General features: G+C 71.0%; 40 protein-coding genes. 5 read left to right on the top strand and 35 right to left on the bottom strand.

The genetic code is table 11. The features are described 5' to 3' along the window. Window positions 1-1,778, top strand: a 1,778-nt coding sequence (locus tag LXN57_RS16310; RefSeq protein WP_251799004.1) for a primosome assembly protein PriA, incomplete at its 5' end; no start/stop codon positions are given. A gap of 168 nt (window positions 1,779-1,946) precedes the next feature. Here LXN57_RS16310 and LXN57_RS16305 read toward each other — a convergent pair. The 14 genes from LXN57_RS16305 to pyrR all read right to left on the bottom strand — a co-directional run bounded on the left by LXN57_RS16305 (window position 1,947) and on the right by pyrR (window position 18,139). Continuing rightward, entirely contained in the window at window positions 1,947-2,570 is a 624-nt protein-coding gene (locus LXN57_RS16305) for a hypothetical protein (RefSeq protein ID WP_251799003.1), read from the bottom strand. 98 nt (window positions 2,571-2,668) lie between these two features. Then, on the bottom strand, window positions 2,669-3,859 hold the full coding sequence (metK, locus tag LXN57_RS16300; RefSeq protein ID WP_251799002.1) for a methionine adenosyltransferase: 1,191 nt from the start codon (window positions 3,857-3,859) through the stop codon (window positions 2,669-2,671). A gap of 45 nt (window positions 3,860-3,904) precedes the next feature. Next, a complete protein-coding gene (gene coaBC / locus LXN57_RS16295) occupies window positions 3,905-5,155 on the bottom strand; it encodes a bifunctional phosphopantothenoylcysteine decarboxylase/phosphopantothenate--cysteine ligase CoaBC (RefSeq protein ID WP_251799001.1) in 1,251 nt (416 codons plus the stop codon). Between the two features lie 803 nt (window positions 5,156-5,958). Beyond that, the gene (gene rpoZ, locus LXN57_RS16290; protein WP_015623990.1) at window positions 5,959-6,222 is read right to left on the bottom strand and encodes a DNA-directed RNA polymerase subunit omega; all 264 of its coding nucleotides are present in this window, start codon (window positions 6,220-6,222) and stop codon (window positions 5,959-5,961) included. Window positions 6,223-6,235: 13 nt separating this feature from the next. Further along, window positions 6,236-6,835 carry a guanylate kinase gene (gene gmk, locus LXN57_RS16285; RefSeq protein ID WP_251799000.1) on the bottom strand — a complete coding sequence of 200 codons (600 nt, stop codon included), beginning with the start codon at window positions 6,833-6,835 and terminating at the stop codon, window positions 6,236-6,238. A gap of 33 nt (window positions 6,836-6,868) precedes the next feature. Continuing rightward, window positions 6,869-7,186, bottom strand: a complete 318-nt coding sequence (gene mihF / locus LXN57_RS16280; RefSeq protein ID WP_020517554.1) for an integration host factor, actinobacterial type — start codon at window positions 7,184-7,186, stop codon at window positions 6,869-6,871. A gap of 185 nt (window positions 7,187-7,371) precedes the next feature. After that, window positions 7,372-8,202 (bottom strand): orotidine-5'-phosphate decarboxylase, encoded by an 831-nt coding sequence (pyrF, locus tag LXN57_RS16275; protein WP_251798999.1) that lies wholly within the window; start codon window positions 8,200-8,202, stop codon window positions 7,372-7,374. Between the two features lie 204 nt (window positions 8,203-8,406). Then, the gene (locus LXN57_RS16270; RefSeq protein WP_251798998.1) at window positions 8,407-9,684 is read right to left on the bottom strand and encodes an adenosylmethionine--8-amino-7-oxononanoate transaminase; all 1,278 of its coding nucleotides are present in this window, start codon (window positions 9,682-9,684) and stop codon (window positions 8,407-8,409) included. Between the two features lie 120 nt (window positions 9,685-9,804). Further along, window positions 9,805-10,857 (bottom strand): quinone-dependent dihydroorotate dehydrogenase, encoded by a 1,053-nt coding sequence (locus tag LXN57_RS16265; protein ID WP_251798997.1) that lies wholly within the window; start codon window positions 10,855-10,857, stop codon window positions 9,805-9,807. After that, entirely contained in the window at window positions 10,854-14,165 is a 3,312-nt protein-coding gene (gene carB, locus LXN57_RS16260) for a carbamoyl-phosphate synthase large subunit (RefSeq protein ID WP_251798996.1), read from the bottom strand. The genes LXN57_RS16265 and carB overlap by 4 nt, the downstream gene beginning before the upstream one ends. A 2-nt stretch (window positions 14,166-14,167) precedes the next feature. Then, window positions 14,168-15,316 carry a glutamine-hydrolyzing carbamoyl-phosphate synthase small subunit gene (carA, locus tag LXN57_RS16255; RefSeq protein WP_251798995.1) on the bottom strand — a complete coding sequence of 383 codons (1,149 nt, stop codon included), beginning with the start codon at window positions 15,314-15,316 and terminating at the stop codon, window positions 14,168-14,170. Beyond that, window positions 15,316-16,581, bottom strand: a complete 1,266-nt coding sequence (locus LXN57_RS16250) for a dihydroorotase (RefSeq protein ID WP_251798994.1) — start codon at window positions 16,579-16,581, stop codon at window positions 15,316-15,318. Before LXN57_RS16250 ends, carA begins: the two co-directional genes overlap by 1 nt. Next, on the bottom strand, window positions 16,578-17,579 hold the full coding sequence (locus LXN57_RS16245) for an aspartate carbamoyltransferase catalytic subunit (protein WP_251798993.1): 1,002 nt from the start codon (window positions 17,577-17,579) through the stop codon (window positions 16,578-16,580). The genes LXN57_RS16250 and LXN57_RS16245 overlap by 4 nt, the downstream gene beginning before the upstream one ends. Then, complete coding sequence (gene pyrR / locus LXN57_RS16240) at window positions 17,576-18,139, bottom strand: bifunctional pyr operon transcriptional regulator/uracil phosphoribosyltransferase PyrR (RefSeq protein ID WP_221378038.1); 564 nt, start codon at window positions 18,137-18,139, stop codon at window positions 17,576-17,578. The genes LXN57_RS16245 and pyrR overlap by 4 nt, the downstream gene beginning before the upstream one ends. Window positions 18,140-18,428: 289 nt before the next feature. Between pyrR and bldD the strand changes: the two genes are divergently transcribed. After that, window positions 18,429-18,917 carry a transcriptional regulator BldD gene (bldD, locus tag LXN57_RS16235; protein ID WP_020517563.1) on the top strand — a complete coding sequence of 163 codons (489 nt, stop codon included), beginning with the start codon at window positions 18,429-18,431 and terminating at the stop codon, window positions 18,915-18,917. Window positions 18,918-19,367: 450 nt separating this feature from the next. On the opposite strand, the gene nusB is transcribed toward bldD, so the two are convergent. The 4 genes from nusB to aroB are packed head-to-tail and all read right to left on the bottom strand — an operon-like array spanning window position 19,368 to window position 21,917. Next, window positions 19,368-19,778 (bottom strand): transcription antitermination factor NusB, encoded by a 411-nt coding sequence (gene nusB, locus LXN57_RS16230; RefSeq protein WP_221378157.1) that lies wholly within the window; start codon window positions 19,776-19,778, stop codon window positions 19,368-19,370. Window positions 19,779-19,803: 25 nt separating this feature from the next. Further along, entirely contained in the window at window positions 19,804-20,361 is a 558-nt protein-coding gene (gene efp / locus LXN57_RS16225) for an elongation factor P (protein ID WP_221378037.1), read from the bottom strand. Window positions 20,362-20,421: 60 nt separating this feature from the next. After that, complete coding sequence (aroQ, locus tag LXN57_RS16220; RefSeq protein ID WP_251798992.1) at window positions 20,422-20,850, bottom strand: type II 3-dehydroquinate dehydratase; 429 nt, start codon at window positions 20,848-20,850, stop codon at window positions 20,422-20,424. Next, a complete protein-coding gene (gene aroB, locus LXN57_RS16215) occupies window positions 20,847-21,917 on the bottom strand; it encodes a 3-dehydroquinate synthase (RefSeq protein WP_251798991.1) in 1,071 nt (356 codons plus the stop codon). Before aroB ends, aroQ begins: the two co-directional genes overlap by 4 nt. Before the next feature lie 88 nt (window positions 21,918-22,005). On the opposite strand from aroB, the gene LXN57_RS16210 reads away from it, so the two are divergent. After that, window positions 22,006-22,704: a Clp protease N-terminal domain-containing protein gene (locus LXN57_RS16210; RefSeq protein ID WP_251798990.1), complete on the top strand. Its 699-nt coding sequence runs from the start codon at window positions 22,006-22,008 to the stop codon at window positions 22,702-22,704. Here the strand turns inward: LXN57_RS16210 and LXN57_RS16205 are convergent. Genes LXN57_RS16205 through LXN57_RS48595 form a run of 3 tightly spaced genes read right to left on the bottom strand, consistent with a single transcriptional unit; the run spans window position 22,695 to window position 25,592 of the window. Further along, window positions 22,695-24,629, bottom strand: a complete 1,935-nt coding sequence (locus tag LXN57_RS16205) for a hypothetical protein (protein ID WP_251798989.1) — start codon at window positions 24,627-24,629, stop codon at window positions 22,695-22,697. The genes LXN57_RS16210 and LXN57_RS16205 overlap by 10 nt on opposite strands. A gap of 10 nt (window positions 24,630-24,639) precedes the next feature. Then, the gene (locus tag LXN57_RS16200; protein ID WP_251798988.1) at window positions 24,640-25,332 is read right to left on the bottom strand and encodes a zinc-binding dehydrogenase; all 693 of its coding nucleotides are present in this window, start codon (window positions 25,330-25,332) and stop codon (window positions 24,640-24,642) included. Continuing rightward, window positions 25,266-25,592 carry an alcohol dehydrogenase catalytic domain-containing protein gene (locus tag LXN57_RS48595; protein ID WP_438872882.1) on the bottom strand — a complete coding sequence of 109 codons (327 nt, stop codon included), beginning with the start codon at window positions 25,590-25,592 and terminating at the stop codon, window positions 25,266-25,268. The genes LXN57_RS16200 and LXN57_RS48595 overlap by 67 nt, the downstream gene beginning before the upstream one ends. Here LXN57_RS48595 and LXN57_RS16195 point away from each other — a divergent pair. Beyond that, window positions 25,591-29,010 carry an NACHT domain-containing protein gene (locus tag LXN57_RS16195; protein WP_438872881.1) on the top strand — a complete coding sequence of 1,140 codons (3,420 nt, stop codon included), beginning with the start codon at window positions 25,591-25,593 and terminating at the stop codon, window positions 29,008-29,010. The genes LXN57_RS48595 and LXN57_RS16195 overlap by 2 nt on opposite strands. On the opposite strand, the gene LXN57_RS16190 is transcribed toward LXN57_RS16195, so the two are convergent. The 9 genes from LXN57_RS16190 to LXN57_RS16150 form a co-directional block, all read right to left on the bottom strand. Next, window positions 28,899-29,423, bottom strand: coding sequence for a shikimate kinase (locus tag LXN57_RS16190; protein ID WP_251798986.1), 525 nt, complete (start codon window positions 29,421-29,423; stop codon window positions 28,899-28,901). The genes LXN57_RS16195 and LXN57_RS16190 overlap by 112 nt on opposite strands. After that, window positions 29,423-30,601 (bottom strand): chorismate synthase, encoded by a 1,179-nt coding sequence (aroC, locus tag LXN57_RS16185; protein ID WP_251798985.1) that lies wholly within the window; start codon window positions 30,599-30,601, stop codon window positions 29,423-29,425. The genes LXN57_RS16190 and aroC overlap by 1 nt, the downstream gene beginning before the upstream one ends. Before the next feature lie 160 nt (window positions 30,602-30,761). After that, window positions 30,762-31,601 (bottom strand): shikimate dehydrogenase, encoded by an 840-nt coding sequence (locus LXN57_RS16180; protein ID WP_251798984.1) that lies wholly within the window; start codon window positions 31,599-31,601, stop codon window positions 30,762-30,764. A gap of 10 nt (window positions 31,602-31,611) precedes the next feature. Continuing rightward, window positions 31,612-32,808: an endolytic transglycosylase MltG gene (gene mltG / locus LXN57_RS16175; RefSeq protein WP_251798983.1), complete on the bottom strand. Its 1,197-nt coding sequence runs from the start codon at window positions 32,806-32,808 to the stop codon at window positions 31,612-31,614. Continuing rightward, on the bottom strand, window positions 32,805-33,263 hold the full coding sequence (ruvX, locus tag LXN57_RS16170) for a Holliday junction resolvase RuvX (RefSeq protein WP_251798982.1): 459 nt from the start codon (window positions 33,261-33,263) through the stop codon (window positions 32,805-32,807). Before ruvX ends, mltG begins: the two co-directional genes overlap by 4 nt. A 67-nt stretch (window positions 33,264-33,330) precedes the next feature. Continuing rightward, window positions 33,331-36,015, bottom strand: coding sequence for an alanine--tRNA ligase (gene alaS / locus LXN57_RS16165; RefSeq protein ID WP_251798981.1), 2,685 nt, complete (start codon window positions 36,013-36,015; stop codon window positions 33,331-33,333). Then, entirely contained in the window at window positions 36,012-36,293 is a 282-nt protein-coding gene (locus tag LXN57_RS16160; RefSeq protein ID WP_251798980.1) for a hypothetical protein, read from the bottom strand. The genes alaS and LXN57_RS16160 overlap by 4 nt, the downstream gene beginning before the upstream one ends. Window positions 36,294-36,357: 64 nt before the next feature. Next, window positions 36,358-36,810: a DUF948 domain-containing protein gene (locus tag LXN57_RS16155; RefSeq protein WP_251798979.1), complete on the bottom strand. Its 453-nt coding sequence runs from the start codon at window positions 36,808-36,810 to the stop codon at window positions 36,358-36,360. Between the two features lie 76 nt (window positions 36,811-36,886). After that, entirely contained in the window at window positions 36,887-37,609 is a 723-nt protein-coding gene (locus LXN57_RS16150) for a hypothetical protein (protein ID WP_251798978.1), read from the bottom strand. Window positions 37,610-38,734: 1,125 nt separating this feature from the next. On the opposite strand from LXN57_RS16150, the gene LXN57_RS16145 reads away from it, so the two are divergent. Beyond that, complete coding sequence (locus LXN57_RS16145; RefSeq protein ID WP_251798977.1) at window positions 38,735-39,970, top strand: hypothetical protein; 1,236 nt, start codon at window positions 38,735-38,737, stop codon at window positions 39,968-39,970. A gap of 1,277 nt (window positions 39,971-41,247) precedes the next feature. Here LXN57_RS16145 and LXN57_RS16140 read toward each other — a convergent pair. The 5 genes from LXN57_RS16140 to LXN57_RS16120 form a co-directional block, all read right to left on the bottom strand. Continuing rightward, window positions 41,248-42,909, bottom strand: coding sequence for a replication-associated recombination protein A (locus LXN57_RS16140; RefSeq protein ID WP_251798976.1), 1,662 nt, complete (start codon window positions 42,907-42,909; stop codon window positions 41,248-41,250). 118 nt (window positions 42,910-43,027) lie between these two features. After that, the gene (locus LXN57_RS16135; RefSeq protein WP_251798975.1) at window positions 43,028-43,246 is read right to left on the bottom strand and encodes a hypothetical protein; all 219 of its coding nucleotides are present in this window, start codon (window positions 43,244-43,246) and stop codon (window positions 43,028-43,030) included. Between the two features lie 84 nt (window positions 43,247-43,330). Continuing rightward, window positions 43,331-43,999, bottom strand: coding sequence for a hypothetical protein (locus LXN57_RS16130; RefSeq protein WP_251798974.1), 669 nt, complete (start codon window positions 43,997-43,999; stop codon window positions 43,331-43,333). A gap of 5 nt (window positions 44,000-44,004) precedes the next feature. Next, window positions 44,005-44,493 (bottom strand): GyrI-like domain-containing protein, encoded by a 489-nt coding sequence (locus tag LXN57_RS16125; RefSeq protein ID WP_251798973.1) that lies wholly within the window; start codon window positions 44,491-44,493, stop codon window positions 44,005-44,007. Window positions 44,494-44,615: 122 nt separating this feature from the next. Then, the gene (locus LXN57_RS16120; RefSeq protein WP_251798972.1) at window positions 44,616-45,410 is read right to left on the bottom strand and encodes an SDR family oxidoreductase; all 795 of its coding nucleotides are present in this window, start codon (window positions 45,408-45,410) and stop codon (window positions 44,616-44,618) included. Window positions 45,411-45,415: the final 5 nt, after the last annotated feature.

The following is a 45,415-nucleotide window of genomic DNA, read 5'->3' as shown; positions in this document are numbered from 1 at the left end:
CCCGCAACCCCGACGCGGCGTCCGCCCGAGCGCCCGAATCGGCGCCGTCGGGCGAGTCCGCCCCGCCGACATCCCGCAACCCCGACGCGGCGTCCGCCCGAGCGCCCGAATCGGCGCCGTCGGGCGAGTCCGCCCCGCCGACATCCCGCGACTTCGACGCGGCGTCCGCCCACGGGCCCCAAGCGATGTCCGCCCACGCGCCCGGAGCGGCGTCTTCGTATCACCCTGACGCGGGTGGCTGGGGCAAGTACGTGGCCGGTGCGGCGTTTCTCAAAGCGCTGACCGATGGGCGCAACGCCCGGGCGGTGTGGAGCGCGTTGCCCGGTGAAGACTGGTCGCGGCGGATCGCTGAGGCCGCCGAGGCGACCGTGCGTGGCGGCCGGGGCGTGGTGATCGTGGTGGCCGACGCGCGTGACCTCGACCGGGTCGACCGGGCGCTCGAAGCCGTACTCGGGCCGGGGCGGCACGTCGCGCTCAACGCCGCGCTGGGTCCCGCCGAGCGCTACCGCCGGTTTCTGGCCGCCAGCCGCCACCAGGTTCCGGTCGTGGTCGGCACGCGGGCCGCGATGTGGGCCCCGGTGGCCAAGATCGGCCTGGTCGTGATCTGGGACGACGGCGACGACCTGCACGCCGAGCCCCGCTCGCCGTATCCGCACGCCCGCGAGGTGCTGCTCACCCGCGCCCAGCTGGCCGATTGCGCCGCCCTGGTCGCCGGGTTCGCCCGCACCGGCGAGGGCCAGCTGCTGCTGCAGACCGGCTGGGCCCGTGAGATCAGCGCGGCCCGCGACGTGCTGCGCGCCCACGCCCCCGCCATCGCCCCCACCGGCGACGACCCCCAGCTGGCCCGCGATCCCGGCGCCGCGACCGCTCGCCTGCCCAGCCTGGCCTGGCAGGCCGCACGGGGGGCGCTTCAGTCGGGCGCCCCGGTGCTCGTCCAGGTGCCCCGGCGGGGCTACCTGCCCTCGGTAGCCTGCGCCGAGTGCCGCACGCCGGCGCGCTGCCCCCACTGTTCCGGCCCGCTCGGCCTGCGGGGCGCCCGCGACGTCCCCACCTGCCACTGGTGCGGCCGGGCAGCCGCGGACTATTCATGCCCGGCCTGCGGCGGGCGTCGCCTGCGAGCGTCGATCACCGGCGCCCGACGCACGGCCGAAGAGCTGGGCCGGGCCTTTCCCGGCGTCCCGATCCGCACCTCCGGCAAAGACGAGATCCTCGACACCGTCCCGGCCGACGCCGCCGTCGTCGTGGCCACCCCCGGCGCCGAGCCGGTGGCCGCAGCGGGCTACGGCGCCGTCCTCCTGCTCGACACGTGGGCCCTGCTCACCCGCTCCGACCTGCGCGCCGCCGAAGAGACGATGCGCCGCTGGCTGAACGCGGCCGCCCTGGCCCGCCCGGCCGCCGCCGGCGGCAAGGTGGTGGTCGTCGCCGACGGCTCCCTGGCACCGGTGCAGGCATTGATCCGCTGGGACCCGGCGTGGTTCGCCCAGCGCGAGCTGACCGAGCGGCGCGAGCTGTCCTTCCCGCCCGCGGCCCGCATGGCCAGCCTCACCGGCAAGGCCGAGGCCGTGTCCGAGTTCCTGAACATCGCGCGCCTGCCGGACGACACCGAACTGCTGGGCCCCGTCCCCGCCGACGACGACCAGGAACGCATGCTGCTGCGCGTCCCCCGCGGTCAAGCAGCCGCCCTGGCCAACGCCTTGCACGAGACCGCCGCGGTCCGCAGCGCCAAGAAGGCCGCCCTGTCCGTCCGCATCGAGATCGACCCGGCCGCCCTCTTCTGAGTCCGCACCGGCCAACGCCGCATCCGGCCGATGTTCGACCCTGCGCTTGGGGACAGTGCGACAACCTCGCACAACGCGCCACGCGGCCACCTCGCAGAGGCCCGCGTCCCCGCCACGCCTGGCCGGCTCGCCCGCACCCTCACCTCGTCGGTCTCCGGGCGGATGCGGTCAGTCGGTCCAGGTCAGGTCGAAGGTGCCGTCCTCGATGCGGGCGATGAAAGACTCGACGTCCGCGGACTGCACGACGGCGTCTTCCCAGCTTTCGCTTGCGTTGCTGACCAGCAGCACCGGCGCCGGGTTGTGGCGTAGGTCGAGCACGAAGTTCTCCAGACCGCCGTCGCCGCCGATCAGGGCGATGCCGGGGTGGGTGCTCTCGGTCTCCCAGATGGCGAGCAGCTGGCGGGCCTCTGCCGGCGGGTACAGCCACACGTACTTGCCCGACGGCAGCCAGCCGCGCCGCAGCCATGATGACGACCGCAGGTACGCCCGCCACGCTGCCGGCAGGTCGGGGCCGCCGGCGAACTCGGCTTCCGGCACCGGCCCGCGCCAGTCCGCCTCCTCGACGATCACGCCGGTCGGCTCGTCGTCGCGGGTCTGCACCCGTAGGACGTGACCCGAGCCCTCCGCGGGCACCAACTTGTCCCGTGCGACGCGGACGGCCTCGTCCCGGTCGTCGAAAAGGGACAATTCACCGGGCCACTCGCGCCAGTCGGCGGCCTCGATCCGCTGCACATCGTTCGTCCCGGCCGCACCCCAGCGCGTGACCAGGCCATCGTCAAGATCATCACCCATGCGGGCACATTACTGAAGGCTCCGGCGACCCGGTAACCACGTGTGACGCAAAACCGGCGCCCCCGCGGTTCGGGGAGGCGCCGGCTTCACGAAACGGGTCAGGCAGCGGCGTTCTTGAGGTCCTGAGCGCGGTCGGTGCTCTCCCAGAGCAGCTCGGGGATCTCGCGGCCGAAGTGACCGTAGGCGGCCGTCTGCTGGTAGATCGGGCGCAGCAGGTCGAGGTCGCGGATGATCGCGGCCGGGCGCAGGTCGAACACCTGGTTGATGGCCTTCTCGATGCGCTCGACGGGCACGTTCTCGGTGCCGAACGTCTCGACGAACAGCGACACCGGGTGGGCCTTGCCGATCGCGTACGCGACCTGGGTCTCGCAGCGCTCGGCCAGGCCGGCCGCCACGACGTTCTTGGCGACCCAGCGCATCGCGTAGGCCGCGGAACGGTCCACCTTGGACGGGTCCTTGCCGGAGAACGCGCCGCCGCCGTGCCGGGCGTAGCCGCCGTACGTGTCGACGATGATCTTGCGGCCGGTGAGGCCGGCGTCGCCCATCGGGCCGCCGATCTCGAAGCGGCCGGTCGGGTTGACCAGCAGGCGGTAGCCCTCGGTGTCGAGGCCGAGGCCCTCGAGCTCGGGCGCGATCACGTGCTCGCGGATGTCGGGCGTGAGCAGCGACTCGAGCGAGATGTCGGCCGCGTGCTGCGACGAGACGACCACCGTGTCGAGGCGAATCGGGCGCAGCCCGTCGTACTCGATGGTGACCTGGGTCTTGCCGTCGGGACGCAGGTAAGGGATCGTGCCGTCCTTGCGGGCGGCCGACAGCCGGCGGGCCAGGCGGTGGGCCAGCGCGATCGGCAGCGGCATCAGCTCGGGCGTCTCGGAGCACGCGAAGCCGAACATCATGCCCTGGTCGCCGGCGCCCTGACTGTCGAGCACGTGCTCGCTGTCGCCCTCGCGCAGCTCGAGCGCGCTGTCGACGCCCTGAGCGATGTCGGGCGACTGCGACCCGATCGAGACGCTGACGCCGCAGGACGCGCCGTCGAAGCCCTTCTTCGACGAGTCGTATCCGATCTTGAGGATCGTGTCACGCACGATGCTCGGGATGTCGGCGTACGCCTGGGTGGTGACCTCACCCGCTACGTGCACCTGGCCGGTCGTGATGAGCGTTTCCACCGCGACACGGCTGCGGGGGTCCTGCGCCAGCAGGGCGTCGAGAATGCCGTCGCTGATCTGGTCAGCGATCTTGTCCGGGTGGCCTTCCGTGACCGACTCGGAGGTGAACAGGCGGCGTGCCACGGTGCTCCTCAGAATTGTCGAATACAACGTAACGCGGAAGTGTAGTCACCGTGCCCGGCGGGAGTCGCCTGGGTACTGGGCTCTCCCACCGTCGGCGACCTGGCTTTCCAGAAGCGCGACGATACGGTCGTAAATCATATCGGCCACATCGTCTTTGGGGAGCTTGGCGTAACCCGTCGTGCTCCCGTCGGCCCCGAGCAGCGTGACCTCATTGTGGTCGGCGCCGAACACGCGGTCCACACCCACCTCGTTAACGACGATCAGGTCGGCACGTTTCTTGATCAGTTTGACCCGTGCGTGCTCGATCGCGTCGTGTGTCTCGGCCGCGAAGGCCACGAGGATCTGCCCCGGTCGCTTGCTCGCGCCCAGTTCAGCGGCGATGTCGGGATTGGTGACGAGTGCGATCGGCGCCGGCGAGCCGTCGTCGGTCTTCTTGATCTTCTCGTCGGCCACGGTGGCCGGGCGGAAGTCGGCGGGCGCGGCCGACATCACGACGACATCCGCCTCGGCGGCGGCCTTGACCGTGGCGGCCCGCAGTTCCTCGGTCGTCCCCACCCGTACGAGATCCACGCCGGCCGGATCGGGCAGAGTCACGTTCGCCGCGATCAACGTCGTGCGCGCGCCCCGGGCCGCAGCCGCCTTGGCCAACGCGTACCCCTGCTTGCCGGACGACCGGTTCCCGAGGAACCGCACCGGGTCGAGCGGCTCCCGGGTGCCCCCGGCGGTCACCACTACATGGCGGCCGGCCAGGTCGAGATCGAGACCCCGCCGGTGCACGCGTAACGCCAGCTCGAAGATCTGCACGGGCTCCGGCAGCCGGCCCTTGCCCGTGTCCTTGCCGGTCAGCCGCCCGACCGCCGGTTCGATCACCACCGCGCCGCGCGCCCGCAAGGTGGCGACGTTGGCCCGGGTGGCCGCGTTCTCCCACATCTCGGTATGCATGGCCGGGGCGTAGACCACCGGGCACGTGGCCGTCAGCAGGGTGTTCGTCAGCAGGTCGTCGGCGATGCCGTGGGCCGCCTTGGCCAGCAGGTCGGCGGTCGCGGGCGCCACGACGACGAGCTCGGCCGATCGCCCGATGCGAACGTGAGGCACCTCATGCGCGTCGTCCCAGACTTCGGTCGCGACGGGGCGTCCTGAGAGCGCCGCCCAGGTGGGCGCGCCGACGAACTGCAGCGCGGACGCCGTCGGCACGACGCGCACCTTGTGCCCCGACTCGGTGAACAGCCGCAGCAGCTCACACGCCTTGTAGGCAGCAATACCGCCCGCCACCCCGAGGACGACTTCAGCCACCACAGACCCCCGAACGCTCCTTCGCCCACCGGTGCGGACGACGAATCAACGCTAGCCCGAGGGCGGCCCCGGATGCGGCGCCGACCCCATGCCTGTGGATAACCATCCTGTGCGGCTCGACGGACGCCGTACGTGTCGAAGTGTCAAGACCCTGGAGCTTCGCCCCAGACCCCAGCCATCGCTGGAGATCACCTCTGGCGATGGTGACGCTGGGTGGGCTTGGGTGATCTCCGGTCAACAGCGTCAGAAGCGAATCGTGAGGAGGGGGCTGCCGTCGCCCGGAGATCACCCAAGCCAAGACTCACTCTGGAAAGAAGAACACCACAACACACCACGTCCAGGGACTACGTGCGCCCGCCGGGGTCAAGCTTCCCTGCCCCCGGGGAACAAAACGGGACAGGGCTCACCAGAAATGCACCTTCCGGCGGAAGCCCGGCTGCAAGCGGTCACACGCAAAGCCGCGCACCCCAATACGGAGCCCACCCCAACCATCCACTCCCCCCGCTTTTTGACCGACCGGCCGCGCAAGCGGCACGGTGCGAACGCGCACCCCACCACCCAGGCCGGCCCGAGTGAGAAAAAGTCCTGGTTTCATCCCCAACGCGAAAGCCAGACCGCTCACCCGCACGGGTTTCCCCAGCCCAGCCCCGCACCCAGAGAAGCGCCGACCCCTCACTCACCGCGAGGTGAACCCCCGGCCGTCCCACCGCAAGAAAGCCCACCCCACAAAGCAGAAACGCAAAGATCCCGCGCCCCCAGGGGACACGGGATCGATGTGACGCGCCACCAGGAGGGGCGCGAAGGAATCAGGGGTTGTCAGTAGCCTCAGCGGTCAGCAGACCAGCGTTGATCTCGCGCATGGCGATCGAGAGCGGCTTCTCCTGCGGCGTGGTTTCGACCAGCGGGCCGACGTATTCCAGCAAACCCTCGCCGAGCTGGCTGTAGTACGCGTTGACCTGGCGGGCGCGCTTAGCCGCGAAGATCACCAGCGAGTACTTCGACGAGGTCTTGTCGAGCAGCTCGTCGATCGGCGGGTTGGTGATGCCTTCGGGGTTCGCGATGGTTCCCACAGTTTTAAGATCCTTAATGCTCTGGGGCTTGCGCTGGCGTCAGAAATGACGAACCGAGCAATCCTACCAGCTCATCGGCCGCACGCTCGACGAAGTCGTTGACCACCGTTCGGTCGAACTCCTTCTCGGCGGCCAGTTCCTCGTCGGCGTGGGCGAGGCGGCGGCGGATGGTTTCCTCGTCGTCGGTGCCGCGGCCGATCAGGCGGCGGCGGAGTTCCTCGACGCTGGGTGGGGCCAGGAAGACGAGTTGCGCGTCGGGCATCGTGGCCCGCACCTGGCGGGCGCCCTGCAGGTCGATCTTGAGCAGGACCGGCCGGCCCTGGCCGATCCAGCCTTCGACCTGCGCCCTGGGCGTGCCGTAGAGGTTGCCGGCGAACTCCGCCCATTCGAGCAGTTGACCGCCGTCGATCAGTCGTTGGAACTCGGGCCGGGTCACGAAGTGGTAGTGCTCGCCGTCGGTCTCGTAGTCGCGTTTCTTGCGCGTCGTCACCGACACCGACAACTTGATCCAAGGCGAGCGCGCCCGGATCAACTCGATCACACTGTCTTTGCCGACCCCGGAAGGGCCGGAAAGGACGGTGAGGCGGGCTGCCGGGCGCGCGTCGTCATCCATGCTCACAAGGCTCATTCAACACGAGCCCATGAGTCAGTTCGCAGCGAACTCCCCCAGGAGGGCCTTGCGCTGCTGGTCGCCGAGACCGCGCAGCCGGCGGCTGTCGGCGATCTTGAGCTTCTCCATGATCTGGGTCGCGCGGATCTTGCCGATGCCCGGCAGCGCCTGGAGCACGGCCGAGACCTTCAGCTTGCCGACGACCTCGTCCTCCTCCGCGCGGTCAAGCACAGCGGCGAGGGTGGTCTTGCCGGACTTGAGCTGTTCCTTCAGCTCAGCCCGAGCCTTACGTACTTCCGCGGCCTTCTCCAGCGCTGCAGCGCGCTGCTCGGGGCTCAGTGACGGGAGCGGCACCAGTTCTCCTCAGGTCCCTATCGCGGCGGTAGTTCAATACCGGCGCTTCTGTGAAACGTGGTGTGCCAGGGAACCAAAGGGGCATGTGGTTCCCGGCGCCGGGAAAACTAGCGGTCAACGGCGCTTTCGGCAACGTGGGGGTACCCCCGCAACCGCTCCGCGACTCCCTGATAAGCAGGGCCGTTTCACCCGAGAGCGGATCTGCATTCGTCGGCGACACGGTCCGCGGCAGCCCTCAGCCCGGCCACCGAAGGTCCCGCCGCCAGAACTTCCCGTGAGTACGACGGCAGCACGTTGCGCAGGCTTTCGCCGAAGACGGACCGCAGGTCGGAGGGGGTCGCGCCCTGCGCTCCGAGGCCCGGAGCGAGCAGCGGACCGTTCACTCGGGACAGATCGTGCCCGGTGTCGCCGATCGTCGCTCCGATTACGAGTCCGGCGCTTCCGAGCGGCTCAAAACCCTTGTTGAGCAGGGAAACTTCGTCGATCACGGTTTGCCCCACGGTCTTTTTGCCCGTTGCGACAGCATGCTGGACGGAGCGTCCCTCCGGATTGGATGTCAGCGCCACGACGAACACGCCACCGCCGTGACGAGCGGCGACGTCGAATGCCGGCTGCAACGAGCCCACGCCGAGATAGGGACTCACAGTAATCGCGTCGGCACAGAGAGGACTCGCCGGATTGAGGTAGGCGTCGGCGTACGCGGCCATCGTCGAGCCGATGTCGCCGCGCTTCACATCCAGCAGGACAAGGGCGCCGGCCTCCTGGGACTGTCGGATAGTTGACTCAAGAATTCCGATGCCACGTGACCCAAATCTCTCAAAAAAGGCCGACTGCGGCTTCAGCACAGCCACCCGATCGGCCAGGGCTTCGACGACCGTACGGGCGAAACGTTCCAGGCCGGCGATGTCGTCGGTGAGCCCCCACCTGGTCAGCAGGGCGGCGTGCGGATCGATGCCTACGCACAGCCGGCCGCGCTTGTCCATGGCCTCCGCGAGGCGCTTGCCGAAGGTCTCCACTGGGACTCCTCTTCCGTGTCAGCAGTCAGGTGATCAGTCAGGTCGGTGAAGCCGGGTCAGTCAGGTGGTCAGTCAGGTTGGCGGGGCCGTCCCCGGGACGGGTCGCGACCCGGCGCGGGACGCTTGGGGGCGGGGTGCACCGCGGCGCTGCGGTCGTGCTGTCGGCGCGGTCAGAGGCACCCCCTGGCGATCGGTTCGGGCCTGTCAGGTCGCGGCGACCGCGGCGGCGATGCCGGCGGTGATCTGAGCGACGTCGTCCGGCTCCGCGATGTACGGCGGCATCGTGTAGATCAGGTCGCGGAAGGGCCGCAGCCACACCCCGGCCTCGACGGCCGCCGCGGTCGCCCGGGCGATGTCCACGTCGTGGTCGAGCTGCACGACCCCGATCGCCCCCATGACCCGCACGTCTGCGACCCCGGACGCGGCCCGCAGCGGCTCCAGGCCCGCTCGTAGACCGTTTTCGATCAGTCCTACGCGGGATTGCCAGTCACCCGTGCGGAGGAGCTCCAGCGAGGCGTTGGCGACCGCACAGGCCAGCGGGTTGCCCATGAAGGTCGGGCCGTGCGCGAGGCCGCCGCCCTCGCCGGCTGAGATCGCCGCCGCGACCTCGGTCGTGCACAGCGCCGCCGCCAGCGTGAGATAGCCACCCGTCAGCGCCTTGCCCACGCACATGATGTCGGGGCTGACCCCGGCGTGCGCGGCGGCGAAGAACTCTCCCGTGCGACCGAAGCCGGTGGCGATCTCATCGAAGATCAGGAAGATGCCGTGCGCGGCCGTGACGTCGCGCAGGACGCGCAGATACCGCGGATCGTGGAACCGCATGCCCCCGGCGCCCTGCACGACCGGCTCGACGATCACCGCGGCGATCTCGTCGGCGTGCTTCCCGACCATCTCGACCAGCTCGGTCGCGTAGGCCTCGTCGTACTCCGCGGGTGGCGGGCCGGCGAAGACCTGGGCGGGCAGCACCCCGGTCCACAGCGAGTGCATGCCGCCGACCGGGTCGCAGACGCTCATCGGGTGGAACGTGTCGCCGTGGTAGCCGCCGCGCCACGTCGCGAGCCTGCGGCGGCCGGGGCGGCCCCGCGCCAGCTGCGCCTGCAGAGCCATCTTGATCGCGACCTCGACGCCGACCGAGCCGGAGTCGCACAGGAAGACGTGCTCGAGCCCGTCCGGCGCCAGGTCGGCCAGCGTGGTGGCCAGCTCGATGGCCGGCTCGTGGGTGAGCCCGCCGAACATCACGTGGCTCATCCGCCCGGCCTGCTCGGCCAGCGCCGCGTCGAGCGCCGGGTGCCGATAGCCGTGGATGGCCGCCCACCACGACGACATGCCGTCGACCAGCTCGCGGCCGTCGGCGAGCTTCAGCCGTACGCCGGACGCGCTCTCGACCAGGTAGGGCTCACTGCGTCCCGGCATCGGCCCGTACGGGTGCCAGACGTGCCGCCGATCGCGGGCGATCAGCTCGGCCGCCCGCGACCCGTTCATCGCACAGCCGCCAGCCGCAACCGGGCCACCGCCGGCCGGCAAGAAACCGCCGAGCCGTTCATCGCACAGCCGCCAGCCGCGAGCAGGCCACCGCCGACCGGCAAGAAACCGCCGAGCCGTTCACAGCGCGGCCGCCGACCCGGGGTAGGCCGATGGCCCGGACGACACGGCCCGGCGGACGGACGCCGCGGCGCGCACCAGCGCCGGGCCCCGATAGATGAAGCCGCTGTAGAGCTGCACCAGGGCGGCGCCCGCGTCGAACAGCCGGGCGGCGTCGTCGGCGCACATCACCCCGCCCACCCCGATGATCGGGAGCCGGCCGCCCGTCTCGGTGTGCACGAAGTGGACGACCTTGCGGGCCTTCTCGGTCAGCGGCCGTCCGGACAGCCCGCCCGGCTCGCCGGCCCGGGACACGTCGGCCGCGGCCAGGCCGTCGCGCGCCAGCGTGGTGTTCGTGGCGATCACACCGGCCGCGCCATGGCTGAGGCAGACCTCGAGCAGTTCGGCGATGGCCGGCTCGGTGAGGTCGGGGGCGATCTTCACGAGTACGGGCTTGGGGCCGACCAGCGCGGTCAGCAGATCGGCGATCGCGGTCTTGTCCTGCAGCGTCCGCAGGCCCGGGGTGTTGGGCGACGAGACGTTGACCGCGATGTAGTCCGCGTGCGGGTGCAGCAGCTTGTGCGAGGTGAGGTAGTCGTCGACCGCCTCCTCCAGCGGGGTGACCTTCGACTTGCCGAGCGAGATGCCCAGCGGCACCCCGATCGGGCCGAGCTCGTCGAGCCGGGCCGCCAGCGCCGCCGCGCCCGCGTTGTTGAAGCCCATCCGGTTGATGATCGCCTCGCTGTCGCGCAGGCGGAACAGTCGGGGCTTGTCGTTGCCGGGCTGTGCGTGGGCGGTGACCGTGCCGACCTCGACGAAGCCGAAGCCGAGGGCCGGCCACGCGGGCAGCGCCCGGCCGTTCTTGTCCATGCCGGCGGCCAGACCGACCGGGTTGGGGAAGCGCACGCCGAAGGCCTCGACCGGGGCATCGACCGTGTACCGGGCCCGCATGGCCGCCCGCACCGGGCCGGGCAGCCGGGCCAGGCGGGCCAGCGTGAACTCGTGGGCCTTCTCGGCGTCCCCGCCGCCCACCCGGAACAGCACCGGGCGGACGGCGGACTCGAACAACGTCACTTCGGGCCTCGCAGGGCGGCGTGCAGCTCCTGCAGGGGCCGGACGGTCATGTCGCCGCGCATCAGCGCTTCGATGCCCATGACCGCGGCGGCCGCGCCGGGCACCGTGGTGATGCTCGGGATGTCGGCCGTGACCGCGGCGCTGCGGATCTCGTACCCGTCGGACCGGGCGCTGGCGCCCGAGCCCTGCGGCGTGTTGATGATCATCGCGATCTCGCCGGCCAGGATGAGCTCCACCGCGTTCTTGCCGGGGCTCTCGAAGTGCTTGGGCACGACCTCGCAGACGACGCCGTAGCGGCGCAGCACCTCGCCGGTGCCGGCCGTGGTGACGATCGTGAAGCCGAGGTCGGCCAGCCGCTTGATCGGGAAGACCATCGCCCGCTTGTCGCGGTTGGCCACCGAGACGAAGATCTTGCCGGCTGTCGGCAGCGACCCGTACGCGGCCGCCTGCGACTTGGCGAACGCCTGACCGAAGCCGGCGTCGATGCCCATCACCTCGCCGGTCGACTTCATCTCGGGGCCGAGCAGGCTGTCGACGCCCTTGCCGGCCGGGGTGCGGAACCGCTTGAACGGCAGCACCGCTTCCTTGATCGCGATCGGCGCGCCCTCGGGCACCGTGCCGCCGTCGCTGTCGGCCAGCAGCATGCCCTCGGCCCGCAGTTCGGCGATGGTGGCGCCGAGCATGATGCGGGCGGCCGCCTTGGCCAGCGGCACCGCCGTCGCCTTGCTGACGAACGGGACGGTGCGCGACGCGCGGGGGTTGGCCTCGAGCACGTAGAGCGTGTCGTCCTTGAGCGCGTACTGCACGTTGAGCAGGCCGCGCACCCCGACGCCGCGGGCGATCGCCTCGGTGTACCGGCGCACCTCGGCCAGGTGCGACCCGGCCAGGGTGATCGGCGGCAGCGAGCAGGACGAGTCGCCGGAGTGGATGCCGGCCTCCTCGATGTGCTCCATCACGCCGCCGAGGTAGACCTCGCCGGTGTCGTCGCAGAGCGCGTCGACGTCGATCTCGATCGCGTCGTCGAGGAACCGGTCGACCAGCACCGGGTGGTCGGGCGAGATCTCGGTGGCCCGGTTGATGTAGCCCTGCAGCGTCGGCTCGTCGTAGACGATCTCCATGCCGCGGCCGCCGAGCACGTAGGACGGGCGGACCAGCACCGGGTAGCCGATGGTGTCGGCGATCTGCTTGGCCTCGTCGAAGCTGGTCGCGGTGCCGTGGTCGGGCGAGCGCAGGCCGGCCTTGGCCAGCACCGCGCCGAACTGGCCGCGGTCCTCGGCGAGGTCGATCGACTCGGGCGAGGTGCCGACGATCGGGACGCCCGCGGCCTTGAGCCGGTGGGCCAGGCCGAGCGGGGTCTGACCGCCGAGCTGCACGATCACGCCGACCACGCCCGGACCGCCGGCGGCCTTGCCGCTGGAGTCCTCGGAGTGGAAGACCTCGAAGACGTCCTCGAAGGTGAGCGGCTCGAAGTAGAGCCGGTCGGCCGTGTCGTAGTCGGTCGAGACCGTCTCGGGGTTGCAGTTGACCATGACGGTCTCGAAGTCGACACCCCGCAGCGCCATCACAGCGTGCACGCAGGAGTAGTCGAACTCGATGCCCTGGCCGATGCGGTTCGGTCCCGAGCCGAGGATGAGCACCTTGGGCCGGGCCGACGGCGCGACCTCGGTCTCCTCGTCGTAGGTCGAGTAGTGGTACGGGGTGTCCGCCTCGAACTCGGCCGCGCACGTGTCGACGGTCTTGTAGACCGGGCGGATGCCCAGCCGGTGCCGCAGCGTGCGCACGCCGTCCTCGCCCGCCAGCTCGGGCCGGAGCGCCGCGAGCTGCTTGTCGGACAGGCCCGAGCGCTTGGCCCGGCGCAGCAGCTCCTCGTCGAGCACCGGGGCGTCCATGATCTGCGTGCGCAGGTCGACCAGGGCCTTGATCTCGTCGAGGAACCAGGGGTCGATGCGGCCGCTGGCCTCGTGCACCTGCTCGACGGTCGCGCCCAGCCGCAGCGCGGCCTCGACGGTGTAGAGCCGGCCGTCGTGCGGAGTCCGCATGGCTTCGAGAGCGGCCTCGGCGCTGTCGAAGGAAGGAGCCGTCCAGAAGCCCGCGGCCGACGTCTCCAGGGACCGCATGGCCTTGTTGAGCGCCTCGGCGAAGTTGCGGCCGAGCGACATCGCCTCGCCGACCGACTTCATCGTGGTGGTCAGCTCGGGGTCGGCGCCCGGGAACTTCTCGAACGCGAACCGCGGGATCTTCACGACCACGTAGTCGAGAGCCGGCTCGAAGGCGGCCGGCGTCTTGAGGGTGATGTCGTTCGGGATCTCGTCGAGCGTGTAGCCGATGGCCAGCTTGGCCGCGATCTTCGCGATCGGGAAGCCGGTGGCCTTCGACGCCAGCGCGGACGAGCGGGACACACGCGGGTTCATCTCGATGACGACGAGCCGGCCGTTGTCCGGGTTGACGGCGAACTGGATGTTGCAGCCGCCGGTGTCGACGCCGACCTCGCGCAGCACAGCGATGCCGAGGTCGCGCAGCTTCTGGTACTCGCGGTCGGTCAGGGTCATGGCCGGGGCCACGGTCACCGAGTCGCCGGTGTGCACGCCCATCGGGTCGACGTTCTCGATCGAGCAGACGACCACGACGTTGTCGTGCTTGTCGCGCATCAGCTCGAGCTCGTACTCCTTCCACCCGAGCACGCTCTCCTCGATCAGCACCTCGTGGACCGGGGAGGCGGACAGGCCGGCGCCGGCGATGCGCTCGAGGTCCTCGTCGGTGTGGGCCATGCCCGAGCCGAGGCCGCCCATGGTGAACGACGGCCGGATGACCACGGGCAGGCCGAGGTCTTCCACGGTCGCGCGGACCTCGTCCATCGAGTGGCAGACGCGCGAGCGCGGGGTGTCGCCCCCCGCCTTGGCCACGATGTCCTTGAACAGCTGCCGGTCCTCGCCGCGGCGGATCGCGTCGATGTTGGCGCCGATCAGCTCGACGCCGTACTTGTCGAGGACGCCGTTCTCGTGCAGCGCGACCGCGGTGTTGAGCGCGGTCTGGCCGCCCAGCGTGGCCAGGATCGCGTCGGGGCGTTCCTTGGCGATGACCAGCTCGACGAACTCCGGGGTGATCGGCTCGACGTAGGTGGCGTCGGCGAACTCGGGGTCGGTCATGATCGTGGCCGGGTTGGAGTTGACCAGCGAGACCCGGATGCCCTCGGCCCGCAGGACGCGGCAGGCCTGGGTGCCGGAGTAGTCGAACTCGCAGGCCTGGCCGATGACGATCGGGCCGGAGCCGATCACCATCACGTGCTTGAGATCTTCACGCTTCGGCATGGTCAGCCCTTCTTTTCCACAAGCTCGACGAACCTGTCGAAGAGGTAGTCGGCGTCGTGCGGGCCGGCGGCGGCCTCGGGGTGGTACTGGACGGTGAACGCGGGGACCTCGAGGCCCCGCAGGCCCTCGACCACGTTGTCGTTGAGGCAGACGTGCGAGACCTCGACGCCGCCGAAGTCGGTGTCGATCACGGTGTTGAGCGGCGCGTCGACCGCGAAGCCGTGGTTGTGGCTGGTCACCTCGACCTTGCCGGTGGTCCGGTCGAGCACCGGCTGGTTGATGCCGCGGTGCCCGTACCCGAGCTTGTAGGTGCCGAAGCCGAGCGCCCGGCCGAGGATCTGGCTGCCGAAGCAGATGCCGAACAGCGGCTTCTCGCGGCGCATGACCTCGCGAGCCAGCGCGACCGGGCCGTCGGCCGTGGCCGGATCGCCGGGGCCGGGTGAGAAGAAGACCGCGTCCGGGCTGACCGCGAGCAGCTCGTCGATCGAGGACGAGGCCGGGAAGACGTGCGTGGTGACGCCCCGCTCGGCCAGGCGGCGGGAGACGTTGCGCTTGATGCCGAGGTCGAGCGCGGCCACCGTGTACCGATGCTCGCCGGCGGCCTCGACGGTGTAGCGGGACGAGGTGGTGACCTCGGCCGACAGGTCGGCGCCGGCCATCTGCGGCGCGGACTGCACGCGGGCCAGCAGCGACTGCGGGTCGAGGTCGACCGACGAGATGCCGGCCCGCATGGCGCCACGCGACCGGAGGTGCCGGGTCAGCGCACGCGTGTCGACGCCGCTGATGCCGACGACGCCCTCGGCCGCGAGCCGCTCCCCCAGGTCACCGGTCGAGCGCCAGTTGGAGGGGCGGCGAGCCGGGTCGCGTACGACATAGCCGGCGACCCAGAAGCGGGAGGACTCGTCGTCCTCGTCGTTGACGCCGGTGTTGCCGATCTGCGGCGCCGTCTGCACGACGACCTGCCGGTGGTAGGACGGGTCGGTCAGCGTCTCCTGATAACCGGTCATGCCGGTGGTGAAGACAGCCTCGCCGAACGTCTCGCCCAGCGCGCCGTAGGCCTCGCCGACGAACGTCCGCCCGTCCTCCAGCACAAGGATTGCTGAGCTGCCTGAACGGCTTCGCCGTACTGCATCAGAAAAGTGGGTGCTCATTACTTGACAGCCTTCCCGTCCAGGACCGTCGGCTCTCCCCGGAGGAAGGTCGCGACGATGCGACCCGGCAGGGTGGTGCCCGCGTACGGTGTGTTGCGGCTGCGGCTCGCCAGCTCGGACGGGTCGACGACCCGCCGGGCGGACGGGTCCACCAGCGTGAGGTTGGCCGGGTCGCCCACCGCGAGGTCGGTGCCGTGGCCGGTCAGGCCCGCGATGCGCGCGGGCGTCCGGGACATGCGCTCGGCGATCAGGTCCCACCGCTGGCCGAGCACCGAGAGCACGACCGGCAGGGCGGTCTCGAGACCGACCATGCCCGGGCGCGCGTACGCCCACTCGCACTCCTTGTCCTCCACGGCGTGCGGCGCGTGGTCGGTGGCGACGATGTCGATGACCCCCTCGACGAGGGCGTCGCGCAGGGCCTGCACGTCCTTCGCCGTACGCAACGGGGGGTTGACCTTGTAGACCGGGTCGTAGGAGGCGGCCAGCTCGTCGGTGAGCAGCAGGTGATGCGGGGTGACCTCGGCCGTGACGCGGACGCCGCGGGCCTTGGCCTGGCGCAGCACCTCGACCGAGCCGGCCGTCGAGACGTGGCAGATGTGCAGGCGGCTGCCGACGTGCTCGGCGAGCAGCACGTCGCGGGCGATGATCGCCTCTTCGGCCACCGCGGGCCAGCCGGTGAGGCCGAGCCGGGTGCTGACCTCGCCCTCGTGCATCTGCGCGCCCTCGGTGAGCCGCGGCTCCTCGGCGTGCTGGGCGATGATGCCGTCGAACGCCTTCACGTATTCGAGCGCGCGGCGCATCAGGCGCGGGTCGGCGACGCAGTGCCCGTCGTCGGAGAAGATGCGCACGCCGGCCGCGGAGGTCGCCATGGCGCCCAGCTCGGCGAGCTGCTTGCCGGCGAGCCCGACGGTGACCGCGCCGATCGGCTGCACGTCGACCAGCCCGGCCTCGCGGCCCAGCCGCCAGACCTGCTCGACCACGCCCGCTGTGTCGGCCACGGGTGACGTGTTGGCCATCGCGAACACCGCCGTGTAGCCGCCGAGCGCGGCGGCCCGGGAGCCGGTCTCGACGGTCTCGGCGTCCTCGCGGCCGGGCTCGCGCAGGTGGGTGTGCAGGTCGACCAGGCCGGGCAGGGCCACCAGGCCGGCGGCGTCGATGACGTCGGCGTCGGTCGCCGGGCCGGCGGCGATGACCCCGTCGCGGATGAGCAGGTCGGTCGGCTCAGCCCCGAGGACCGAGACACCACGCAGCAGGTATGAGGTCACGCCTTGCCTCCCAGGAGCAGATAAAGGACGGCCATCCGAGCGCTCACGCCGTTGGCGACCTGTTCGACGATCGTGGAGCGCGACGAGTCGGCCACCTCGGGGGTGATCTCCATGCCGCGGTTCATCGGGCCGGGGTGCATCACGATCGCGTGCTCCGGCAGCTTGCGCATGCGCGCGAGGTCGAGACCGTAGCGGCGGCTGTATTCCCGTGCGGACGGGAAGTACGAGTCCTGCATGCGCTCGGTCTGCACCCGCAGCATCATCACGACGTCCATATCGGGCAGGACGCTGTCCAGGTCGTACGATACTTTCGTCCCGGCCTTGGTTTCTTTCGGTTTTCCGCCGCGGTCAAGCTCAGCCTTGGTTTCTTTCGGTTTTCCGCCGCGGTCAAGCTCAGCTGACAAGGCCGCGGCTACGTTGAGCGGGATCAGCGTCGGCGGGCCTACGAGGGTGATCTGCGCGCCCAGTGTCGTCAGCAGCAGGACGTTCGAGCGGGCGACCCGGCTGTGAAGCACGTCACCCACGATCGCGACCTTGAGGCCGTCCAGCCGGCCCAGCCGCGACCGCATCGTGTACGCGTCGAGCAGCGCCTGCGTCGGGTGCTCGTGAGTGCCGTCGCCCGCGTTGATCACCGACCCGTCGACCCACTGGGCCAGCCGGTGCGGCGCGCCCGAGGCGGGATGCCGGATGACGACCGCGTCGGCCCCCATGGCCTGCAGCGTCAGGGCGGTGTCCTTGAGGCTCTCGCCCTTGGAGACGCTGGAGCCCTTGGCCGAGAAGTTGATGACGTCGGCCGACAACCGCTTGGCGGCGGCCTCGAACGAGATGCGGGTGCGGGTCGAGTCCTCGTAGAAGAGGTTGACCACCGTGCGGCCGCGCAGCGTCGGCAGCTTCTTCACCTCGCGCCCGGCCAGCGCGGCCATCTCGCCCGCGGTGTCCAGGATCAGCGTGGCGGTGGGCGCGTCCAGGTCGGCCGCGGAACGCAGGTGCTTGATCACTTTTCCTCGCCCCCGGTCAGCTTGACCTCGTCGAGGCCGTCCGACTCGGTCAGCGAGACGCGGACGCTCTCGGACAGCGCGGTCGGGATGTTCTTGCCCACGTAGTCGGCGCGGATCGGCAGCTGGCGGTGGCCGCGGTCGACGAGGACCGCGAGCTGCACCGAGCTGGGCCGGCCCTCGTCGTTCAGGGCGTCGAGCGCGGCCCGCACGGTGCGGCCGCTGAAGAGCACGTCGTCGACCAGGACGACCCGCCGGCCGTCGATGCCGCCGCCGGGCAGCTCGGTCTTGCCGAGCGCGCGGGTGGCGTGCAGCCGCAGGTCGTCGCGGTAGAGGGTGATGTCGAGGGAGCCGACCGGAACGTCGATGCCCTCGAAGGCGTGGATGCGGGCGGCCAGCCGGCGAGCGAGCGGGACTCCGCGGGTGGGAATGCCGAGAAGGACGGTGCCGGTGGCGCCCGAGGTCTTCTCGAGAATCTGATGAGCGATGCGGTCGACGACCCGGTGCAGGTCGGACGCACTCAGAATGATCTTGCTAGGCGCGTCGGCGCGTGGCGATGCCACGGCGGACCTCCTTCCCCGCCTCACGGGACGGGTCGTTAAAGGACGTCTGATGGAGCGGCCCCGGAGGGAGCCGGCCCGATGGCTGACGCTACGTTACCAGTGGGCGCGGCGGTGACCATGGTGACGTGGCCGACGGGCGAACACGACGGACTAATCCGACAACTCTCCCCGGCGCGGCGCGACTCATAGGTAAACGACACTTGACCGGGGGTCGCTCACTGCGTACCGTCACGCTGCGTAGCGATCGCGGAGGGGAACCCTCCGGGCCAGCACAGTGGGAGTGTTCCGAATGCCGTCTGAGTACGCCAAGTCGCTGGGTGCGCGCCTGCGCTCCATCCGGCAGCAGCAGGGCCTGTCCCTGCAGGGTGTGGAAGAGAAGTCGAACGGCCGGTGGAAGGCCGTGGTGGTGGGCTCGTACGAGCGCGGCGACCGTGCCGTCACCGTCTCGCGCCTGGCCGAGCTGGCCGACTTCTACCGGGTGCCCGTCTCGGAACTGCTGCCCGACGGCAGCGGTGTCCGTCTCGAGGCCACCAACAAGATCGTGCTCGACCTCGAGAAGCTCTACGACACCACCGGCGAGGACCTCGCCTACGTGGCGCGTTACGCCCGGGCCATCCAGCAGCAGCGCGGTGACTACAACGGCCGCGTCCTGTCGATCCGGGCCGACGACCTACGTGCCCTGGCCATCGTGTACGACATCTCGCCGTCCGGCCTGATCGAGCGCCTGACCGAGCAGGGTGTCCTGGTGGCCGACCCCCGGGCCTTCTTCGCCAGCTGATCTTCCCCGCCCCATCCCCCTTTCCCCCGACCGCGCCGGCATCCACCTCCGGCGTCGTCCCGAGCCCGAAAAGCCCGCGTCCGCGCGGGCTTTTTCGCTGTCCGGTGACACCGGACGGGCACGACGGCCGACATCACCCATCGTGTCGGCCGCATCTACGATGATCGACTTCGCCGCCGGAATTTGCGCGATCAGTGATGATGACGCCGCACACGGTCAGTTTTTTCGCTGAGCCTGACTGGTCAGCTTTCCCAGGGGTGACCACCGGCACCATCCCGTGCGGGCGCTACGGCCCGGCGCCGCACTCAGGCCGCCGGCACGCCCAGTGCCGCCCTCCGTGCGGTTGCCGGAGCCGACGACGCGTACGGGATGAATGTGGTCTTGATCGTGGAAGCACAAGAGGCCCCGATCGCGAATCCCGACCGGAGCCTCCGACTTACTCAAACACCACTACCGCGTAGCAAACTCCGCAATCCGCCCGAGGATGCCGTTGAGGAAGCGTGGGCTGTCGTCGGTGGACATCTGCTTGGCCAGCTCGACGGCCTCGGTGATCGCGACCGGGTCGTCGATCTCGGACACGTAGAGCAGCTCGTACACGGCGATGCGGGCCAGGTTGCGGTCGACCACGGGCATGCGGTCGATCGTCCAGCCCTCGGCGTAGCTGGCGATCAGCTCGTCGATGCGGTCGAGGTTCTCGGCCACGCCCTCGACCAGGCTGACGGTGTAGTCGAGGTGGTCGGGGTGCGGTTTCGCGATGCGCTCGAGGTAGGTGGCCAGGACCTGCCGGGGCGGCAGGTCACGCAGGTCGGCCTCGTAGAGCACGTCGAGGGCCCGCTTGCGTGCCTTGCGGCGCGCGGGCATCTGCAGCTTGGGACCCTCGGCCATCTCAGGAACGACCGAGGTAACGGCCGTCGCGGGTGTCGACCTTGATCTTCTCGCCGGTGGTGATGAACAGCGGCACGTTGACCGTGGCGCCGGTCTCGACCGTGGCCGGCTTGGTGCCGCCGGTCGAGCGGTCGCCCTGCAGGCCCGGCTCGGTGTAGGTGACCTCGAGGAAGACGCTGGTCGGCAACTCGATGTAGAGCGGGACACCCTCGTGGGTGGCGACCGTGGCCTCGGCCTCGGGGAGGAGGTAGTTCGCGTTCTCGCCGACCGTGCCGGCCTGCACCGTGATCTGGTCGAACGTGTCCAGGTCCATGAAGACGAAGTCTTCGCCGTCCTGGTAGAGGTACTGCATCGTGCGCTTGTCGACCGTCGCGGTCTCGACCTTGGTGCCGGCGTTGAAGGTCTTGTCGACGACCTTGCCGGACAGCACGTTCTTCAGCGTGGTGCGCACGAACGCCCCACCCTTACCCGGCTTGACGTGCTGGAACTCCACGACGGACCAGAGGTCGCCGTCGAGGTTGAGCACCAGGCCGTTCTTCAGGTCGTTCGTGGAAGCCATGTCCTGCCCTGCTGTTGGGGAAATCTGTCGGTGACCGGCCGAGTTTACCGACGTCGCGGCCTAACCGACGAATCGGGCCAGGTGCTCCAGCGCCAGACGGTAACCATCGACACCCAGCCCGGCGATGACGCCGGTGGCGACGGCCGAGATGACCGAATGGTGCCGGAATTCCTCCCGTGTGTGAATGTTGCTGATGTGCACCTCGACGAGCCGCCCGCGCAGCATGGCCGCCGCGTCCCGGATCGCGATGTTGTAGTGGCTCCACGCGGCCGGGTTGAGCACCACGTCGGCGCCCTCGTCGGCCGCCTGGTGCAGCCACTTGATCATCTCGAACTCGGCGTCGGTCTGGCGCACCTCGACCTTCAGGCCCAGCCGCTCGCCCGTGGCGAGGCAGAGCTGTTCGAGGTCGGCGTACGTCGTCGAGCCGTAGACCGTGGGCTCACGAGTGCCGAGCCGGCCCAGGTTGGGGCCGTTGAGCACGTAGATCATCGCGCCACCTCCGCGTACGCCTGCTCGAGGAGCGATTCGTCCGGCCCACTCAGAATGTCCGGCTTGGCCAAGGCGTTCAGGACCACGAACCGCAGGGTGGCGGCCCGCGTCTTCTTGTCGACACGCATCGCGCTCAACAGCTCCGGCCAGGCCTCGGCCTGGTAGCGGGTGGGCAGGCCGACGGACTCGAGGATCGCACGGTGGCGACCGGCCGTCGCCGCGTCCAGCCGACCGGCGAGCCGAGCCAGCGCCGCGGCGAAGATCAGGCCGACCGAGACGGCGTGGCCGTGCTTCCAGGTGTATTTCTCGCGCTTCTCGATCGCGTGGCCCAGCGTGTGGCCGTAGTTGAGGATCTCGCGCAGCCCCGACTCCTTGAGGTCGACGCTGACCACCTCGGCCTTGACCCGGATCGCCCGCTCGGCCAGCTCGCGCAGCAGCGGCCCGCCGGGGTCGACGGCGGCCGCCGGGTCGCCCTCGATCTTCTCGAGGATGGCCGGGTCGGCGATGAAGCCACACTTGATCACTTCGGCCAGGCCGGCCAGCAGGTCGTCGGCGGGCAGGGTGCGCAGCGAGTCGAGGTCGCACAGCACCCCGGCGGGCGGATGGAACGCGCCCACCAGATTCTTGCCGGCCGCGATGTTGACGCCGGTCTTGCCGCCGACGGACGCGTCGACCATGCCGAGCAGCGACGTCGAGCACGGCACCCAGCGCACCCCGCGCAGCCAGCTGGCGGCCACGTAGCCGGCCAGGTCGGTCACGGCGCCACCGCCGACGCCGATCACCACATCGGTCCGGGTGAAGTTGTGCCGGCCCAGCTCGTCCCAGCACCCGGCAGCGACCTCGACGGTCTTGCCGCGCTCGGCGTCGGGCACCTCGATCAGCACCGTCTGCACGCCGGCCGCCGCGGCGACGCGGGCCGCCTGCTCGCGCAGCGGGGCGGCGAACAGCACCGCGGCACGGGCCGCACCCTCGATCAACGAGGGCAGCTCACCCGCCAGGTCACGACCGACAAGCACGTCGTACGGACGGTCACCGCTCACCCGAATTCGTGTCACCACGGCGGTCACCCTATCCCCCGCCTCCGACGGAAACGGGCGCGCCTCGTACGAAAATGGGGTTATATCTTTATGCCCCCATCGGGGTTACAACTGAGCCATGCCGAAAATCAACGTCTACCTGCCCGACGACCTCGCCGAAGCCGTCCGCGAGACCGGCGTGCCGGTCAGCGCCGTCTGCCAGCGCGCCCTCGACCAGGCGGTTCGCCGCATCACCACGATCCGCCAGGCCGTCCTCACCGACGTCGACGCCGCGTACCTGGCCGAGCAGTTCCCCAGCCTCACCGGGCGGCTGGTCACCGTGCTCAGCCTGGCCGCCGAGCGGGCCCGCGAGGCCGGCGCGACCACGGTCAGCACCGGCGACCTGCTGCACGGCATCCTGGCCGAGGGTGGCAACCTGGCCCTGCAACTGCTGACGGCCATGGACATCAGCCCGTCCTCGCTCACGGCGCCGTCCGCTCCCGAACCGGGAGCGGACGTGGACGGCCTGCGTTTCAGCCCCAAGGCGGCCGCCGCACTGGAACTGGCAGCGGGCGAAGCGCTCAGTCTGGGCAACAACTACGTCGGGTGTGAGCACCTGCTGATCGCCCTGGCCGCCGAGCCTGACGGGGCGGCCGGCGACCTGTTGCGCTCGCGCGGACTCGACCCCAAGGCCACCCGGCGCGCGGTCTCGGCGGCGCTGACCGGCTATGCCCACCTGCGGAAGAACATCGGCCCGGCGCCGGATCCGCTGACCGCCGTACGCGCGGAACTGGCGCCTTTGATCGAACGGATCGAGCGCCTGGAGCGTCAGGCCTGAGCGTGCAGCTTCCGGAGGTAGCCGCCGAGGTCGTCGAGCGCCGCTGCCAGCCGGGCGACCTCGGCGTCCTGCCCGGCCCAGGCTCGCCGCCGGGCGTCGTCCCAGGCCAGCACGAGCGAGAGGTGGGCCAGTTCCTCGGCGACGGCGGTGTCGCCCAGCCGATCGGCGATCGTTCGCAGGAGCCGGAGACAGCTCGGGTCGGGGGCAGCCAGCAGCACCGCGCGAGCCTCCGGCAATGCGCCGGTCCCGAACAACTCCGCGGCCCGAGCCTGCTCCCGCAGAGCATGGGCTGTCCGGCGTTCGGTCGCCGACGTGGCGGTGGCCAGCAGTTCGTCGCTGATCCGCTCGGCCTCGGCCAGGTCACCGTCCTCGGCTATCGCGAGGCGGCAGGACGCGAGGCTTGTCAGGGCTCTCCGCCGGGTGGACGGGTGAGCTCCGGCGACAGCGGCGGCCCTTGATGCGTACGGCAACGCCTCACCGGCCTTGTCGAGCGCCTGCAGGCCGGCGGCGATGGTGACCAGCGACAGCGCGACAGCGTTGCCCGAACCGGACCGCTCCGCCTCGCTCAGGGCCCGGCGGCCCAGTTCCAGCGCCCGCCACGGATTGCTGGGCGCCGCCCCGCGGGCCTCGGTCAGAAGGTGGTCGACGTAGATCAGGTGGTCCACGGGCTCAGCGGCCTCGTCCCGCATCAGCCCACGCCGGCGCCGCTCGGTAAGGGCGCCGGCGCACCCTGCCCGATCGGGCTCCCCTGCCTGCGCCCAGACACCCGCCAGCACCGGGCCGATGTGGTCGGCCGCTCCCACGTACAGTTCCTCCAGCGCATATCCCAGCGCCGCCGCCCAGTCCCTCCTCTCCTCGTCGTCGAGCCCGAACCGGCGCAGCGCCTCCGCGTGTCCCAGGTGCAAGAAGCGGGCACGGTACGCGTAACGGTCGCGCCAGCGCCAAGCCGTGTCGCCCACCTCGAACAGTTCGGGGCCGGCCAGCACCTCGTCGATGAAGTCGACAACCGCGTCGACGTCGTCACACCCGTCGCACCCGATCCGGTGCAACGCGACTGCCACGGCGGCCGGGGTGAACTCGGGGCCCTCGATCGCCGCCATCCGCACCACCGCCCAGGCGAGCGCGCACTCCTCGGGGGTCGGGCAGCGTTGCCGGATCCGCCGGTCGAACGCGTCCCGGACAAAACCGGAGTGGTCCTCGGGCTCGCCCCAGCGCCAGCGCCACTCGTCGCGATCGAACTCGACCGCGCCTCCGTCGACCAGCTCCCGCCACAGATCTCCCACCCGGCCCGCTCCACCGCCGGCCAGCTCGAACACGTCGGACCGCAGCGGCTCGACGAGGCGCCCGCCGATCTGGGCCTCCAGCTCGTCGGCGCCGGCCGGGCCCAGCCGCACAGTCGACGCGAACCACGAGTCGAGCGAGGTAGCCAGATCTTGGTGATCCACGATCCGCCCCTCGCCGGCGTCGAGCGCCGCCACGATCAGCAGCGGCAGCCGGGCCAGCTCGGGCGCGCTGTCCCGCAGGAACAGCCGCCACCAGACCAGGTCGGCCGCCGAGAAATCGTCGAGCAGGCACACCACCGGTCTCACCCGCGCCGCGATGCGCAGCATGGCCAGCAGATCGCCGGGTTCGTCCAGCCGCCGGCTCTCTCCCAGAGCACACAGCTGACGCTCGGCGTGCGGCGACTCGGCCACGGCCGCGACGAGCTGCGCGAGCAAAGCGCGGTTCAGCAGCTCGGCCGGGTCATTGCTGAACCGGTAGCACGCCACGATCGGCGGCTCGTCATCCTGGCGCAGTTCTCCGGCGAAGGCGGCCAGCGTCGCCGACCGGCCGCTGCCGCGCTCCCCGACCGCGAACACCAGCCCACGGGCGTGGCGGCGGAGCTCCTTCAACAGCTCCGGCCGCACCCGCAGATCGACGTCCATGCGCCGCAGACTACTGACGAAAGGCGGCCCGCGTTCGCGGAGAGCTCGGTGGCGAGCACGATTTGCCGCGGGTGTGCCGCGCCACCAGCTCGGAGTAGGCCTCGCGCACCGCGTCCAGCGGATAGATCGCCGCGATCGGCAGGACGATCCGGCCCCAGGCCAGCTCGCCGGCCAGGAAGGAGAGGATCTCGGCGTCGCCGGCGGTGGAGCTGCCCTCGATCTTGGCGCCGGCCTTCTGCGCGGCGGCGTAGTCGATGATCGTGTCGATCCGGGCCGAGTCGACCCGGAGCTCGACGGCCTGGTCGACATAACCCCCGCCGTACGTGTCCAGGAACGCGTCGATGCCGTCCGGGGCGGCCGCACGCAGCCGGTCGGCCAGGCCCTCGCCGTACGCCACCGGGGTGACACCGACGCTGCGCAGCCAGGCCGCGTTGGCCTCGCTCGCAACCCCGATGACGTGCGCACCGGCGTTCCGGGCGAGCTGGACGGTGAGCGATCCCACCCCACCTGCCGCGCCGCTGACGACGACGGTCTCGTCCTCTTTCGACTGAACCGCACGCACCGACGCGAACGCCGTCACGTCGGCCACGAAAAGGCCGCCCGCCCGGATCCAGTCGAGCGCCGCCGGCTTGCGGGTCAGGTGGTCGGCCGGCACCACGACGTAATCGGCCTGCGACGATCGCCAGTCCGACCAGCCGAGCACCTCGTCGCCGACCGCGAACTCCGTGACCGACCCCCGGTCTCGACCACGCGCCCGGCGAAGTCGCTGCCCTGGCCGGACGGGAACGTCACAGGCCATCGCTCGTGCAGCAGGCCGGACCGGATGGACGCCTCACCGGGATTGATGCCGGCCGCAACCACCTCGACAAGCACCTGGTCGGCCGCGGGCACCGGGCGTTCCACCTCGTCAATGCGAAGAACATCCACGTCGCCGTAGTGATCGAATCGCACCGCTCGTGTCATGCGCCCAGCCTTGTCCCGCCGAGCCTGCCGGCGCCGTCTCGTCCGTCACACCGGTTGGTGTCCTAAGGTCGCCGTGGGGGTGGTTCCACTGACCGGAATCGAGACAGCGCTGGTCAATGTCGGCCGCGCGGTGGTGACGCCGCTGTTCACCAGATGGCTGGGTGGGCGCCGGGAAGCCCGGGAACGCACGCTGCCTCTTAGCGAACTGCTCAAGCAGAAGGCCACCGACGAGTTCACCCGCCGCCGGGGCGAACGACAGATCGAGACCGTTGTCGACGAGGTGGCCGAACGACTCGCGCCGCTGACCGCCACCCGGTTCGCTGCCCTGCCCCAGTACGAGGCAGTCGCCGCCTTCGAAGCCGTCGCTGACACCTTCCGGCGGGCCGACCTTTCCGACAACGCGCTCTTCGCGGCCGACCTCGACCCAGCACGCCTCGCCGCTCTCCTGCGAGCGGACATGCCGCCAGCCGGGCTGTCAGCCGGGGCGGAACGCCTCTACGACCTGGCGCTCGACGACTGCTGCCGGTGCTTCACTCAATTCGTCGTACGCACATCGCCGTTCGGCAATCGGGCGGCGGTGGAAATGCTGGGCCGGCTCACCGAGATCACCGGCATCATGTCCGAGGCCCTGCGGCATCTCACCGTGGATGGCCTCTCGCCGACCGAGTTCCGGCCGCGGTACGCCGAGGTGCTCACGAACAAGTTGAACGCGCTCGAACTTGTCGGCGTCGAGACGCAGTTCCGCCCCCGGACCACACTCAACGTCGCCTACATCAGCCTGGCCGTCAGCGACGACGGCGCGGGGGTGAGGGAACCTCCGCCTGCTTGGGAGCCGACTCTGCTTCGGCACGCGCGGCCCGACAGCGCCGGTAGGGAGCGGGTGGAACGGGCGCTCGCCAAGCGCACCCGCACGCTGATCCGGGGCGAGGCCGGGGCCGGCAAGTCCACACTGCTGCGCTGGCTGGCCGTGACCGCAGCCAACCAACGGTTCACCGGTCCGCTCGCCGATTGGAACGGCCGGGTGCCCTTTTTGGTGAAGTTGCGAAGCTGGCCCGAGACGCTGCCGGCGCCGGAGCAGTTCCTGACCGGAGTCGCCGACCCGATCGCCGCGACGATGCCGACCGGATGGGTGCACCGTCAGCTCGAAGAGGGACGAGCGCTGCTGCTGGTCGACGGCGTCGACGAACTGCCCGCGGAGCGGAGGCCGAAAGTCCGGGCCTGGCTGCGGGAACTACTCGATGCCTATCCCCAATCGCTCGCTGTGGTCACCTCGAGGCCACCTGCCGCCCCGGTACGGTGGCTGGCCGCCGAGGACTTCGAGTCGCTGACCCTCGAACGGCTGACCCCGGCCGACGTCCGGGCGCTGATCGAACAGTGGCATCGCGCGGCACTCTCCTCGCCATCGCTGCCCTGCCTGCCCGAAAGGTTGCCTCACTACGAACAATCACTTCTGACCCAGCTGACGGCGAGCCGGCATCTCTATCGAATGGCGGGCAACCCGTTGATGGCCGCCATGCTGTGCGCGCTCAACCTCGACCGGGAGGCCAGTCTGCCGCCCGACCGCATGGGCATCTATCAGGCCGCCGTCGACATGTTGCTGCACCGGCGCGACACCGAGCGCGGCGTGCATTCGGCCCTTCCTGCGATGTCTGTGCGCGAGCGTCTTCAGCTCCTGCAGGACCTGGCCTGGCGGATCTCGCTGAACGGGCGATCGGAGCTGTCTCGGGCCGAGGCGATCGAATACCTCCGCCGTCGACTGGCCGGTATGCCGCGAGTGTCGGCCGATGCCCGAACCGTGCTGACCCACTTGGTCGAGCGGAGCGGAATGCTGCGCGAACCTGCGGTGGGACGGATCGATTTCGTCCACCGGACCTTTCAGGAGTATCTGGCCGCGCGAGAGGCGGCCGAGCAGGACATGGGCGGCATGCTGGCGGGACAGGCCCATCTGGACACCTGGCGCGAGACCATCGTGATGGCGGCCGGACACGGCAACAGCCGCATGCGACGCGAGCTGATCGAAGGTCTGCTCGCTCGCGCCGACCAAGAGCCTCGCCACCGCCGTACGTTGGTCTTGCTGGCCACCGCCTGTCTGGAGACGATGCCGTCGCTCGATCCGCCGACTCTGATCGACGACATTCACCGACGCCTCGATCGGCTTCTCCCGCCTCGGCGACCGGTGGAGTCGCGATCGCTCTACATCGTCGGCGAGCCGATTCTGGACCGGCTGCCGCGCTCGCTCGACGGGCTCTCCGACAGCCAGGCCGTGGCGCTGATTCAGACCGTTTCCCTGGTCAACGGCCCTCGTGCGCTCGAAATCCTCGCCGGGTACGCCCACGACCCTCGTTATCTGGTGCAACTGGAACTGGCCGATTGCTGGCGGACCTTCGATCCCGACGAGTACGCGCGGCGCGTCTTGGCGAATGCGCCGCTGGTGGGCGGTTACATCCCCGTACGCGAACCCGCCCTCTTGGGTGCTGCCCGCCACCTGAGCAATTTGCGCAGCATCCGAGCCAACTTCAATCGTTCGGTCGACGTCGCGGAGCTGTCGGACGCGCCCGCGCTCAAAGAGATCTACCTGTACGGCGACAGATGTCAGAATCTCGGCGACCTACGCCGATACCCGGCACTCGAAAAGGTGGTGGTGGGGGCGACCCGCGTGGGGGCCGGCGACCTACGTGCGATGGCCGGCATGCAAAGCCTCAAAGAGTTGGGCATCATCTGGGAGTCCTCGGTCCGCATGCGCGACATCAAGGTCATCGCTGACATGGCACAGCTGCGGCGCCTGGATGTGCGGCTACATCCGGAAGTGACCGACGTCTCGGCGCTGACCAGCATGCAGTCTCTTGAATATCTTTTCCTCGATGGAGAACACAGCGCGTCGTTCGGACCACCGAGCGAACTGCGCCGACTCGGATTGCCACTGGCCGTACTGGGCGCCGATGGCTTGAGTTCCCTGAACTCCTTTTTCCCTCGTCTGGACGAGCTCGAACTCAGCGGAGTGAAGGACGACTGGGACCTTGCCGCGATCAAGGAACTGCCCTCGCTGACCAGGCTGATCGCGTTTCCGGCGGCCAGTCGGCGTTTGGAAACGCTCGAGGCGACGCCTCGACTGACCCAGATCACCCTGTCCCCGGCCGCGCCGGTGGACCTCGGACCGCTCGCGCGACTGCCGCAGATCGAGCAGATCGAGATCTGGGACGTCGAGGACTCGATCGACCTCACTCCGTTCCGAAGCTGGAAGGGGAGGAGTGCTCACCATCGACGTCTCCCAGCGGAGCAAAGTCGTCGGCCGACGAGGACTGCCGTCTACTGTCCGGCTGCGTCGTCAGTGGACGTGAGCAGGGCGGCGACCTCCGTCGCGATGTCGGCGGGCTCGCGGCCGTCGGTCCTGACCGTGTGGGTGGCGACCTCGGCGTAGAGCGGCCGCCGCTGGTCGAGCAGGTATTTCAGGGTGGCCCGGGGGTTGATGGCCAGCAGGGGGCGGCCGGCGCCGAGGCCGACGCGCTTGACGGCGTCGCTCAGGTCGACCGAGAGGTAGACCACGGTGTGCTTCTTCAGCAGCTCGCGGGTGCCCTCGTGCAGGATCGCGCCGCCGCCCAGGGCCAGCACGCCGTCGAACTCCTCGAGCCCGGCCGCGATCGTCTCCCGTTCCAGGGCGCGGAACGCGTCCTCGCCGTCGTCGATGAAGATCTCGGGGATGGGCTTGCCGGCCCGCTGCTCGATGACGGTGTCGGCATCGGCGAACGGCACGCCCAGCAGCTCGGCGACCGCGGCGCCGATGGTCGACTTGCCGGCGCCGGGGGCGCCCACGAACACGGCCCGCGGCGCCATCAGCGGATGACCAGGTTGTCGAGGTAGCCGGCCAGGTTGCGGCGGATCTCGGCCACCGAGTCGCCGCCGAACTTCTCGACCGCGGCCTCGGCCAGCACGAGCGCGACCATGGCTTCGGCGACGATGGCCCCAGCCGGCACGGCTACCACGTCGGAGCGCTGGTTGATCGCCGTCGTCGGCTCGCCCGTCGTCACGTCGATCGTCTGCAGGGCGCGGTTGAGCGACGAGATCGGCTTGAGCGCGGCGCGCACCCGCAACGGCTCGCCGTTGGTGATGCCGCCTTCCAGGCCGCCGGCCCGGTCGGTGACCCGCTTCACGCCGTCGGGGGTGGGGACGATCTCGTCGTGGGCCACCGAGCCGCGCGAACGGGCCTGGGTGAAACCGTCGCCGATCTCGACACCCTTGACCGACTGGATCGACATGAGGGCCGCGGCCAGTCGCGCGTCGAGCTTGCGGTCCCACTGGACGTGCGAACCCAGGCCCGGGGGTACGCCGTAAGCCAGCACCTCGACGATGCCGCCCAGCGTGTCGGCGTCGCTCTTGGCCGCGTCGACCTCGGCCACCATGCGGGCGCTGGCCTCGGGGTCGAGGCAGCGCAGCGGGTCGGCGTCGATGCGCTCGGCGTCTTCGGGCGTGGGGATCAGACCGGTCTTGGCCGCGACCGAGCCCAGCTCGATGACGTGCGAGACGACCTCGATGCCGAGCGCCTGCTTGATCAGGTTTTTGGCGACCACACCGACGGCGACGCGGGCGGCCGTCTCGCGGGCGCTGGCGCGCTCGAGGATCGGACGGGCGTCGGTGTGCCCGTACTTCTGCATGCCGGCCAGGTCGGCGTGGCCGGGGCGGGGGCGGGTCAGCGGCGCGTTGCGGGCCTGCGCGGCCAGCTCTTCGGCCGGGACCGGGTCGGCCGCCATCACGGTTTCCCACTTGGGCCACTCGGAGTTGGCCACCCGGATCGCGACGGGGCTGCCCAGCGTCAGCCCGTGCCGGATGCCGCCGATCACCTCGACGACGTCCTGCTCGAACTTCATGCGGGCGCCGCGGCCGTAACCGAGACGGCGGCGCGCGAGGTCCCGCCCGATCTCGGTGGTCGTCACCTCGACACCGGCGGGCACCCCCTCGAGCAGCGCGACGAGGGCGGGGCCGTGCGATTCACCTGCGGTTAGCCAGCGCAACACGGATCACAGTCTGGCACGTCGCGCAGAGCGGCCGCCGCTGCCCTGCCGTCGTCCCGCTTTCCGGAATTTCGCCTCGCGCGCGCGTCGCCATCCCCAGCCCCCGCCCACCTCAGGGGAAGAGGATGGGGACGTTACGCCTTGTCAAGCCGTGATGGCTCAGTTATCCACAGGCGCGGGCCGCGGCCGCCCCGAGCAGTGCGCTGCGCATTGCCTCTTCCGGGGCCGGGGTGACGCCGGTGAACTGCTCGAACTGGCTCAGCGCCTGGGCCAGCAAGAGGTCAAGACCCGAAATCACGGGTACGCCGTGAGCCAGCGCGTCGGCCGCCAGGGGCGTCGGCCACGGGTCGTAGATCGCGTCGAACAGCACTGTGCCGTCGCGCCACGCCACCGACCCGGCCAGGTGATCGCTCGCGCCTTTGGGAACCGTTGAGATGACCGCGTCGGCCTGGAACGTCTCGGGCGCGCGCTCCCACGGCACGCTCAGCAGCGTGATGCCGAGCGCATCGGCGGCCGGCGCCAGCCCCGCAAAGGCTTCGAGCCGGCGGGTCACCACGGTAACGGCCGACGCGCCGAGCTGAGCGGCCGCCGCCAACGCGGCCCGGGCGGTGCCGCCGCCGCCGAGCACGGTTACCGAGGGGGCGGGCTTGAGGCCCGCATTTTGCAGCACGCGCACTATGCCCGGCACGTCGGTGTTGTCGGCCTGCCAGGTTCCGTCCTCCCGCCGTACGAGAGTGTTGGCCGCACCAATCGCCACCGCGACCGGCGTCGCCACCGCGGCCAGTCGCAGAGCCTCTTCCTTGAGCGGCATGGTGAGCGACAGCCCGGCCCATTCCGGCCCGAGACCGCCGACCAGCGCCGCCAGGCCGGGCTCGGCGCACTCGACGGCCGAATACGACCAGCCGGACAGCCCCGCCGCGGCGAAGCCGGCGTTGTGGATCACCGGCGACAGCGAGTGGGCGATCGGCTGGCCGCACACGGCAGCCCGGCGAATCGGAATCACGCCGACCAGATTAGTCGCACTGCAGCTTGATGCCGTTGGCGCACGCCTTGTCGATGTTGGCCTCGTGCTGGGCGTCGGTGACGGCGAAGGCTGAGTTGCCCTTGTTGTCGACGGCCACGAAGAACAGCCAGGGGCCGGTGGCCGGCTTCATGGCGGCCTCCAGCGCTTTCCGGCCCGGGTTGTCGATCGGACCGGGTGTCAGCCCGGCCTGGCTCACCGAGTTGTACGGGTTCTTGGGGTCGTTCAGCTCGGCCTTGGAGAGCTGGCCGGAGTGCTTGGCCGCGCTGCCCTTGAGCTGGAGCCAGTAGTTCGCGGTGACGTCGAACTGCAGCGGCATCGCCGGCTTCTGCTTGTACGTGCGGTTGTAGGCGACCCGGGCGATCTTCGGGGTGTCGGGGTCGGCGCCGGACTCGGCCTGGGCCAGCGACGCCACGATCAGCGCCTCGAACGGCGAGACCGCGAGGTTCTTCTGCACCGTGTCGACGAAGCCGAGCTCGGTGGTCGTGTCGAGGAACTTGGCGATCATCACCTCGAGCACGCCCTTGGCATCGAGCTTCGGGTCGAACTCGTACGTGTCCGGGTAGAGAAAGCCCTCGACCGTCTTCTTCGCCGGCTTGTTGTCGCGGCGGTTGAACCAGAAGTCGGGCACGCCCAGCTCGATCGGGTCCTTGGCGGCCTCGACGAAGTCGTCGTACGGGATCTTCGTGGCCTTGGAGAGCAGGTCGAACGTCTGCATCATGGTCAGACCCTCACGCAGGGTGACACCACGGGTGACGCGCGTCTTGGGGTCGAGCAGCAGCGTCACGGCGCTCTCAGCCGACATCTGCTTCTTCAGGTTGTACGTGCCGGACTGGATGTTCTTGCCCTTGGGGTTCTCGTCCGCGGCGTTGACGAAGGCCTTGGTGCTCTTGACGACGTCGGACTCGACCAGCGTGTTGCCGATGTCGGTCAGGGTCGCGTTCTTCTCGATCGTGACCTGGATGGCCTCGCCGCCGGCGCCGTCGTAGTCGGCCGCCGTGAAGAAGCCCTTGACCTTGTTGTAGCCGAAATAGACCCCACCACCGAGCGCGGCCAGCAGGACAAAAGCCATAACAAAGGCGATGCCGGACTTGCCCGTGCTCTTCTTGGCACCACGGGCGCCCCGCCGGTGGCGAGGCTTGCCCTTCTCGGCATGCTCGTCGAACGCCAGGTCCAGCTCGTCGATCATCTCTGCCTCCGCTGCGCGTCCAGCCAGCTCTGCAGGATCTCCACCGCGGCCGCCTGGTCGACGACCGCCCGCTGGCGCTTGCCCCGGACGCCACGTTCGGCCAGCCTACGGGTCGCAACCACGGTCGACATCCTTTCGTCCGCCAGAGCGATCGGCACTTCGCCGACCGCCGACGCCAGTCGCCCAGCGTACGCACGAATGTCGATGGCGGCAGGTCCCTCGGCCCCGTTGAGGCGGACCGGAAGCCCCACCACGATCTGCACCACCTCGTGTTCCCCCACGAGGCGGACGAGCTCAGCTATGTCGCCGGGCACGGCATCGTCTGCCGCGCCCATGTCACGGGGCACCGTGACCAGGGGGGTGGCCAGGATCCCGTCAGGGTCACTGATCGCAACCCCGACGCGCACCTTACCGACATCGACGCCCAGTCGCCTACCCCGCGACAGTGCGCTCATCCGGCCACCCTCCGTAGTCCCGTCCGACCACCCCGACCACCGTTTCGGGCCGGACCGAACGATGAGCTTACGCGGCGGCCTCGTCCACGGCCTTTTCGACCGCCGCCAGAAGCACCGGAACCTGGTCGGCAGGCAGCCCGCCGCCCTGGGCCAGGTCGGCGTTGCCGCCACCCCGGCCGGACAGCGCGCCCTTGACAAGATCGGCCGCGGAGAATCCACGGCTCTTCGCCGCCGCGTTGATCGCCACGATCAGCGACGCCTTGCCGTTCGAGCGGGCCGCCACCGCGACCACCGCGGGACGAGCCGCGTCGATCTTGCCGCGGATCTCCTGAGCCAGGGTACGAACGTCGTTGCCGGCCGCGCCCTCGGGAGCCTCGGTGCCGACGAACGCGACACCGCGCAGATCCTTCGCCTGGGCCGCCAGAGTGCCCGCGCCGCCCAGCACCATCTGGGCGCGCATCTTCTCGAGCTCCTTCTCGGCGTCGCGCAGCGCGGTGACCGTCTGCTCGACCCGGTCGGCCACCTGGTCGCCGGGCACCCGGAACAGCTCGGCCAGGCGGCTGACCAGCAGGTGTTCCTTGGCCAGGAAGCCGAACGCGTCGATGCCGACCAGTGCCTCGACCCGGCGCACACCGGCGCCGATCGACGACTCGTTGAGGATCTTCACGAGCCCCAGCTGACCCGAGCGGGCGACGTGCGTGCCACCACACAACTCACGTGCGTAGTCGCCGACTTCAACCACACGGACCTCATCGCCGTACTTCTCACCGAACAGCGCCATCGCACCCAGCCGGCGCGCTTCCTCCTGGGAGGTGATGAACGCGTGCACCTCGAGGTCCCGCAGCAGCACCTCGTTGACCTGCTGCTCGACGTCGTTCAGCACCGCGGGCGAGACGGCCCCGGGGGTGTTGAAGTCGAACCGCAGGCGGCCCGGCGCGTTCAGCGAACCGGCCTGGGTCGCCGACTCGCCGAGGAAGGCGCGCATCGTCTGGTGGATCAGGTGGGTCGCCGTGTGCGAGCGCGAGATCGCCTTGCGGCGGGTCACGTCGATCTCGGCCTCGGCCGATTCGCCCGTACGCACCTCGCCGCGGATCACCCGCGCCTTGTGCACGATCAGGCCCGGCAGCGGCTGCTGGACGTCGACGATCTCGAGCTGGCCGCCGCCGACGTTGATGACGCCGGTGTCGGCCTGCTGGCCACCGCCCTCGGCATAGAACGGCGTGGTGTCGAGCACCAGCTCGACGAAGTCGCCCTCGCCGGCCACCTCGACCGCGCCGCTGCCACCGATCAGCGCCCGCACCCGCGACTCGCGCTGCACCTCCTGATAACCGGTGAACTCGACCGGACCACCAAGATCCAGAGCGTTCCGGTACGCGCTGAGGTCGGCGTGTCCCGTCTTGCGGGCCGCCGCGTCGGCCTTCGCGCGCGACCGCTGGTCGGCCATGAGCCGGCGGAAGCCGTCCTGGTCGACCTCGAGGCCCTGCTCCTGCGCGATCTCGAGGGTCAGGTCGATCGGGAAGCCGTACGTGTCGTGCAGCTGGAACGCCTGGTCACCGCTGAGCTTGGCGCCGCCCGACTTCTTGGTGTCGGTGATCGCCGTGTCCAGGATCGTCGTGCCCGCGCGCAGTGTGGACAGGAACGCGTCCTCCTCGGCGTACGCGTACGTGGAGATCCGGCCGAACTCCTCGGCCAGCTCCGGGTACGACGGCGCCATGCAGTCGCGCGCCACCGGCAGCAGCTCGGGCAGCGCCGGCGCCTGCCAGCCCAGCAGGCGGATCGAGCGGATGGCCCGGCGCATGATCCGGCGCAGCACGTAGCCCCGGCCCTCGTTGCTCGGCGTGACGCCGTCGCCGATGAGCATCAGCGCGGTGCGCACGTGGTCGGCGATCACCCGCAGGCGTACGTCGTCGGGGTGGGACTCACCGGCCACGTGACCGGAGTGCGCGCCGTAGATCTTGCCGGTCATCTCGGCCGCGCGGGCCAGGATCGGGCGGACCTCGTCGATCTCGTACAGGTTGTCGACGCCCTGGAGCACCGACGCGACGCGCTCGAGGCCCATGCCGGTGTCGATGTTCTTGTTGGGCAGCTCGCTGACCACGGTGAAGTCGGTCTTGGAGCGCACATCGGTGATCTCGTACTGCATGAAGACCAGGTTCCAGATCTCCATGTAGCGGTCCTCGTCGACCGCGGGGCCACCCTCACGGCCGTACTCGGGACCGCGGTCGTAGAAGATCTCGGAGCACGGGCCGGCCGGGCCCGGGATGCCCATCGACCAGTAGTTGTCCTTCTTGTCCCGGCGCACGATGCGGGACTCGGGGACGCCGATCGCCTTCCAGAACCCGTACGCCTCGTCGTCGTCGAGGTAGACGGTGGGCCAGATCCGCTCCGGGTCGAGGCCGTAACCGCCCGCGGTGACCGGGTTGGTGACCAGCTCCCAGGCGAGCTTGATCGCGCCCTCTTTGAAGTAGTCGCCGAACGAGAAGTTGCCGTTCATCTGGAAGAACGTGCCGTGCCGGGACGTCTTGCCGACCTCGTCGATGTCGGGCGTGCGGATGCACTTCTGCACGCTGACGGCACGCTTGAAGGGCGGGGTGCGCTGACCCAGGAAGTACGGCACGAACTGCACCATGCCGGCGTTGATGAACAGCAGGTTGGGGTCGTCGATAGCGGGCAGCGGGGCACTCGGCACGACCGTGTGCCCGTTGGCCTCGAAATGCGCCAGATAGCGCCGCTTGATCTCCGCCGTCTTCATCGGTTCCCCTCCTGGCCGTCCTGGCCGTCCTCGTCCTCGTCCTCGTCCTCGTACAGCTCACCCTTGGCGAACGCCTCGTTGATCTGTTCCTCGCGATCAGCCGCGAGCACGCGGACGTCATCCACGAAGCTACGCACCGACTCGACCACGCCGCCAGCGGATTGCGACAAGGAGGTGGCGATGCCGGTGGGGGTGAACTCGTTCGCCTTCTGGGTCAGCTTGCGGACGACGATCGCACCGACGGCCAGGCCCACGCCCAGCCAGAGCAGCCGCTTCATAGCGGGTGGTTCCCTTCTGAAGAGTTCTGACGCAACCGTGCGTCTTCTGGCGCAGCCGTGCGTCTCAGCGACGGGCGGCCTTGCGGCGCTGCTTGAGGGTCTCGCGCACCTCGCGCGCCTCCTCGGCGTTGCGGCGGGCCGCGACGGTCTTGCGCAGGCCGTACCCGAACGAGGCCACCTTGACCAGCGGGTTGGCGGCGGCCGCGGCGACGACGGTGGACAGGTTGGCCACGTTGGCGGTGACGTGCGCGGCGTGCTCGGTGATCGTGTCGACCTTGGCGAGCTGCACGTTCACAGTGTCCAGTGAGACCTGCGCCTGCCCCAGGGTGGCGTTCACGCTGCGGACGGTCTCGTTCACGTCGGTCAGCAGCGGGCCCGTGCGGTCGGTCACGTCGTTGATCGCGCGGGTGGCGGCGTCAACCGTCCGGCCCAGCTTCAGGATCGGCACGGCGAGCACGATGACGAGCATCAGAAAGGCGCCCGCCGCGATCAGGCCTGCGATTTGTCCGGCGTCCATCAGGCGCGTCTCCCTTACAAGGTCACTATTCGGCGTGGCAACGTGCAGACCCTACCGTCCGTGACCGCAGCCCGCGTCACGACGCCGTGGGTGTCGGCTCCAGGAGCGGATCTTCCGTGATGACCGTGTCGGGAGTCTCGCCGATGAGCGGACTCTTCTGCGGGTCCGGCTTGCCGCGGGAGTCGGCGATGGCGTTCTGCACCTTGATGCTCACGGCCGACCCGACACACTGGCCTTTGGCCGGTGCCGGCGGCGCGGTGGCCCCGGCCACGGACGGATCGTTCGCGGCGACCTGGTCGACCTGGCACTCGGGCTGGCTGACCCGCAGGTCCAGTGTGAACTCGTCGCGCTTGAAGCAGCTGTAGGTGGTGCTGTCGCCCTCAGGGATCGGCACCTCGGGGCACTCCACGACCTTCCACGGCGCCCATCCGGCGCTGGTCAGGGCCGAGGTGTACGCCGCGGTCGTCTCCGGGATGGACCTCTGCGACTCGGCGGTGCGCTCCCGGAACGTGCAGTCGATGAAGCACCACCGGCTGCCGTCGCTCTTGTCGTCGACCTTCTGCTCGGCCCACGCCGGAACCTCGAGCGAGTCGAGCGAGCCGAAGACCGGGTCGCTGCTCGCGGTCCGCAGCCCGAAGAAGGCGGGCAGCACGACCAGCACGACGACCGCCAGCGACACCAGGGTCACCATGCGTAGCTTGCGCTGGGTGCGCAGTCGTTCCAGGAATCCGCCGCCGCGCTCGTCCTCGTCGCCCGCTTCGGCGGCGACTCTCGCCGCGGCGGCTCTGGCGCCGATCACGGGCGAGCTCACCCGGGCCGCGCCGGCTTCACCCCTGGGGGGTACGCCGTCCGCGCCCGCACCACTGTCGACCGCAGCCCGTCCGGGCGCGTCCGGCCGCGCGACAACCGCCGCAGCCCCCACGCGGGCGGCTGCCTTGGCCGCCCCCGGACCGCCGACGGAGGCCGCCCCGACCGACGCCGCACCGGCCGCACCCCGGGCCGGACCGCTTCTGGCCGAGCCGGCTGCTGCCGCCGATCCGCCCGTTCCCGGGCCGCTCCTTGCCGAACTGCCTGTTGCCGGGCCAGTCCGTGCCGCACTGCCGGGCGTGCTCCTTGCCGCGCTGCCGGGTGCTCCGCTGCGAACGGCCGCCGATCCTGCGGCGCCACCAACCGAAGCTGCGCCGCTGGCCGGGCCACCGACGGAGGCCGCACCGCTGGCTGCGCCACCCACACTCGCCGCGCCTACCGAAGCTGCGCCGCTGGCCGGGCCACCTACCGAGGCCGCACCACTCGCCGAGCCGCCTACCGAGGCCGCACCACTCGCCGAGCCACCCACCGAGGCTGCACCGCTCGCCGAGCCACCCACCGAGGCTGCACCGCTCGCCGAGCCACCCACCGAGGCTGCGCCGCTCGCCGGGCCGCCCACCGAGGCTGCGCCGGCGGCCGCCGCACCGGCGATTCCGCCGACCACTGCAGCACCGGAGGCTCCGCGCGCACCCAACGCGTGCGCACCCGAGGAACCGCTACCCGGCCCGGAAGAACCGCCCGGGCCCATGCCGGCCGGAGGCAGGCTGACGCTTGGCGATCCGCGGCCGGCCGTTCCCCGGCCGCCCGGACCCTCACCGCTGGACTCGCCCGCGCGGCCTCGCCCGGCCGGGGGCAACGCGGCCCGGGGCGGCTGCCCCGGAACGGCCTGGGCCCGCGACAACTGGCCGTACTCGCCGGGAACCCGGTCGGGCTCACCGTGCCGTGGCCGCTCGAAGTCGTCCTGATCGGCCTCGCCCCGCGGCGCTCCCGGAACACTGCCGGCGCGCGAAAGCTGACCGTACTCACCCGGAACCGAGCCGTGGGCGTCCTGGCTGTGGGCCGGCCCCTGCGGGGCCTGTCCGTAAAGACTCTGTGCCTGCCCCCCGGGGCTCTGCCCATGCAACGGCTGACCGGCAGGATTCTGCCCGTGCAACGGCTGACCGGCAGGATTCTGCCCGTGCAACGGCTGACCGGCAGGATTCTGCCCGTGCAACGGCTGACCGGGAGACGTCGGCCCGACGGGCGGCGATACCGGACGGACAGGTACGGCGCCCGTGCCCATCCCGGCCCGGCCCGGCCCTTGCTGTCCCGCCCGACCGCGGCCCTGTGGCTGACCGCCGCCCTGCTGGTTAGCGCTCTGCTGGTTGCCTCGCGGACCGGCCCGTCCGGAACCCTCGCCCGGCCGAGCGACAACACCGGACGTGTGCCCGGCCATCGCCCCGGCCCGTCCGGGAACCGCGGGCGCCCGGACGCCTTCGCGCCCCGGCACGACCGGTGGCACAACAGCCGCGCCCCGCGCCGGCCCGGCGCCGCCAGGCGGGGTTACGGGAAAGCCTCCGGTGTGCCCGGAAGTCCCGGCGCCGCCCGGGCCACGCCCGCCCTGAACACGCCCCGTGGATCCACCACGCTCACCGGTGCCGCCCTGACCGGGGCCATCGGGCCCACGCCCGCCAGAACCGCGCTGACCGGGACCGTCAGACCCACGCCCGCCAGGACCGACCTGGCCGGGGCCACTCGCACCGCCATGACGCCCACCGGGGGCATCCTGATCGAGTCCGGCCGGGCCGCCACGGCCCTGAGGCCCGCGGCCACCCTGCGCCGGCACGTTGCCGCGGCCACCGCCATGCGGCCCGTCCTGCTCGGTGAAGTCCGGTGCGCTTCCGAAGGCGCCCGAGTCACCGGACCTCCGGCCGCGCTTCCCCGCATCCGGGGTGCCGTGCCGTCCGGTCCGCTCACCCGGGCTGTCCTCGTCGCCACGACCGTGGCGCCCGGCGATCGGCCCGCTCCCGCTGCCGGCGCCGGTGTAGCCGGGCCCGCCGCCCGGAAAGGCCTGACCCGGAGCACCGGACACGGGCCGCCCCGCCCCAGCCCGGCCGTAGTCACCGGAGGTCGAGCCGCGCTCACCAAAACCGCCCGGCTCACCGGAAACCGGCCGACCGGCACCGCCGTACTCGCCCGACGCGGGCCCACGCCCGCCGAAGTTCGCACCATCCGCACCCGACACGGGCCGCCCCGCGCCGCCGTATTCACCCGGCCCGGCTGCCCGCCGACCGGAGTTCTCGTCGCCGGGCGCACCCGACACAGGCTGACCGGCGCCATGCCTACCGACGTTCGCGCCGTCGGGTCCACCTGACACGGGCTGCCCCGCGCCGCCGTACTCGCCCGGCCCGGCTGCTCGCCGACCGGAGTTCTCGTCACCGGGTGCACCCGACACAGGCCGCCCGGGCGCAGAACCATGCCGGCCGAAGTCGCTCCGGGGCGCTCCCGAAACCGGGCGGCCAGACCCGCCGTGTTCACCCGGCGCCGGTGGGCGCCCGCCGAAGTCCGCACCACCGGGCGCACCGGACACGGGACGCCCCGCGCCGCCGTACTCGCCCGGGCCGCCCGAGACAGGCCGGCCGGAGCCGGTGTCGGGTCCACCGAACTCCGCTCCAGACACCGGCCGCCCGGCACCGCCCGGCGGCGGGCCGTCGGCGCGGAAGCGGTCACGACCGCGGGTCGGACTGCCCGGGGAGACGGGCCGCGAAGCCGGGGACACCGGCCGGACCGAAGGAACCTCGGGCGCGTTGCCGGAGGCGGGCACGATGGGCCCGGAAGTCATGCCATCGAAGCCGCGCGGGTCTACACCCTGTCGGCCCGGGACCCGTCCGCTCGGCATACCCGGTGCTGCCTGCGGCGGCGGCCCTCCGTGCTGCGGGGAACCCGGCTGAGAGCCGCCATACTGCGGAACCCCGGGCTCGACGCCGCCGTACTGCGGAGCCCCGGGTTGAACGCCGCCGTGCTGAGGGGCTCCGGGCGGAGGACCCGCCTGAGCCGCACCACGCTGGGGTGGGCCCGGCGGAGGACCCACCTGGGCCGCGCCACGCTGCGGAGCACCCGGCGGAGGACCCACCTGGGCCGCGCCACGCTGCGGAGCACCCGGCGGAGGGCCGGCCTGGGCCGCGCCACGCTGGGGTGGGCCCGCCTGGGCGGCGCCCTGGGGCGGCACGCCGGCCCGGCCCGGAGCGGCCTGGCCCGGGACGGGACGCGCTCCGGAGACCTGGCCGGGCTGGCGGGGCGGCGGAGTCGGGCGACCGGGCGCTGGCTGTTCGTTGTTGCCGGGCGGCTGGCCGGGGGTCGCGTCGGCGTCCAGGGCGGGGAAGCTGTCGTCCGGTTTGTCGTCGGGGCCGGGGGCCATCCGGCCCGATTTGCTGTAGCGCGTCTCGCCGGCGAGCGTGCCGGGGCCGATCGCGCCGCGCTGTTCCTTGGCCGTGCGCAGGTCGTCGAGCCAGCCGGTTTCCTCCTGGCCGATGACCTCGGGTTCGATCGGCTCGGCCGGGCGCCCGCGGCCGAATCGGCGTCCCTTTCGACCGCCGGCCTGCTCGTTGCGCAGGTCAGCGTCGTCGTCGGGCCGATCGGCACCGCGCGGGGTCACGGCTGTTCCTTTCCGGCGGCGGAGCCGCTGTCGTCGGACCGTTCTGTGCCGGTCGGGCCCGGATCGGCGACGCTACCAGCCCGGGCTGTGGTCGCGCTCCCATCGGAGGCGGCGGCCCCGGGATCGGCGCCTGTCGGGCCGGGCCCGTCCTGCGCCGGATCAGCCACGACGGGGGGTGGTGACTTCTCCGGTGTGATGTTCGCGGCAAAGCGTCCCTCATCGGCGGCCGGGGCACCACCCACCGCGCGGTCTGTCCCGGTTGCCGGGGCATCCCCCGTACGCTGCGTGTTTGCCCGGCCACGGACGATGCGCCGCAGCCGGGGCACCCGCTCGCCGATCGCCCGTTCGGCGCCGTGGTCGGTCGGCTGGTAATACTCCGCGTCGGCCAGATCGTCGGGCAGATACTGCTGTTTCACCACCCCGCGGGGGTCGTCGTGCGGATAGCGATAACCCCGGCCGTGCCCTAATCCGCGCGCGCCGGGGTAGTGCGCGTCGCGCAGGGCGGAGGGCACCGCACCACCACGGCCGGCCCGGACGTCGGCCATGGCAGCGCCGATGGCCGTGGTGACGCTGTTGGATTTCGGGGCGGTGGCCAGGTGCACCACGGCCTGGGCCAGGTTGAGCCCGGCCTCGGGCAGACCCACGTTCTGGACGGCCTGGGCCGCCGCCGTCGCGACCAGCAGCGCCTGCGGGTCGGCCATTCCCACGTCCTCGCTGGCGAAGATCACGATGCGCCGCGCGATGAACCTCGGGTCCTCGCCCGCGACCAGCATGCGAGCCAGCCAGTGCAGGGCCGCGTCGGGGTCGCTGCCGCGCATGCTCTTGATGAAGGCGCTGGTCACGTCGTAGTGCGCGTCGCCGTCCCGGTCGTAGCGGACGGCCGCCACGTCGACCGCCTTCTCGGCCGTGGCGAGGTCGATCTCGGCCACGCCCTGGGCGGCCGCCGAGCCGGCCGCCGCCTCCAGGGCGGTGAGCGCCTTGCGCACGTCGCCCGCGGCCAGGCGTACGAGGTGCTCCTCGGCCTCGGCCGACAGCGTGACCGCGCCGCCCAGCCCGCGCTCGTCGGCGACCGCGCGGCGCAGCAGGCCGCGCACGTCGTCGTCGTCGAGCGCCTGCAGGGTCAGCAGCACGCAGCGCGACAGCAGGGGCGAGATAACCGAGAAGTACGGGTTCTCGGTGGTCGCCGCCAGCAGCGTGACCGTCCTGTCCTCGACGGCGCCGAGCAGCGAGTCCTGCTGGGTCTTGCTGAAGCGGTGCACCTCGTCGATGAACAGGACCGTCGGCGGGCCGCCGTAGCGGCGCTCGCGGCGGGCCGTGTCGATCACCGCGCGCACGTCCTTGACCCCGGCCGACAGCGCCGACATGGCGATGAACTTGCGGTTGGTCGCGCCGGCCACGAGGTGGGCGATGGTGGTCTTGCCGGTGCCGGGCGGGCCCCACAGGATCACCGACATGGGGCTGGCCCCGGTCACGAGCTGACGCAGCGGGGCACCGGGCGCGAGCAGGTGTTCCTGGCCGACCAGCTCGTCGAGCGAGGCGGGTCGCATGCGTACCGGCAGCGGGGAGTCGGCGGCCGGGGAGCTGAAACCGTCCGCCGGGCCGGCGGGCTGAGTGGCGCCACCAGGCTGCGCCAGGGAGAAGAGGCCGTCTGATTCCATCGGTGGAAACAGTACCGGCCCGCCGGAACGGGATGCTGAATCCACGTGGCGGCGGGCCGGGTGCGAGCCGTGCCAGGCGGGGCGCCGGTGGCTCGCGGAGTGGTGGCGCGGGGCGGGTTCAGCCGCGGCCGGGGCGACGGCCGTAGAAGCGGCGGCCCGAGGTGCCGTTGCCGGCCCGCGGCCCGCTGCCCACACCGGCCAGGTACAGGGCGAGCAGCAGCAGACCGAGGGAGGCCATGGTCTGGAAGTTGAACAGGTCGGGGGCGCCCAGGTTGGTGTCGAGCAGGTCCAGCAGGAGCCAGACCCCGAAGACGACTGCGGCGGCGATGGCAAGCATTATGTTTTCCTCCGAGGGGTGAGAGCCGTGTCACGCAGATACCCCGCAGCCGGTCCCGCGCAAACTCCACCCTGGAGTGGGTGATCAAGGCAACGCATTGACCGCCTTCGCGATCAGCAGGACGGCGATGAGCAGCGCGATGGCCGATTCCAGGGCCATCGCGGACTTGGCCCACCGCGACAGCGGCAACGTGTCGGTCGGGCTGAACGCCGTCGCGTTGGTGAAGGCGACATAGAGGTAGTCGAGGAAGTACGGCTCCCAGTCCTTGGACGCGAGTTGCGGCGAGGTCATCGGCGGGAACAGGAAGTCCGGGTACGGGTCCTCGCCGCGCGCCCGCCGGGCCGGGCCACCGCGGTCGAGCTCCCAGAACCACACCGCGAAGGACAGCACGTTCAACACGTAGATGGCGCCGCCGACGGCCACCAACTGGCTCGCCGAGCCGGTGTCGTGCCCGGTCAGGATGTCCCGTACCAGCATCGCCACCGACCACACGTTGCCCAGGCTGGCCACCACGATCAGGCCGAGACCGACCAGGCGCAGGACCGGGGTGTCCCGCTTGATCCGCTTCGGATCGGCCGCGACCAGCACGACCGCCATCACGACCTCGATCGCCGGCAGCAGCCAGCGCGGCCCCATCGTGAGCCGGTCGGGCAGCATGATCTGGATCGCGACCATCACGACGACCGCGAGCGCGGCCGGCCAGCGGGCTTCCGGGTCGGTGGGCCGGCGCCAGGCGGGCTGCTCCCCGGTCACCGGGCTCAGTCCGCGAGCTTGAAGAACAGGTCGGTGCGCCACTTGTGCAGGTCGGGCTGCTCGGCCGGGTCGGTCAGCAGCACCTCGAGGCGGCAGCCCCACACCTCGCCGGTCGGGGTGGGCTGCATGTCCCACTCGAGGCCGCGGTCGCGGGCCCAGTCGAGCATGCGGGCGGTGACCGCCATCAACTCGTCCGGATGGCCGACGTGGCTGACCGTGACGTAGCGACCGGCGGGCAGCGTCTCGACGAACATCGGGGCGGGCGGCTCGATCGGGCCGGCTATCGGGATGCCGGCCTCGATGACCAGGTCGGCCGACATGTCGATGACCCGGTAGCGGAAGAACGGCGCGCCCGCGACCGCCGCGCCGCGCTCGCCGAGCCGGGCGAACATGGTCGGCAGGTGGTCGGCGACCCGCGCGAACTGCGTCATGGTGATCGACTCGCGCCGGCCCACGTACACCTGCGCGGGTCTCTCGACAATCGTCGGCTCCACCCGGCCAGTCTCACAGCCGCGGCGATCAGCCGCACGCCGACCCGCTGACCTGGCCGGTCGCAGAGCCCGGCGAGCAGCCGCAGCCGACCCGCCGACCCGGCCGGTCAGCTGCCCCGGCCTGGTCAGACGCCCTCGGAGACCGGGCGCAGCCGGGTGCGCAGCACCGAGCGGGCCAGCGACGTGTCGAGTTTGACGTCGAGCGGGCGCGGCCCGAGCCCGGCCTCGGTGCTGATCCCGACGGGCAGAGCCGACGGGTCGAGCCCGTGCGCGCGGGCGATCAGGCTGCCGAACTCGACCCGCGAGACGGCCTCGGGCCCGGCCACGTCGAGGACGCCGGCGAACCGGGAGTCGGCCAGTTCGAGCAGGGCGCCGGCCAGGTCGTCGACGTGGATCGGGCAGCGAATCTCGTCGGTGAACAACGTGCCCGGCTGCCCGTCGAGGAGGCCCCGCACGAACCGCTCGAATCGGCCCTCGCCGTTGCCGTAGATCAGCGACGTGCGCACGATGACCGCCGACGGGTCGATCGCGGTCACCGCTGTCTCGGCCGCCGCCTTGGCCGCGCCGTAGAGGCTGACCGGCGTCGGCGGGTCGTCCTCTGTGTACGGCGCGGGACGGCCGGCGTGCAGCGCGTCGGTCGAGACGTGCACCAGCCGCGCTCCGACGGCAGCGGCCTCGGCAGCCACGGTGGCGGCCCCGTCGGCTGACACTGCCCAGCCGCCCCACGTGCTGTTGATGACCAGCTTCGGGCGTACGGCCGAGATCAGCGCCCGCACCGCCTTGCGATCCGTGACGTCCATCGGCACCCAGCCCCCGGACGCCGTGGTGGCTGTGCCCACCACGGCATGACCGGCGGCCGTCGCCTGACGGGCCAGAACGGAACCGAGGAAACCCGATGCGCCGACGAGGAGAGTGCTCATGCCTC

This window comes from Paractinoplanes hotanensis, assembly GCF_023717965.1.
GTDB classification, from domain to species: domain Bacteria; phylum Actinomycetota; class Actinomycetes; order Mycobacteriales; family Micromonosporaceae; genus Actinoplanes; species Actinoplanes polyasparticus.
The sequence above is the reverse complement of the archived record's forward strand: the minus strand, read 5'-3'. Positions and strand labels throughout refer to the sequence as shown.

Bases quoted from the DNA above. Each gene is read 5' to 3' on its own strand.
- LXN57_RS16305 (WP_251799003.1), bottom strand. From the start codon at position 2,570: ATGGGTGATGATCTTGACGATGGCCTGGTCACGCGCTGGGGTGCGGCC.
- gmk (WP_251799000.1), bottom strand. From the start codon at position 6,835: ATGGATGACGACGCGCGCCCGGCAGCCCGCCTCACCGTCCTTTCCGGC.
- LXN57_RS16270 (WP_251798998.1), bottom strand. From the start codon at position 9,684: ATGAACGGGTCGCGGGCGGCCGAGCTGATCGCCCGCGATCGGCGGCAC.
- carB (WP_251798996.1), bottom strand. From the start codon at position 14,165: ATGCCGAAGCGTGAAGATCTCAAGCACGTGATGGTGATCGGCTCCGGC.
- carA (WP_251798995.1), bottom strand. From the start codon at position 15,316: ATGAGCACCCACTTTTCTGATGCAGTACGGCGAAGCCGTTCAGGCAGC.
- bldD (WP_020517563.1), top strand. From the start codon at position 18,429: ATGCCGTCTGAGTACGCCAAGTCGCTGGGTGCGCGCCTGCGCTCCATC.
- nusB (WP_221378157.1), bottom strand. From the start codon at position 19,778: ATGCCCGCGCGCCGCAAGGCACGCAAGCGGGCCCTCGACGTGCTCTAC.
- efp (WP_221378037.1), bottom strand. From the start codon at position 20,361: ATGGCTTCCACGAACGACCTGAAGAACGGCCTGGTGCTCAACCTCGAC.
- aroQ (WP_251798992.1), bottom strand. From the start codon at position 20,850: ATGATCTACGTGCTCAACGGCCCCAACCTGGGCCGGCTCGGCACTCGT.
- LXN57_RS16210 (WP_251798990.1), top strand. From the start codon at position 22,006: ATGCCGAAAATCAACGTCTACCTGCCCGACGACCTCGCCGAAGCCGTC.
- LXN57_RS16205 (WP_251798989.1), bottom strand. From the start codon at position 24,629: ATGGACGTCGATCTGCGGGTGCGGCCGGAGCTGTTGAAGGAGCTCCGC.
- LXN57_RS16195 (WP_438872881.1), top strand. From the start codon at position 25,591: ATGCGCCCAGCCTTGTCCCGCCGAGCCTGCCGGCGCCGTCTCGTCCGT.
- LXN57_RS48595 (WP_438872882.1), bottom strand. From the start codon at position 25,592: ATGACACGAGCGGTGCGATTCGATCACTACGGCGACGTGGATGTTCTT.
- LXN57_RS16190 (WP_251798986.1), bottom strand. From the start codon at position 29,423: ATGGCGCCGCGGGCCGTGTTCGTGGGCGCCCCCGGCGCCGGCAAGTCG.
- mltG (WP_251798983.1), bottom strand. From the start codon at position 32,808: ATGATCGACGAGCTGGACCTGGCGTTCGACGAGCATGCCGAGAAGGGC.
- ruvX (WP_251798982.1), bottom strand. From the start codon at position 33,263: ATGAGCGCACTGTCGCGGGGTAGGCGACTGGGCGTCGATGTCGGTAAG.
- alaS (WP_251798981.1), bottom strand. From the start codon at position 36,015: ATGAAGACGGCGGAGATCAAGCGGCGCTATCTGGCGCATTTCGAGGCC.
- LXN57_RS16160 (WP_251798980.1), bottom strand. From the start codon at position 36,293: ATGAAGCGGCTGCTCTGGCTGGGCGTGGGCCTGGCCGTCGGTGCGATC.
- LXN57_RS16155 (WP_251798979.1), bottom strand. From the start codon at position 36,810: ATGGACGCCGGACAAATCGCAGGCCTGATCGCGGCGGGCGCCTTTCTG.
- LXN57_RS16145 (WP_251798977.1), top strand. From the start codon at position 38,735: ATGCAACGGCTGACCGGCAGGATTCTGCCCGTGCAACGGCTGACCGGC.
- LXN57_RS16140 (WP_251798976.1), bottom strand. From the start codon at position 42,909: ATGGAATCAGACGGCCTCTTCTCCCTGGCGCAGCCTGGTGGCGCCACT.
- LXN57_RS16135 (WP_251798975.1), bottom strand. From the start codon at position 43,246: ATGCTTGCCATCGCCGCCGCAGTCGTCTTCGGGGTCTGGCTCCTGCTG.
- LXN57_RS16120 (WP_251798972.1), bottom strand. From the start codon at position 45,410: ATGAGCACTCTCCTCGTCGGCGCATCGGGTTTCCTCGGTTCCGTTCTG.